The organism is Pseudomonadota bacterium (genome assembly GCA_039193195.1).
GTDB lineage: Bacteria > Pseudomonadota > Gammaproteobacteria > Steroidobacterales > JBCBZW01 > JBCBZW01.
Map to the genome: position 1 here is coordinate 1 of JBCCWS010000013.1, position 56711 is coordinate 56711.

53 protein-coding genes, 1 tRNA gene and 1 pseudogene (1 of these 55 running past the window's edge) are annotated in these 56711 nt (G+C 64.7%); 10 read left to right on the top strand and 45 right to left on the bottom strand.

Translation table 11 applies throughout. From position 1 onward, the window contains the following. Nucleotides 1–630 precede the first annotated feature (630 nt). The 15 genes from AAGA68_12505 to AAGA68_12575 all read right to left on the bottom strand — a co-directional run bounded on the left by AAGA68_12505 (nt 631) and on the right by AAGA68_12575 (nt 14292). On the bottom strand, nt 631–822 hold the full coding sequence (locus AAGA68_12505; GenBank protein MEM9385878.1) for a hypothetical protein: 192 nt from the start codon (nt 820–822) through the stop codon (nt 631–633). A 133-nt stretch (nt 823–955) separates the two neighbouring features. After that, nucleotides 956–2425: a DUF4397 domain-containing protein gene (locus tag AAGA68_12510; GenBank protein MEM9385879.1), complete on the bottom strand. Its 1470-nt coding sequence runs from the start codon at nt 2423–2425 to the stop codon at nt 956–958. A 130-nt stretch (nt 2426–2555) separates the two neighbouring features. After that, the gene (locus AAGA68_12515) at nt 2556–3005 is read right to left on the bottom strand and encodes a hypothetical protein (protein ID MEM9385880.1); all 450 of its coding nucleotides are present in this window, start codon (nt 3003–3005) and stop codon (nt 2556–2558) included. Nucleotides 3006–3121: 116 nt separating this feature from the next. After that, nucleotides 3122–4555, bottom strand: a complete 1434-nt coding sequence (der, locus tag AAGA68_12520) for a ribosome biogenesis GTPase Der (GenBank protein ID MEM9385881.1) — start codon at nt 4553–4555, stop codon at nt 3122–3124. Between the two features lie 195 nt (nt 4556–4750). Beyond that, the gene (gene bamB, locus AAGA68_12525) at nt 4751–5929 is read right to left on the bottom strand and encodes an outer membrane protein assembly factor BamB (GenBank protein MEM9385882.1); all 1179 of its coding nucleotides are present in this window, start codon (nt 5927–5929) and stop codon (nt 4751–4753) included. Further along, a complete protein-coding gene (locus AAGA68_12530; protein MEM9385883.1) occupies nt 5916–6608 on the bottom strand; it encodes a tetratricopeptide repeat protein in 693 nt (230 codons plus the stop codon). Before AAGA68_12530 ends, bamB begins: the two co-directional genes overlap by 14 nt. 55 nt (nt 6609–6663) lie before the next feature. Further along, nucleotides 6664–7935, bottom strand: a complete 1272-nt coding sequence (hisS, locus tag AAGA68_12535) for a histidine--tRNA ligase (GenBank protein ID MEM9385884.1) — start codon at nt 7933–7935, stop codon at nt 6664–6666. Next, the gene (locus tag AAGA68_12540; GenBank protein ID MEM9385885.1) at nt 7932–8990 is read right to left on the bottom strand and encodes a RodZ domain-containing protein; all 1059 of its coding nucleotides are present in this window, start codon (nt 8988–8990) and stop codon (nt 7932–7934) included. The genes hisS and AAGA68_12540 overlap by 4 nt, the downstream gene beginning before the upstream one ends. A 65-nt stretch (nt 8991–9055) precedes the next feature. Next, nucleotides 9056–9835: a type IV pilus biogenesis/stability protein PilW gene (gene pilW / locus AAGA68_12545; protein ID MEM9385886.1), complete on the bottom strand. Its 780-nt coding sequence runs from the start codon at nt 9833–9835 to the stop codon at nt 9056–9058. Further along, on the bottom strand, nt 9832–10938 hold the full coding sequence (gene rlmN / locus AAGA68_12550; GenBank protein MEM9385887.1) for a 23S rRNA (adenine(2503)-C(2))-methyltransferase RlmN: 1107 nt from the start codon (nt 10936–10938) through the stop codon (nt 9832–9834). Before rlmN ends, pilW begins: the two co-directional genes overlap by 4 nt. Before the next feature lie 41 nt (nt 10939–10979). Continuing rightward, the gene (gene ndk / locus AAGA68_12555) at nt 10980–11405 is read right to left on the bottom strand and encodes a nucleoside-diphosphate kinase (protein ID MEM9385888.1); all 426 of its coding nucleotides are present in this window, start codon (nt 11403–11405) and stop codon (nt 10980–10982) included. 144 nt (nt 11406–11549) lie between these two features. Beyond that, nucleotides 11550–11876, bottom strand: coding sequence for an iron-sulfur cluster assembly accessory protein (locus AAGA68_12560; protein MEM9385889.1), 327 nt, complete (start codon nt 11874–11876; stop codon nt 11550–11552). Between the two features lie 82 nt (nt 11877–11958). Continuing rightward, nucleotides 11959–12330, bottom strand: coding sequence for an iron-sulfur cluster assembly scaffold protein (locus AAGA68_12565; protein ID MEM9385890.1), 372 nt, complete (start codon nt 12328–12330; stop codon nt 11959–11961). Then, entirely contained in the window at nt 12330–13514 is a 1185-nt protein-coding gene (locus AAGA68_12570) for a cysteine desulfurase family protein (protein MEM9385891.1), read from the bottom strand. The genes AAGA68_12565 and AAGA68_12570 overlap by 1 nt, the downstream gene beginning before the upstream one ends. Continuing rightward, nucleotides 13504–14292 (bottom strand): RNA methyltransferase, encoded by a 789-nt coding sequence (locus AAGA68_12575; GenBank protein ID MEM9385892.1) that lies wholly within the window; start codon nt 14290–14292, stop codon nt 13504–13506. The genes AAGA68_12570 and AAGA68_12575 overlap by 11 nt, the downstream gene beginning before the upstream one ends. A 46-nt stretch (nt 14293–14338) precedes the next feature. Here AAGA68_12575 and AAGA68_12580 point away from each other — a divergent pair, with 46 nt between their 5' ends. Then, entirely contained in the window at nt 14339–15157 is an 819-nt protein-coding gene (locus AAGA68_12580; protein MEM9385893.1) for an inositol monophosphatase family protein, read from the top strand. A 21-nt stretch (nt 15158–15178) separates the two neighbouring features. On the opposite strand, the gene secF is transcribed toward AAGA68_12580, so the two are convergent. The 8 genes from secF to AAGA68_12620 all read right to left on the bottom strand — a co-directional run bounded on the left by secF (nt 15179) and on the right by AAGA68_12620 (nt 22899). Beyond that, on the bottom strand, nt 15179–16117 hold the full coding sequence (gene secF, locus AAGA68_12585; protein ID MEM9385894.1) for a protein translocase subunit SecF: 939 nt from the start codon (nt 16115–16117) through the stop codon (nt 15179–15181). Between the two features lie 11 nt (nt 16118–16128). Next, nucleotides 16129–18015: a protein translocase subunit SecD gene (gene secD / locus AAGA68_12590; protein ID MEM9385895.1), complete on the bottom strand. Its 1887-nt coding sequence runs from the start codon at nt 18013–18015 to the stop codon at nt 16129–16131. After that, nucleotides 18012–18341: a preprotein translocase subunit YajC gene (gene yajC, locus AAGA68_12595; protein ID MEM9385896.1), complete on the bottom strand. Its 330-nt coding sequence runs from the start codon at nt 18339–18341 to the stop codon at nt 18012–18014. Before yajC ends, secD begins: the two co-directional genes overlap by 4 nt. A 92-nt stretch (nt 18342–18433) precedes the next feature. Next, nucleotides 18434–19552: a tRNA guanosine(34) transglycosylase Tgt gene (gene tgt, locus AAGA68_12600; GenBank protein ID MEM9385897.1), complete on the bottom strand. Its 1119-nt coding sequence runs from the start codon at nt 19550–19552 to the stop codon at nt 18434–18436. Between the two features lie 11 nt (nt 19553–19563). Next, the gene (gene queA, locus AAGA68_12605; protein ID MEM9385898.1) at nt 19564–20622 is read right to left on the bottom strand and encodes a tRNA preQ1(34) S-adenosylmethionine ribosyltransferase-isomerase QueA; all 1059 of its coding nucleotides are present in this window, start codon (nt 20620–20622) and stop codon (nt 19564–19566) included. 35 nt (nt 20623–20657) lie between these two features. Then, nucleotides 20658–21584 (bottom strand): PDZ domain-containing protein, encoded by a 927-nt coding sequence (locus tag AAGA68_12610; protein ID MEM9385899.1) that lies wholly within the window; start codon nt 21582–21584, stop codon nt 20658–20660. A 47-nt stretch (nt 21585–21631) separates the two neighbouring features. After that, complete coding sequence (locus tag AAGA68_12615) at nt 21632–22345, bottom strand: hypothetical protein (GenBank protein ID MEM9385900.1); 714 nt, start codon at nt 22343–22345, stop codon at nt 21632–21634. Then, the gene (locus AAGA68_12620; protein ID MEM9385901.1) at nt 22318–22899 is read right to left on the bottom strand and encodes a sigma-70 family RNA polymerase sigma factor; all 582 of its coding nucleotides are present in this window, start codon (nt 22897–22899) and stop codon (nt 22318–22320) included. Before AAGA68_12620 ends, AAGA68_12615 begins: the two co-directional genes overlap by 28 nt. Nucleotides 22900–23037: 138 nt before the next feature. Here AAGA68_12620 and AAGA68_12625 point away from each other — a divergent pair. Beyond that, a tRNA-Leu gene (locus tag AAGA68_12625) sits at nt 23038–23124 on the top strand. A gap of 545 nt (nt 23125–23669) precedes the next feature. After that, a complete protein-coding gene (locus tag AAGA68_12630) occupies nt 23670–24362 on the top strand; it encodes a hypothetical protein (protein ID MEM9385902.1) in 693 nt (230 codons plus the stop codon). Nucleotides 24363–24671: 309 nt separating this feature from the next. Here AAGA68_12630 and AAGA68_12635 read toward each other — a convergent pair whose 3' ends face one another. From AAGA68_12635 to AAGA68_12685, 11 genes are all read right to left on the bottom strand, one after another. Then, nucleotides 24672–26624 (bottom strand): hypothetical protein, encoded by a 1953-nt coding sequence (locus tag AAGA68_12635; protein MEM9385903.1) that lies wholly within the window; start codon nt 26622–26624, stop codon nt 24672–24674. Next, nucleotides 26621–27127, bottom strand: a complete 507-nt coding sequence (locus tag AAGA68_12640; protein MEM9385904.1) for a hypothetical protein — start codon at nt 27125–27127, stop codon at nt 26621–26623. The genes AAGA68_12635 and AAGA68_12640 overlap by 4 nt, the downstream gene beginning before the upstream one ends. Nucleotides 27128–27192: 65 nt before the next feature. Further along, nucleotides 27193–28407: a type II secretion system F family protein gene (locus tag AAGA68_12645; GenBank protein MEM9385905.1), complete on the bottom strand. Its 1215-nt coding sequence runs from the start codon at nt 28405–28407 to the stop codon at nt 27193–27195. Between the two features lies 1 nt (nt 28408). After that, nucleotides 28409–30079 carry a GspE/PulE family protein gene (locus AAGA68_12650; GenBank protein ID MEM9385906.1) on the bottom strand — a complete coding sequence of 557 codons (1671 nt, stop codon included), beginning with the start codon at nt 30077–30079 and terminating at the stop codon, nt 28409–28411. Further along, entirely contained in the window at nt 30079–31197 is a 1119-nt protein-coding gene (locus AAGA68_12655; protein ID MEM9385907.1) for a PilT/PilU family type 4a pilus ATPase, read from the bottom strand. Before AAGA68_12655 ends, AAGA68_12650 begins: the two co-directional genes overlap by 1 nt. Nucleotides 31198–31209: 12 nt before the next feature. Continuing rightward, complete coding sequence (locus AAGA68_12660) at nt 31210–31977, bottom strand: hypothetical protein (protein MEM9385908.1); 768 nt, start codon at nt 31975–31977, stop codon at nt 31210–31212. 4 nt (nt 31978–31981) lie between these two features. Continuing rightward, entirely contained in the window at nt 31982–33778 is a 1797-nt protein-coding gene (locus AAGA68_12665; GenBank protein ID MEM9385909.1) for a hypothetical protein, read from the bottom strand. Continuing rightward, nucleotides 33775–34770: a prepilin-type N-terminal cleavage/methylation domain-containing protein gene (locus AAGA68_12670; protein MEM9385910.1), complete on the bottom strand. Its 996-nt coding sequence runs from the start codon at nt 34768–34770 to the stop codon at nt 33775–33777. Before AAGA68_12670 ends, AAGA68_12665 begins: the two co-directional genes overlap by 4 nt. A gap of 10 nt (nt 34771–34780) precedes the next feature. After that, on the bottom strand, nt 34781–35536 hold the full coding sequence (locus tag AAGA68_12675) for a prepilin-type N-terminal cleavage/methylation domain-containing protein (GenBank protein MEM9385911.1): 756 nt from the start codon (nt 35534–35536) through the stop codon (nt 34781–34783). A 101-nt stretch (nt 35537–35637) separates the two neighbouring features. Beyond that, on the bottom strand, nt 35638–36636 hold the full coding sequence (locus AAGA68_12680; GenBank protein MEM9385912.1) for a type II secretion system protein: 999 nt from the start codon (nt 36634–36636) through the stop codon (nt 35638–35640). 146 nt (nt 36637–36782) lie between these two features. After that, nucleotides 36783–37010 (bottom strand): hypothetical protein, encoded by a 228-nt coding sequence (locus AAGA68_12685; GenBank protein ID MEM9385913.1) that lies wholly within the window; start codon nt 37008–37010, stop codon nt 36783–36785. A gap of 294 nt (nt 37011–37304) precedes the next feature. On the opposite strand from AAGA68_12685, the gene AAGA68_12690 reads away from it, so the two are divergent. Then, nucleotides 37305–37733 (top strand): ImmA/IrrE family metallo-endopeptidase, encoded by a 429-nt coding sequence (locus tag AAGA68_12690; protein ID MEM9385914.1) that lies wholly within the window; start codon nt 37305–37307, stop codon nt 37731–37733. Here AAGA68_12690 and AAGA68_12695 read toward each other — a convergent pair. From AAGA68_12695 to AAGA68_12720, 6 genes and pseudogenes are all read right to left on the bottom strand, one after another. Then, the gene (locus AAGA68_12695) at nt 37730–38707 is read right to left on the bottom strand and encodes an alpha/beta hydrolase-fold protein (GenBank protein ID MEM9385915.1); all 978 of its coding nucleotides are present in this window, start codon (nt 38705–38707) and stop codon (nt 37730–37732) included. The genes AAGA68_12690 and AAGA68_12695 overlap by 4 nt on opposite strands. Beyond that, on the bottom strand, nt 38704–39882 hold the full coding sequence (locus AAGA68_12700) for a hypothetical protein (protein ID MEM9385916.1): 1179 nt from the start codon (nt 39880–39882) through the stop codon (nt 38704–38706). The genes AAGA68_12695 and AAGA68_12700 overlap by 4 nt, the downstream gene beginning before the upstream one ends. A gap of 22 nt (nt 39883–39904) precedes the next feature. Continuing rightward, a pseudogene (locus tag AAGA68_12705) lies at nt 39905–41028 on the bottom strand (amidohydrolase family protein). Nucleotides 41029–41098: 70 nt separating this feature from the next. Then, nucleotides 41099–42517: a VWA-like domain-containing protein gene (locus AAGA68_12710; protein MEM9385917.1), complete on the bottom strand. Its 1419-nt coding sequence runs from the start codon at nt 42515–42517 to the stop codon at nt 41099–41101. After that, complete coding sequence (locus tag AAGA68_12715; GenBank protein ID MEM9385918.1) at nt 42514–43617, bottom strand: MoxR family ATPase; 1104 nt, start codon at nt 43615–43617, stop codon at nt 42514–42516. Before AAGA68_12715 ends, AAGA68_12710 begins: the two co-directional genes overlap by 4 nt. Nucleotides 43618–43643: 26 nt before the next feature. After that, complete coding sequence (locus tag AAGA68_12720) at nt 43644–44684, bottom strand: hypothetical protein (protein MEM9385919.1); 1041 nt, start codon at nt 44682–44684, stop codon at nt 43644–43646. 161 nt (nt 44685–44845) lie between these two features. Here AAGA68_12720 and AAGA68_12725 point away from each other — a divergent pair, with 161 nt between their 5' ends. Both AAGA68_12725 and fdxA read left to right on the top strand, forming a co-directional pair. Then, nucleotides 44846–45385 carry an NUDIX hydrolase gene (locus AAGA68_12725; protein MEM9385920.1) on the top strand — a complete coding sequence of 180 codons (540 nt, stop codon included), beginning with the start codon at nt 44846–44848 and terminating at the stop codon, nt 45383–45385. A 58-nt stretch (nt 45386–45443) separates the two neighbouring features. After that, a complete protein-coding gene (gene fdxA, locus AAGA68_12730) occupies nt 45444–45767 on the top strand; it encodes a ferredoxin FdxA (GenBank protein MEM9385921.1) in 324 nt (107 codons plus the stop codon). 79 nt (nt 45768–45846) lie between these two features. Here fdxA and AAGA68_12735 read toward each other — a convergent pair whose 3' ends face one another. The 3 genes from AAGA68_12735 to AAGA68_12745 all read right to left on the bottom strand — a co-directional run bounded on the left by AAGA68_12735 (nt 45847) and on the right by AAGA68_12745 (nt 51600). Beyond that, nucleotides 45847–46623 (bottom strand): DsbC family protein, encoded by a 777-nt coding sequence (locus tag AAGA68_12735; GenBank protein ID MEM9385922.1) that lies wholly within the window; start codon nt 46621–46623, stop codon nt 45847–45849. Between the two features lie 211 nt (nt 46624–46834). After that, a complete protein-coding gene (gene xerD, locus AAGA68_12740; GenBank protein ID MEM9385923.1) occupies nt 46835–47728 on the bottom strand; it encodes a site-specific tyrosine recombinase XerD in 894 nt (297 codons plus the stop codon). 383 nt (nt 47729–48111) lie between these two features. Then, the gene (locus AAGA68_12745; GenBank protein ID MEM9385924.1) at nt 48112–51600 is read right to left on the bottom strand and encodes a methylmalonyl-CoA mutase family protein; all 3489 of its coding nucleotides are present in this window, start codon (nt 51598–51600) and stop codon (nt 48112–48114) included. A 297-nt stretch (nt 51601–51897) separates the two neighbouring features. On the opposite strand from AAGA68_12745, the gene AAGA68_12750 reads away from it, so the two are divergent. After that, a complete protein-coding gene (locus AAGA68_12750; GenBank protein MEM9385925.1) occupies nt 51898–53016 on the top strand; it encodes a Glu/Leu/Phe/Val dehydrogenase dimerization domain-containing protein in 1119 nt (372 codons plus the stop codon). Nucleotides 53017–53036: 20 nt separating this feature from the next. On the opposite strand, the gene AAGA68_12755 is transcribed toward AAGA68_12750, so the two are convergent. Beyond that, entirely contained in the window at nt 53037–53732 is a 696-nt protein-coding gene (locus tag AAGA68_12755) for a TetR/AcrR family transcriptional regulator (GenBank protein MEM9385926.1), read from the bottom strand. Between the two features lie 187 nt (nt 53733–53919). Between AAGA68_12755 and AAGA68_12760 the strand changes: the two genes are divergently transcribed. Continuing rightward, nucleotides 53920–55089 carry an isovaleryl-CoA dehydrogenase gene (locus AAGA68_12760; GenBank protein MEM9385927.1) on the top strand — a complete coding sequence of 390 codons (1170 nt, stop codon included), beginning with the start codon at nt 53920–53922 and terminating at the stop codon, nt 55087–55089. 25 nt (nt 55090–55114) lie between these two features. Here AAGA68_12760 and AAGA68_12765 read toward each other — a convergent pair whose 3' ends face one another. Continuing rightward, nucleotides 55115–55297, bottom strand: coding sequence for a hypothetical protein (locus tag AAGA68_12765; protein MEM9385928.1), 183 nt, complete (start codon nt 55295–55297; stop codon nt 55115–55117). Between AAGA68_12765 and AAGA68_12770 the strand changes: the two genes are divergently transcribed. Further along, complete coding sequence (locus AAGA68_12770) at nt 55296–56486, top strand: acetyl-CoA C-acyltransferase (protein ID MEM9385929.1); 1191 nt, start codon at nt 55296–55298, stop codon at nt 56484–56486. The genes AAGA68_12765 and AAGA68_12770 overlap by 2 nt on opposite strands. Nucleotides 56487–56495: 9 nt before the next feature. Beyond that, on the top strand, nt 56496–56711 hold the beginning of the coding sequence (locus AAGA68_12775; protein MEM9385930.1) for a carboxyl transferase domain-containing protein. 1392 nt of this gene lie beyond the right edge of the window; only the first 216 of its 1608 coding nucleotides appear in the window; its start codon is at nt 56496–56498; its stop codon lies off the right edge, out of view.

A 56711-nucleotide genomic window follows, 5' to 3' on the forward strand; every position in this document is an offset into this window, starting at 1 on the left:
AGCAAAACACGGGGTGGCGCGCAGTGGAAGGCGCGCAGGCGTACTCAGCAGTACGTGTCGAGCACCTGCAACGAGCACGCGCCGTGTTTTGCTGTGTCTCGGCGGCCGCAGTAGAAGACTCATGAATAATCCAGGCTAGTGTCCTGAGTTGGAAGTTCGTTGATGAATTCGCAGGCGAGTTTTTGTCCCTGAGCGCGGCGCGAGGACGAGCGTGGCAGGTCCCACGGGAGGAGGAGCACCGTGTTCAGGGGCGAAAACGTGCCGCGAAGTCATCAACGAACTTCTAACTCAGGACACTAGCTAGTGGGCCGCTTGGAAAATAAGGTGGACGCTCAGCGAGTAGCACCAACAGAGGCAAGCAAAACAGCGCGAAGACACGCAATAGGTAGCTACGGGCGAGCACGCTACCGGTCTGCAGACCACCCACGATGAGCACGATCAGCGGAAGCTGGTATGGCGAGGCCACAAGTGCCAGAAGGCGCAACCCGCTCCCCAGTAGCATCCGTTCAGGCACGAGGAGATCTCCAGCCAACGGGTCCATGCACCGAGGCGCAAGGGAGCCTCGCCCCGGCTAGCATAGCGGCGCAGCTGGATTTCTCGGATTACCAGAAGCAGCACGCCCACGGCGGCTCAGGTGAGTAACCAGGCGTGATCCGCGGTGCCCCAGAAGCTGATCAACAGCCGTGCCAGGCAGAAACCATTCGAGAGGTAAGCGCTTCGCGTCTGGCCAAACATCAGGTCCACGCATCGACGCTGGAACCTGGGATCGTGGGTGCTCTGATTGGCGTCGACGCGGTGCTGCTGTGGGGGATATACGTCCACCGGTAAGTCTATCGACTCCGCACCGGACGGCTTGAGCCAACTGATCCATGAAAAAAAGGGGTGCCCGCCGTTGGCAGACACCCCTTACACCATGGAGACCACAGCCGCCGGAGCGGGTCGGCGGCCCTCAGCCTCAGTCGGCGAAGTCGTCGAAGAGGATCAAGCCGAGGGGCGCGCCACCGCCCTGCGCATCACGCGCGACGGCCGTGTAGGTGCCGCCTGCTTCGACGGTGATCACGATCGGGCCAATCGCCGCATCGGTGGTACCGGTCGGCGTGACCGTGACCTCGTAGTCGCCCGGTGCGAGCGGCACGTAGCCCGTATCGGCGCGGAAGGGCACGGCCGCAAAGGCCGGATCGATGGTGGCGATATCCGTCTGCGGTGCGGCGACGTAGATATCGACCTCACCTGCGGCGGGCGAGCCGTGCACGATGCGCACGCGCGCGTCCGTCGCGATCGGGCGATCGTCATCTTCGAGCACCAGCAGCGAGAAGTCGGCAAGCAGCCCCGTGGCGAGCACCGTGTACTCGACACCGCGCTCGAGATCGACATCGTCGCCCATGCCGTCACCGTTGACCGCCATCGTGTTGCCGGCCGGCGTGACCTTCACGTTGATGCCAATGCTCGGATCACCTGCCTCGAGCGCGACATCAAGGAAGTCGGTGAAGGCTGGGAAGGCCAGCTCGCTCACGGCGGGGTTGTCGAAATCATCGTTGACCACTACATCCACTGGCGGAGCGTCGGGCGAGGCGTGCACGACGCGCAGAGACGCCGGCGTAGCGGTATCAAACACTTCGATTCCGTCCGGCAGGGCGCCCGAGGCATCGATCGCAGCAAGGGTGATTGGGGCGGCGCCGGTGGCGGTGTTGTTGACCGCGTAGATCTGCAGGTCGAGTCCAGCGGTCAGACTAATCGTGCCGGAGTCGAAGACGACGCTGGCGATGTCACCGGCGAGGGTGACACGGATCTGGTAATCGCCCGCAGGCACTTCCACCTGACCGGTGAACTCACCGAACTCGAAGGAGGTGAGCGGGTCGCCAGCTGCCGCGAGGTCCGCATCAGGCGCTGTGACGAATACGTCCACTGCAGGGGCATCCGGTGAGGCGTGCACGACTTGCACGCGCACGTTGCCTGCGGTGACGGGGGCCACGGGGTTGGCGATCACGATCGGGGCGATGGTCGCCACCGAACCGATCGCGGCGATCGTGTATTCCGTGTCTGCCAAAAGCTCCACGGCCGTCGGCATGATCACGGTGACCTCTCCGCCCGCGGTCAGCGCGTTGACGGAGAACTCGGTGGTGACCGCATCCACCTCGGCAAAGGCCGTGCCCGCCTTGAACGCAATGTCTTCGAAGACTACGTTGCCATCGGCGAGTGCATCGACGTCCGGCGCATCGGCAACTGCGTGGAACACACGCGCGAGTGCGGTACCAACGGGGTCTTCACCACCGTCGTCGCCGTCGTCGACGACTTCTTCCTCGTCGTCATCATCGTCGTCATCGAAGATATCGCAGCCGGCGGTGCCGAAGACCAGAACGGACGCGAGCGCCATCGTGGCGAAGTGGCGCCACCAGGGCGTACTGGCGGTCGTGGAGTAGCTCATCTAAACCTCCTCAAAGACAAACAAAGGGTGTCGGGCAGAGGTTTCGAGAGCAAAGGAAGAATGGTTTTAGGTGAATTCCATCTACGTAATCGACGAGCGGCAGACGGCTAGCGATAGACGGTGAAACCACTCACCTAACTAATAAATTCACAAGGTCACGGTCTTGAAAAGCGAGGGCCAGGGTTGCGAATGCGGCGCCATGGTAGGCCGCCGCCGCCTGCGGCACGCGAACCAACATCACGATGAGCAGGGCCGTCGACAGCAGCAACGTTGCGCCCGCGACGTACGCCGCAGCCTGAGCAACATCCACCTCCGCGCCGAGGCGCCACCACACACCGGCAGCTACCAGGAGACTGAGCCCAAGCTTCACAACGCCCATAAAGCGCAAGAGGTTCGCGAGTTCGGGATCGGCAAAGTCATCAGCAGCCCCTACGGCCACCATCGAGGTCAGCGCAGCAGCAAGCGCCATCCCCACGAGCAAGCAGACGCGCGCGGACGTCATTAGGGAGATCGGCACACGCACGACCGCCGGTGACTGCTCGAGCGGAACGAGCGGAATCTCATCGCGGGATATCGCCATCGCGGGTGCCTCCTTGGCGAGCTGGCCGAGCGCCAAGCACCCTGCCTGACGTCCCCTACCGGCAGTGTACACGTGCGTGCGCGGGATGCGGTCCATGCAACGTAACGCGCCTACAGCTACTTCTTTTTCTGCTTTACGTGCTTCATGAGCCGCTTGCGCTTGGCCTCCTGGCGCGGAGTGAGCTTGTTGCGCCGCCCGGCAAAGGGGTTGTCGGTCGTTCGCAACTCCACCCGCACAGGCGTGCCTTGCAGCTGAAAGCGATCGCGGAAGAAATTCACTAAGTAACGCTGGTAGTTACGCGGCAGGCGATCTGCCTGGGTGCCGTGAATGACGATGATCGGTGGGTTGCGCCCGCCCTGATGGGCATAGCGCAAGCGAGGTCGGCGCCCGCGCACCGTGGGTGGCGGATGCGCCTGCAGGGCATCTTCCAGGGCGCGGGTCACCTCCGCCGTGCCAAGCTCGCGCACAGCTGCGGAGAACGCCTTGCGCACCGAGCCGAGCAAATCGCCCACACCTGTGCCGTGCAGGGCAGAGATGAGGTGGCGTGGTGCGAAATCGAGAAACGGCAGCTTCACGTCGATCTGCCGTCGCACGTCGTCTCGCTTATCCGGTGAAAGACCGTCCCACTTGTTGATTGCCACTATCGTGGCTCGGCCGCGCTCGAGGGCCAAACCCAAAAGGTTCGCATCGAGGTCCGTGACCCCTACCCGTGCATCGACCATAGCGATCACGACGTTCGCGTTCTCCACGGCTTGCAGCGTCTTCACCACGCTGAACTTCTCGATAGTCTCGTTTACCTTCGAGCGGCGACGGACGCCGGCCGTATCCACCAACTCGAAGCGTTGGCCGTGGCGCTCGAAGGGAATGCATACGGCGTCGCGCGTGGTGCCCGGCGTGTCACTAGCGAGCACACGTTCATCGCCGAGCAACCGGTTCACGAGGGTCGATTTGCCTGCGTTCGGGCGCCCGAGCAAGGCGATACGAATCGCCTCAGGATCGCGACGGGAGAGCAGACCCTGCTCGCTGTTGGCATCGCCTGTCTGCGGCGCAGCACCTTCCTCGGGGAGCTCGCTGATCACTGCCTCCATCAGCGCACGCAAGCCCTGATGGTGAGCCGCAGAAATGGAGGCCGCGTCCGCGATGCCGAACCGCTGGAAGTCCGCTGCGGCCATCTCGTGCGCCAGACCCTCCGCCTTATTCACGACTAACCATAAGCACTGCGCGCGGCGGCGCAGAAGCGCGGCGGCTTGCTCATCAGCTGCGGTGCAGCCTTCGCGGGCATCGGTGACGAAGAGCACCGCGTCCGCTTCATCCAGGGCACGTAGGGTCTGTTCGGCCATCAAGCCATCTAGGCCATCTTGCTCCCCCGACAGGCCACCCGTATCGATCACTATGTAGGGTCGCGGGCCGATACGTCCGTAGCCATACTGGCGGTCGCGCGTAAGGCCAGGGTAGTCCGCCACCAGAGCATCTCGCGTGCGGGTCAGGGCATTGAAGAGAGTCGACTTGCCCACGTTTGGCCGGCCGACTAAGGCGATAACGGGCAGCATCAGCCTGCCGCTCGATGGCGCCGGTGCGGCATGACGTGCGCCAACGGCGCGTTGCATGGGTCGAGCTGCCGACAACCTACAACCAGCGATGCAAGTCGCGCGGCTTCGCTAGCCCTGCCTACGGACAGATGTGCGCCACGCGCTGAGCGCGTTGCCGGTACGCAGCAATGGTGGGCGGATTTGCGCAGAGGTTTCCTAGCTCTCGTCGCGCAGGGCCAGCGCGTGCAGGCTGCCACTGTCGGTTTGCACGAATACCAACTCATCGAGCACCGTCGGCGATGCGCTGATGGGGGTGTCGCCAAGACGCTCACGCGCCACGATTAGCCCCGTCTCGTAATCGATCCAGTGCAGGTAGCCTTCGAAATCACCCACCACGACGTAGCGCCCGGAGGTGACCGGACCGGTGGTCTTGCGCCGACGCAGGTCTTGGTTGACCCACCGGTTGGCGCCGTTAGAGCGATCGACGGACCGCACGTTACCTTCATCGTCGGTGATGTAAATGCGACTCCAGTCCAGGCCGGGCCGCTGATGACCGGAGATTTCCAGGGTCCAGGCGATCTGCCCGGTAGGCACCGAGAGAAGCGCCAACTGAGACTGATAGCCGAGGACGTAGGCGTCATCGCCCACCACGCGAATGTCCGCATCGATATCGGCCAAACGGTCGATCACCGTGCGCCCCCCCTCGGGCAGGAAGGAGACGTCCCAGATGATCTCGCCCGTGCGCAGCTCCGTGGCCAGCACGGAACCGTCATCGAAGCCGGCGACCACGCGCGTGCCGCTGGCAGCGGGCGCTGCGTTGCCGCGTAGGCTCAACGCCGGCACCTCGCGCTTGACGACCCAGCGCTCGATGCTGTCCTCCACATCGAGCGCCAATAGGCGACCGTCCACCGTGCGCACGACCACCAGCCCACCGACGATCAACGGCGTGGCCAGCACCTCTGCGCCGATGTTCCGCTGCCACAGGACGGTGCCGTCAGTGGCGTTGAGCACGGCGAGATCGCCGTCGTTGGAACCGACGGCGAGGCGCTCATCGCCGTATCCGGGTCCGGCGGCGAGGGGCAGCTTGGTCTGGGACGACCAACGACGCTCACCATTGCGAGCATCGAAGGCGTGCACTTCGCCGTTGTGGCCGGCGGCGTACACGAGCGTGCCGTCAGAGACGGGGCGCAGCTGGAGATTGAGGCTCTCACCGCTTCCACCGACCTTCGCTGACCACAAGCGCTTCACGCGTAAGGGGTCTTTCAGATCGACCAGCGCAGTGGGCAGCAGGTCCTCGTTGATCTTGTTACCACCGCAACCGGCCAGGCCCATCGCCAGCACCAGCGCGCTGGCGGCGATGGCGAGCCAGCGGGTCGCGAACTCAGGACTCCGCATCGTCAGCAGCAGACTCGGTGACGTCCGTATCGACCTCGGGTGCAGGTCCCAGGGCCGCCAGCTTCAGCTCCAGGGCGCCGCTGCTGCTCGCGCCGCTGCTTGCTAACACTGCTAGGGCGTCCGTGTAGGCCGTGCGCGCCGCCTCCGTGCGACCGAGCTGAGATAGGGCATCGCCGCGCAGCTCCAAATGCCGGGGCTTGAAGGTCTCGCTAGGCGCGTTGGCATCGAGGAGCGCGAGCGCCTCCCGCGCGCGCTCATCACTCAGCAGCACGCGCACCAGGCGGCTACGGCCCACCTCCACGATCGAGCCGTCACTCTCCTCAGCAATCGCTCGCTCGAGCGTGCCCGCCGCACCTGCCAAGTCACCGGCATCCACCTGCAGGCGGGCGGCAGCGAACAGGGCCTGGGTCTCGTAGGGGCTGGAGGCGAATTGCTCTCCCAGCTGGGCGGCCAAGCTTTGCACTTGGTCCAGGTCTTCACGCTCGAGAGCGTCGAGCACGTCCTGGTACACGATAGAGGCGGCCTCCAAATTGCTCTCGCGGCTGTCCTTGTACCACTGGAAGCCGAACAGGCCACCGAGGCCGACCACCACACCCATGACGAGGACCGCTCCATTCTCCTGGAACCATCGCTTGAGCGCTTCTGCGCGCTCCTCGTCAGTCATCATCTCATCGACCACGCCTAATACTCCTGCTAGTGCCGCGAGCCCGCCAGGGGGCCGCGTGCGCTGTTCTCTATTCGATCGTCTCGCGCAAGGCGTCGACCAAAGCGGCCGTTGCCACGCTGCGCTGCTCGCCGCCACCTTCGCGCAGCGGCTTCAACGCCACCTCATCGCGCTCGAGCTCCTGCTCGCCCATGATCAGTGCGTAGGCCGCACCGCTGCGGTCCGCCGCCTTCAGCTGTGCCTTAAACCCGCCCCCGCCACAGTGCTGGACGAGACGCAGCTCGGGCAGTTGATCGCGCAAGGTTTCGGCCAGACGCAGCATGGGCTGGGCCGTGCCCTCGCCCACGGCCACCGCGTATACCTGGGGCGCGAGCGCGGGTGCCTCATGCGCGCCAAGCTCGATTAGCTCCGCGACGCGCTCCAGCCCCATCGCCCAGCCAACGGCTGGCGTCGCTCGGCCGCCGATCACCTCGACCAGCCCGTCGTAGCGGCCCCCAGCGCAAACCGCCGCCTGCGCGCCGAGCTGGTCCGTCAACCACTCGAAGGCCGTGCGTGTGTAGTAATCCAACCCACGCACGAGCCGCGGGTTGACCGCGTATTCTATCCCGACCCGCTCCAGTAGGGCCTTGAGTTCGTCGAAATGATCGACCGACTCCGAGTCGAGATGTTCCGTCAGCTGCGGCGCAGCGGCCACGACTTCGGCCATCTGGGGGTTCTTGCTATCGAGTATTCGCAGCGGATTGGTGCCTAGGCGCCGCTGGCTGTCTTCATCGAGACGCTCGCGATGGGCTGAGAAATACTCCACCAGCACGTCGCGGTAGGCCGCCCGCGAAGCCACCGTGCCGAGCGAATTGATCTCCAGCCGAAGGCCTTTCAGGCCGAGGCGCTGCCAGATGCGCTGGGTGAGGATCAGCAGCTCTGCGTCGATGTCCGGACCGGGAAAGCCGAAGGTCTCCGCCCCTATCTGGTGGAACTGTCGGTAGCGACCACGCTGGGGCCGTTCGTGGCGAAACATCGGTCCGTGGTACCACAGGCGCTGGCGCTGATTGTGGAGCAACCCATTTTGGATACCCGCGCGCACGCAGCCCGCCGTGCCTTCTGGGCGCAGGCTAAGCTGGTCCCCGTCACGATCGGGAAAGGTGTACATCTCCTTCTCAACGATATCGGTGTGCTCGCCGACGGAGCGAGCGAACAACTCCGTTCGCTCTAGCAATGGCAGGCGTATCTCCTGGTAGCCGTAGGTAATCAGCGTGTCGGTGACTACCTGCTCCAGCCAGCGCCAGGTGGCCGTGTTCGGCGGCAGTAGGTCGCGGAAACCGCGCACGGACTGGATACTCTTCATGGCGCCGGGATCTCGAAGCGAGCGATCGCCCCGTCGATGCCGCTCGGGGGTACCTCGAAGGGCTGAGCGTCCACCTCGATGCGCACACCGGGGTAGCGCCCCAAGGTCACGTTGATAGGGGGCACGCCGGTGCGGTCGTTGACCGTCCCCGGTTCTCGCAGACCGAGCATCAGGGTACGCCCCGTGGCATCGCGCACGCTTACCCAGCAGGATTCGTCGAATATGAAGCGCAACGCCACCTCCTCGCCCGCGCCGACCGGTGACGGACCGGCCGCGGCGATGGCCTGGGCCACGTCGACCCCGCCACTGTCAGCAGCCGGCTGGGTCTCGGACACGACCGCGGATGCGCCCGCCGGCGCCGCCTCGGCAGGCAACGCCGGCAACGTCGCGGGTGCGCGCTCGGTCAACGCAGCGAGCTCATCTTGCGCTGCCTGCTCCGTCGGCGAATCCAGGTTCTCAACGGTCGTCTCAATGGCCGTGGCTGCGCTCTCGAGCGCCTTGTCCAGAGATTGGTTGCGTGTCGTGGCCGGAGCAGCACTCGCCGGGAACGATCGCGGCGGCGCGGCCTCCGGCAGCGACGTAGATGGCGCTGCTGCAACGGGCTCGTTGCCCGAGGGCGGCGGGTGAAGCCACCACCAGACGAACCCTGCCCCGCCGGCCAGGGCGGCCACGACCACCGCGATCAGCAGGACGGGCATGCCGCTCGAGCGTTCGGCGACCGGCGCCACCTTCGGGTCTGGCACCGTTGGCGGCGGCGCGCTCGAATTGCGCTCGTCCCAGCTGCGCAAGATCGCATCGGCGTCCATGTCGAGGGACTGGGCGTAACGACGTACGTGGCCCCGGGCAAAGACCGCTGCCCCGAACTCCTCGTAGCGATCGTCCTCGATCGCTTGCACGAGACGCAGCTCCAGGCACAAGTTGCGCGCAACATCTGCGGCGCTCTGCCCCCGAGCTTCGCGCGCGGCGCGCAGGGTGTGCCCTGGCCCCTCTTTGCCACTCGCGTCTTCTTTGTCAGCCGGGACAGCAGCGTCCTGCGGCGTCTCCGATTCGGCCATGCGTGTTCCGTACGTCTCGTCAGTGCATTGCCGGCGCCCCCTCGAGCGCAGCGCCGGTCGATTGGCTAGGTATTTTCCATCGTGTCCAATAGCTGGCGCGCTTCGACCGAGTCCGGGAACTCGCTCAGCAGCCGATCCGCGTAGCGCTGAGCACTGGACTTGTCGCCCAAGGAGCGCTCGATGCGCACGCCCAGCCAGAGCGCTTGGGCGTTCAAGCTATTGACCTCGGCGTAGCGCTGGAAGAAGGCGCGCGCCTGCAGGGAACGACCGCGCTGATCGCTAAGGCGCGCCATCTGCCACAAGGCGTCGCCGTAGCGCCCATTGGCGTCGAGGGCACGACGAAAGTAGGACTCGGCGCGCTCGAGCAGCCCAGCTCCCGCCAAGCACACGCCAGCGTTGGTGTAGGGCACCTCAGGCGTTCGATACAAGGGATCCCGCGTGGCGGCCAGGAAGTAGCGCTCCGCCTGTTCGGCCATGGTCTGGCGGCACAGGTAGGCGCCGAACAAGTTGAGGGTCACCGAATCGTCCGGCTGGAGCTTCAACGACGTTCGATAGTGCCCCTCTGCACGCTCGGCTTCCCCGAGTCGATCGAAGAGCAAGCCCGCGTAGGTGTGCGCCAGAGGCAGCTCCGGGTCCTGCTCGAGGGCCTTCTCGATCTTCTCCTTGGCCAGCTCGAGGTTGCCTTGGCGCAGGTAGTTGGCGCCGAGCTGGACGTTGAAGGAAGCGGCCTCCGACGGCGACTCCTCTACCGGCGAGGGGTTGTCCGTGGTCGTGATGCATCCGGTGAGGGCGAACAGCGCGCTCGCCAATAGCAGCACACAGCATGGCGCAGGCGAGCGAATCATTGGCGATGCTCCACGCTAACGGGAATGCGCTTGGCGCCGAGGCGTGCCGTGATTCGGTCCTGCACCTCACCGGCGAGCTGGCCGCAGGCCGCATCGATATCATCGCCGCGCGTACGGCGAATGGTCGCGGTGACCGACGCGTTGAGTAGGCTATTGCGGAATGCGGTCACTCGCGAGTCCGGCGATCGTTGGTATTGCGTTCCCGGAAAGGGATTGAACGGAATCAGATTCACCTTCGCGGGCTTGCCGCGCAATAGCCTAATGAGTGCGCGCGCGTGACTATCACTGTCATTGACACCGTCGAGCATGACGTACTCGAAGGTGATGTGACGCCCGGTCTGTTCAGAGGCGTAGTGCCAGCAAGCGTCGAGCAGCTCGGCGATCGGATAGGATCGATTGATCGGCACGATCTCATCGCGCAGGGCATCATCGGGCGCGTGCAGGGAGACCGCCAGGGCCACGTTGCAATCCTGACCGAGCTTGCGAATGTTGGGCACAATGCCTGAGGTGCTGAGCGTGAGGCGCCGACGGGAGATATCGAATCCCATAGGCTCCAGCATGATCTGCAGCGCTGGCAACACGTTGCGATAATTGGCAAGGGGCTCACCCATGCCCATCAGCACCACGTTCGTGACCGGGTGCTCGTCGTGGCGATAGTCAGCCAGCATCTCGCGGTTGGCGTACCAGACCTGGCCGACGATCTCGGCGGTGGTGAGATGGCGATTGAACCCCTGGGCTCCGGTGGCGCAGAAGGAACAGTCCAGGGCACAGCCGACTTGGCTCGAGATGCACAGGGTGCGCCGTGAGGACTCGGGAATGAAGACGGTTTCGATCGCCTGACCGCCGACGTCGAAGAGCCACTTGCGCGTGCCGTCGCGGGCCACGTGCTCGCTGCGCACGGGCGGCGCCTGCACCACGGCGCGTTCGCGTAGCTTAGCGCGGAGGGACTTGGAAAGGTCGGTCATTGCATCGAAGTCCGCCACGCCGCGGCGGTAGATCCAACGCATCACCTGGCGCGCGTGAAAAGGCTTCTCGCTAAGCTCGCCGAACCAGGCCTCGAGCTCGCCACGCGGCAGCCCCAGCAGGTTCAGCCGCGCCTCCATCGTGCTCGCCGTCAGACCGACTTAGGAACGCCGCTCGCGCCTTAGCGCGGGCAGAGTTCGCCGTCCTGGAAGAAGTAGTCGATCTCCTGGGCAGCCGTACCGGCCGCGTCGGAGCCGTGCACCACATTGACGCCCTTGCTCTCGGCAAAGTCGGCACGGATGGTGCCGGGATCGGCCTCGGCGGGATCAGTAGCGCCCATGATCTCGCGGTGGCGCGAGACCGCGTTCTCCCCTTCTAGCACGGACACGACCACGGGGCCGGACATCATGTACTCCACGAGCTCCCCGAAGAAGGGCCGCTCCTTGTGTACGGCGTAGAAACCCTCAGCCTGCGCGCGCGTTAGCTGCATCATACGGGCGGCGATAATGGTCAGGCCTGCGTCTTCGAAGCGCGTGTAGACCTTGCCGATAAGGTTCTTGGCCACACCGTCGGGCTTGATGATGGAAAGCGTCCGTTCGACTGCCATGGGGGTCTCCTTTACACCGAGCCCCTCAGGCAGGAGGCACTCGGATAAGTCACAAGATTACGGGTTGGTGAGGTGCCCGCCTAAGGGCGCGGGCCGGTCGGCGGCGCGGAGTCTACCGCGCGCTCGGCAGGTGAGCCAGCACGCTCAGGCGAAGCCGACGCTCTCGCCGCAGCCGCACTCACTGGTCACGTTCGGGTTACGGAACGTGAACATCTCATTCAAGCCCTGCTTGATGAAATCCACCTCCGTGCCGTCGAGAAACTCGAGGCTGTCGCGATCCACCACTACGCGCACGTCCTCGTCGTGGTCGAAGACCACGTCGTTCTGGTCGGCTGCGTCAGCGTACTCGAGCACGTAGGCATAGCCGGTGCAGCCGCTCTTGCGCACCCCGAGGCGGATGCCGAAGCGCCCCTCGCGGCTGACGTGAGCGCGAACCCGATCCGCAGCGGAGGGGGATAGGGTAATTGCCATCGCGTTCTGCTCCTGGTCTCGGATAGAAAAAGTTGACCCCATAGGGTATCACCCAGGACCGGGTAGCGTCGCGATCCGGTGCCTAGGCCGGAATTCGGCCCGCGAGGGCATTCTCCAGCGCATCCTCGAGCATGAGCACGCGGCCGAGCTTCTCCGCCGGGAGGTTCAGAGACTCGGCGATCCGCGCGGCGTCCACCTTCGCCGAGGTAACGGACTGTCCGACCAGCAGCTCCACCACGCTGGCCGCAGCCGCCATGGTATGGGGACACCCAAGCACCTGATATCGCGCCTCCTGGATCGTGCCTTCAAGCACGCGCAGCCAGAGCACGACCTCGGCGCCATGCTGTGCTCCTCCGGCGCGCCCACTGCAAACACCTTCACCTTGTAGGCGCCCGGCCCCTGGGTTGCGCTGGAACAGCTCGCGAACGCGTGGACCGTAGGGATCGGCGTCCATCAACCCTCGCCCACGACCGCTGGCGACAGGCCGCGCAGACGCGTGACCTGGGCATGAATGTGCTCGGCTGCGAACCTCACTTCCTCGCCCGTGGTGGGACGACCCATGGTGATTCGAAGGGTGCTTGCCGCCAGGAAGTCATCGCGCCCAAGCGCCCGCAACACGTAGGACGGCTCACCGGTGAGCGCGCTGCAGGCTGCCCCCCGAGACAGGGCGAGGGACTCCAAGGCCAACAGCAAGCTCTCCCCTTCCACACCCTCGATGCTAACGGAGAGGTGGCCACCCACGCGCTGCGTCGGATGGCCGTTCAGGTGCACGCCCCCGAGCAGATGCAAGCGCTGCCAGAGCTCATCGCGCAGCTGTGCGAGGCGGGTCTGCTCAGATTCGCGCTCCTCACATGCCAAAGTGAGGGCAGTCGCCAGACCAACGATCTGGTGCGTGGCCAGGGTGCCGCCGCGGACCCGCCCCTCCTGACCACCGCCGAACACGAGGGGCTGCAGCAACACGCGCGTCGGTCGCTTGCGCACGTAGAGGGCGCCGGCGCCCTTGGGGCCGTACAGCTTGTGCGCCGAGAGCGACAGCAGATCCACCGGTAGCTGACGCAGATCGATCGGCAACTTGCCAGCGCTCTGGGCCGCATCGACGTGCAACGGCACGCCACGCTCGGCACACGCGGCGGCCAGGCGAGGCAGATCGATCACGGTGCCTATCTCGCCGTTCACGTGGGTGAGCGACACCAGGCAGGTCTCCTCGCGTAAGGCATCGAGCAGCCGCTGCGGGGGCAGCAGACCATCGCTATCCGGTGCCAGCCGCGTCACCCTAACTCCCTCGCGTTCCAGCTGCGCACATATGGCGAGGGTGGCCTGATGCTCGATCAGGGTAGTGACCACGTGCGCCTGGCCCCGTGCGAGGCCAGCGCGGGCGACGCCGGCGATGGCCGTGTTGACCGCCTCCGTGGCACCGGAGGTGAATACGATCTCGTCGGCGTCGGCACCTACGCAGACGGCCACCTGCTGGCGTGCTTGTTCGATCGTCTGCCGGGCGCGGCGGCCAAGCATATGCCCGCTCGCCGCGTTCGCCCAGCTCTGCTCCAACGCCGCCGCCATTGCGCGGGCGACGCGCGGGTCCACCGGGGTGGTCGCCGCATAGTCGAGGTATATCGGGTGTGCGGGGTCAGCGATCACGTGAGTCGTCTTCCCCTGCAGACCGGCCGCCAGCGGCGGCCAATGCCGCATCGTGGGCGGAGAGGATACCGCGCAAGATCTGCACTTCGTTATCGTCCAGCCCCACGCGATTGTAGAGCCGACGCAGGCGACGCATGAGGTGGCGGGGGTTGTCGGGGTTCAAAAACCCCGTGGCCGTGAGCGTGCGCTGGTAGTGCTCGTAGAGCGCTTCTACCTGGGCAGATGTCGCGAACGGCGCTTCGACCCGCCCATCGTCCCCTGCCCCGTAACCCGCAGTCGCCGCCATCCGCAGCTCATGGGTCACCACCTGCACGGCCATCGCAAGGTTCAGGGAGCTGTACTCAGGATTCGCACTGATGTGCAGCAATCGATGGCAACAATCCAGTTCGGCGTTGCTAAGGCCAGAGCGCTCGTTGCCGAAGACGACGCTCACCTGCGCCTCTTTGCTGAGGATCTCCCGGGCCGCCTCGCGCGCGTTTTGCTCCGGCCATTGGAGGCTTCGACGGCGAGCACTCGCGCCGTACACGAGCGCGGCGTCGGCGATCGCCTCTTCGAGCGTATCGAAGACCTCTGCCCGCGCCAGCAGATCGTCGGCACCCGAGGCCCGCGCGGTGGCATCCGCGTGGGGAAACTGCCGTGGCCGCACCAAGCGCAGGCAGTGGATACCCATGTTCTTGCTCGCCCGAGCGACCGCACCGATGTTGCCCGGGTGGGAGGTATCGACCAGCACCACGGCCACCCGCGTCAGGCGCTCACGCACCGGATCAGTCTGAGCCATCTGCTATCCTTGCCCCCGCTTCTTTCAAGGTGAGCCCTCCTCCGCCATGCACGCGCATCTCAACATCGCCATTCGCGCCGCCCGCCGGGCGGGTGAAATTATCATGCGCGCTTTGCCGCGCTTGCACGAGCTCACCATTCACGAGAAGCAACCTAACGATTTCGTAAGTGAAGTAGATCGCCTGGCCGAACAGGAGATCATCGACACGATCCGCGCGAGCTACCCCGATCACAGCTTTCTCGGCGAAGAGAGCGGTCGCATCGGCGAAGAACGTGGCGAAGAGAACGTGTGGATCATTGATCCGCTCGACGGCACCACCAACTTCCTCCACGGGTTCCCCGTGTTCGCCGTGTCCATCGCCCTCCAGCAGCGCGGCGCGCTCCAGCACGGCGTGGTCTACGATCCCTCGCGCCAGGAGCTGTTCACCGCTTCGCGCGGGGAAGGTGCGCAGCTCGACGGCCGACGCATTCGCGTGGGGCGACGTACCAACCTCAACGGAGCCCTAGTCGGCACGGGCTTCCCCTACGCGCAGAACCTAGAATACATGGACACCTACCTCGCCATGTTTCGCGCCATCTCGGAGAAGACCGCGGGCCTGCGACGCCCCGGCGCGGCCGCCTTGGATCTTGCCTACCTGGCAGCCGGTCGCTACGACGGCTTTTTCGAAATGGGCCTGCATCCCTGGGACATGGCCGCTGGCGCCCTGCTCGTGCGCGAGGCGGGCGGCTTGGTCGGCACCTTCGCCGGCGACGAGCGCTATCTCGAGACCGGCAACATCGTGGCGGGCTCACCCAAGGTCTTCGCGGAGATGCTCAAGACCTTCGCGCCGCACTTGCCGCCCACCCTGCGCCGCCCCGCGGGCTGAGCGGACCCGGCGACCAGCGCCCTAGGGGATCGCTTCGAGTTCCGGATCCGTCTCATCCTTCGGCGGCAGCAAATCCACCGCCGTGACGTTGAGTGCGAGCGCTGCAGAGCTCGCCACGTAGATCGATGAGTAGGTTCCCAGCACGACACCCACGATCAAGGCCAGGGCGAACTCGTCGATCGCCGAGCCGCCGAGAAAATACAGGGCCAGCACCACGAGCAGGGTCGTGCCACTGGTCATCAAGGTGCGCGATAGCGTCTGGTTGAGCGAGAGGTTCATCACGTCCACCGACGTGCGCTTGCGCAGGGCGCGGAAGTTCTCGCGGATACGATCAAACACCACGATCGTGTCGTTCAATGAGTAGCCTATCACCGCCAGCAAGGCCGCCAGCACCGGCAGATCGAAGGGCACCTGAAAGGCGGCGAAGAAGCCAACGGTAATCACCACGTCGTGCACGAGGGCTACCACGGCCCCCAAGGCGAACTTCCACTGGAAGCGCAAGGTGACGTAGGCGAGGATCAGCAGCAAGGCAAAGAGCATCGCTAGGCCGCCGTCCTCACGCAGCTCCTCACCGACACGCGGACCGATAAACTCCGTTCGCTGAATCTGGACGCCAGGGTCCGCGCTGCGCAATGCCTCACGCACGGCCTCCCCGACGCTCGCGCCGTCTTGGTCTGGATCTGGCTGTACGCGCACTAGCACGTCGCTCTGCTCGCCGAAGTACTGCACGACCGAATCGTCGATACCGCCGTTGGCCAGTGCGTCACGCACGGTGGAGAGCTCAATGGGCTCGGGGTACTTTGCCTCCACCAGCACGCCGCCGGTGAAGTCGATACCAAAGTTGATGCCGCGCATTACGACCAAGACGATGGTCGTCACGATCAACAGCGCGGAGACCCCTACCGCTATGTGGCGCGCGCCGAGGAAGTCGATAGTGGTGGTCTTCTTGAACATTTCCATGGTGCTTCCCCTTAGATCGCCAGCGCGTCGACTTGGCGACGCCCGTACCAGGCGTTCACCAGCACCCGAGTACCAATGATGGCAGTGAACATGGACGTACCGATACCGATGAAGAGGGTTACGGCGAAGCCGCGCACGGGCCCGGTGCCGAACACGGCCAGAATGAGCGCCGCGATCGCCGTCGTGATGTTAGCGTCGGCAATCGTGCTGAGAGCCTTCTCGTATCCAGCCGTAATGCTCGCCTGGGGTGAGTTCCCTGAGCGTATCTCCTCGCGTATTCGCTCGAAGATCAGCACGTTAGCATCCACGGACATACCCACGGTGAGCACGATGCCCGCGATACCGGGCAGACTCAGCGCTGCCGGCAACACGGAGAGCAGGGCCACGATGAGCACTAGGTTAGCGAACAGGGCAACGTTCGCGAACAGGCCGAACATGCGGTAGTACAGCGCCATGAAGATGACCACGGCGACGAAGCCGATGAGAATGGCCATCTGCCCGCGGGCGATGTTCTGCTCACCGAGACTCGGGCCGATCGTGCGCTCCTCAACCTTGAAGATTGGCGCGGCCAGGGAGCCGGCGTTCAGCAGCGTGGCCAGCGTCGAGGCCTCCGTGGGATTCAGGCCGGTGATCTCGAAGCGGTTCGAGAACACGCCCTGGATCGTTGCGATACTAATCACCTCACGATTCTCTTCGGTGACCATATCGATCGTTCCGTCGTCCTGCTCTACCTCCTTGCGCTCGCTCTCGATGTACACCACGGACATGGGCTTACCCACATTCTCCGTGGTGGCGCGCAGCATGCGGTTGCCGCCGCGCTGATCGAGGTTGACGCTCACCGCCGGACCGCCGCCGCTGGAGCTCACGGTGGAGGTGGCGCTGGTGAGGTTGTCGCCGCTTGCGATCACCTCGCGCTTGAGCAGCACGGGGAAGCCGTCGCGGTGGTAGTAGAGGCGGCTGGAGAACGGCACGCGCTCCCCTCTGGCCGCTGCGTTGGCATCGCCTTCCGTATCGTTCAGGCGGAATTCTACGGTGGCCGTGGCGCCGATGATCCGCTCTGCCGCCGCCGGATCTTGCACGCCCGGCAACTCCACCACGATGCGGTTCAGACCTTGCTGTTGAATCAGGGGCTCAGCCGCCCCGAGACTGTCCACGCGCCGGCGCAAGGTAGTGAGGTTCTGATCGATCGAGCGCGCCTGCAGCGCCGCGAGCGCCGCCTCGTTCATAGTGGCGCTGACAAACGCGCCACCGTCCGGCGAGTTGCCGATGAGGTAGTCGAACTCAGTACTGATCTGGCGCATCTCGCGTTCGGCTTCCACTGCCGTCTCCCGATCGCGAAACTTGTAGATGATCGTGTTGGTTTCCTCGATCACCTCGTAGCCCTGGCTGCGAATTCCCTGGCGACCGTTGGCCTCGCGCAGGACCTGGCGGAAGGTCCCTTCCGATTGCTCTATAAACTTCTCGAGCGCCACCTCCAGATCGACCTCGAACAGGAAGTGCACGCCACCGCGCAGGTCGAGCCCTAGAGCCATGGGTCGCAGACCTAAGGCGCGCATAAAGTCCGGCATACGTGGCATGGTCGTCAGCGCGGTGATGTAGCCGTCACGGTAACGGTCGCGCAGGGGATCGAGGGCATCTCCCTGGGCCGCCGTGTCCTCAAAGGTGACCATGACGGTTTTGCTGTCAACGAGACGGGCCTGGTCGTAGGGCAGTCCCTCGCCCTGGAGGAAATCCTCCACGTCGGCCACCACGGCTTCGGGCGGCGCAGACCCGTCGGCGGGCGTCAGCTGGATCGCCGGATCTTCACCGAAGAGGTTCGGCAGCGCGAAGAGGATGCCAAGGACCATCACTCCTACGACCAAGCCGAGGAGCCAACTCGGCGTGTGGTTCTGTCTCATGCGCCCTTCACCGTGCCCTTGGGCATGACGGCACCGACCGCGTGCTTCTGCACTCGGATGGCCACGCCGTCTGCCACTTCCACCGTGAAAAACTGATCCCCTACCTTGGTGACCTTTCCGAGCACCCCGCCGCTGGTGACCACCTCGGCGCCGACGGCGACCGACTCCACCATGTCCCGATGCTCCTTGGCGCGCTTTTGCTGCGGCCGGATGATCAGGAAGTAGAAGATGACGATGAGGAGAATCGGGAACAGGAGCGTGCCGAAGACGCTACCAGCGGGCGCCTCGGCCCCCTGGGCCAGCGCGGGACTGATCAGGAAATCCATGAGTGACCTTCGAGGTGCAGGCAGAAAGCCCGCAAGTATGCCATATCCCTCTTCTTGTGCCGGGCCCGAATATTTCAAGCGTTAGCGGAGAATCACTCGACGCCGCGCGCCACCCCTGCCCGATACGCCTCGGCGTACTGCGCGAGGCGGCCGGCCTCAATGGCCTCGCGTATGCGTCGCATGTGGGTTTGGTAGAAATGCAGGTTATGGATGGTGTTCAGGCGGGCGCCGAGGATCTCGTTGCAGCGCGCGAGGTGGCGCAGGTAGGCCCGACTGTAGTTGCTGCAGGTATAGCACTCACACTCCGGATCCAGCGGTCGTAGGTCCTCGGCATAGCGTGCATTGCGGATGCGCAAGGTGCCGCGGGAAGTGGATAGATAACCGTTTCGCGCGTGACGTGTGGGCATCACGCAGTCGAACATGTCGATGCCGCGCGCAACGGCCTCCAGGAGATCCTCCGGCGTGCCTACCCCCATCAGGTAGCGGGGCTGCTCCTGCGGCAGCAGCGGCACGGTGCAATCGAGGACCTGCAGGCGCTCCTCCTGCGACTCTCCCACGGAGAGCCCTCCCACAGCATAGCCGTCGAAGCCGATATCGCGCAGGCCACGGGCCGAGCGCTCGCGAAGGCCTTCGAACATCCCGCCCTGGACGATGCCGAACAGCGCAGCCGGATTGTCCGCATGGGCTTCCCTAGAGCGAGCCGCCCAACGCAGGGAAAGCTCCATCGACACCCGCGCCTGCGCCTCGCTGGCGGGGTAATCGGTGCATTCGTCGAACACCATCACCACATCCGCGCCCAGGTCCCTTTGCACCTGCATGGAGCGCTCGGGGGTGAGCATCCAGGGGCTGCCGTCCACCGGCGATTGGAAGCGCACACCCTCCTCCGACAGCTTGCGCATGGCCGCGAGAGACCACACCTGAAAACCACCGGAATCGGTCAGGATCGGGCCCTTCCAGTGCATGAACCCGTGCAGGCCGCCGTGCGCTCTTACGGTGGCCTCGCCCGGGCGCAGCATGAGGTGGAAGGTGTTGCCGAGGATCATCTGCGCACCGAGATCGATGAGCTCCTCCCCAGTCATGCCCTTCACCGTGCCGTAGGTACCCACGGGCATGAAGGCAGGCGTTTCGACCCTGCTGGTGTGCTCGCCGCGCGTGAAGGTTAGCCGGCCTCGTCTAGCGGCCCCGTCCTGGCCAAGGCGCGCATAGTGCATGCTGCGCGGAATCATGACGCGCGACGTTCTCGGCGTTGCTCAGGCTGCGGGCTCACGAGCATGGCGTCGCCGTAGCTGAAAAAGCGGTAACGCTCGCGCACCGCGTGCGCGTAGGCCGCCAGTGTATGGCGCCGGCCGGCGTAGGCGCACACCAGCATCAGCAGGGTGGACTCGGGGAGGTGAAAGTTGGTGAGCATGAGGTCGACGGTCGCGAAGCGGTGGCCGCCCGGTCGAATGAACAGGCGCGTGCTACGCGCGCCGGGCTTGGGTAACCCATCCTCACCGGCCGCGCTCTCGAGGGCGCGCACCACGGTGGTTCCCACGGCCACCACGCGACCGCCCCTGTCCCAGCAGGCGGCGATCGCCTGGCGCAGTCCCTCGTCGATGAACACCCGCTCCTCGTGCATCACGTGGTGGTCTAGGTCATCCACGCGTACCGGTTGGAAAGTCCCGGCGCCCACGTGCAACGTGAGGGTACGTCGCTCGATCCTCTGCGCCTCCAGGGCCGCCAGCAGGGGCGCATCGAAGTGAAGACCGGCGGTAGGCGCAGCGACTGCCCCCGGTTTGTCCGCGAACACGGTCTGGTACCGCTCGCGATCCTGGGCATCATCCGGGCGCTGCACATAAGGCGGCAAGGGCATGTGACCGTGCGCCTCGAAATAGGCGAGTGCTGGCCGATCGAAGACGAACTCGACGAGCCCCCCGGCCTGGCGGTCCCTGACCTGCACCTCAGCCCCGCCCTCCATGGTGAGCACGGCACCGGGCGCGGGCGGCTTGCTCGCCTTCATTTGGGCGAGGACGCGGCGCTCGTCCAAAGCACGCTCGAGCAATAGCTCTACTCTGCCCCCACTGGCCTTACGGCCATAGAGGCGCGCCGGCACGACCCTCGTGTCGTTGAAGATCAGCAGGTCAGCAGCACCTAGCAACTCGGGCAGGTCCCGAATCGCACGATCTGACACGTGCCCGTCGGCACCATTTAGGGTGAGAAGGCGTGCGTCGGAACGGTTGGGCGGGGGCGCCTGCGCGATGAGCTCGTCGGGCAACTGGTAGGCGAAATCAGAACGCTGCATGGGCGCACAGCGTACCTAGGGATCGGGGCAGACCGCTACAAGCGGCGCATTACGCAGGCGTCCAGAGCTTCGAGGGCCACGAGAGGTGGGGTCGGGAACGACTCTGTCGGAACGGCCACCGGGGCACTGGCGACCTCGCCTATGGCCACCTCGATCTGCGACCCATCACGGACCACGCTCAACGCTAGGGCCTCGCCCAAGCGGTACGACGTGAGGATGGCACGCGCATGCTCCGCCGTACGAGGCGTGCGCCCATCGATGCGAAGGAGTACGTCGCCGTCCTGTAGCTGCGGCGTATGGTCTGGCGCACGCGTGATCAGCAACCCTTCATCGGTGCCAAAGTAACGCCCGAGCTCAACGGTCATCGCGGTGAGCTCGAGCGCGTACCAACGGTCTGTGGAGTGCTGCCGCGCCGTGCCTGGCAGGTCGGCCAAATCGCCGAGCACCACGTCGGCGTACGTAATGGCATCGGCCCGCTTGTAGTGCAGGCTGACCGAGTCACCCGGCGCCGCGCCTTGCAGCACGGCCACGAGCTGCTCCACGGGGTTGCTCACGCCATCGTCCTCGAGCGCCGTACCGTCGATGGCCAGGATGACGTCGCCGCTACGCAAACCGCCCTGCTGAGCAGGCCCGTCTGGGGTCACCCCGGTCACTCGTACGCCGGTAACCGTCGGCTCACCCGCGACGATCCCAAGCACCGCACGATGCTCGTTCTCTAGCAGCTGACGCTCTACGTTTAGTAGTGCCCGCTGGACGATCTCTTCAACCGCCTGCTCACCAAGATTCATCTCAGTCCCAAGGCGGGGGGCGCGGTTCGTACCGGGTGCGGAGAATGTGACGTCGGGCGCGCGGAGGGATGCCTGCCACGCTGAGTCCGGCGAGATCTGGCCGCCTTGCCCACCAGCGGTCATCAGAAGCACCGCTAGGAGCGCAAGCCCCAACCCGACTCCCAAAATACGCATGCGCTGCAGCCTAGGCATGTGAGGAGGGCATGAAAGCTAGAATACGCCTATCGGGGTAATTCGAACTTTGTCCGCACTGGCACCGGAGCACCGTAGGCGTCCAAGAGTTCGTCCATTAGGCGACTACGCTTGAGATCGATGGAGTAACGCTCCTCAGGCGTCAAATTTTTCTCGTTGAGACAATAATAATCGAGCATCGCGATGCGGCTCTTGAGCTCGTCAATGCGAGCCTGATTGTCCACGTTTAGTCCGGAATTTCCGCCCATAGACTCCAAGCGATGCTCCTGGAGCCACCGGGTAGACAAAAGCTCGTCAAAGCCAGCGTAGTTCGCCGGCGTGGTAGGGAACTGCGCGGAATCCAATGGAATTCCCGCGCTCAGCTTGCGCTGTGCCTCCTGCAGATCAGCCGTCCAAAGACGCAGGCACACCACCGCGAGCACCGCGACGACACTGGCGAGCATGCCCTCGAGCAGCGCTTGCCGCACGCCCAAGCCACCACGGAAGGGCGCTGCTAGCACCTGTCGCCAGCCGGCACTGCGGGGGTGACTAGTGCCCGTATCCTGGCGCAAGCGAGCGCGGATCTCGGCCCAAGCCGACTCGGGCGCCTCGTCGTCGGGCAGCGCCCGCAGGTTGCGCGTGACGCACTCGAGCTGCTCCAGCTCGCGCTGGCAGTGGCGGCACTCGGCGACGTGCGCTAGGCAATCGGCGTCTACCGGTGCCCCATCGCGAATACTCAGAAGCTGCTGGAGGCTTGCGTGCACGTCGCCGCTCCCGCCTGATCATCCAGCGCGTCGCGAAGGCGCTTGTGCGCGCGCGCCAGCTGGGACTTGGAAAAGCTGGTGGTCTTGCCCATCATCGCGCCAATCTCGCGATGGGTGTAGCCCTCGACGTCATACATCCACACGACGGCCCGGGCCGTCGGCGTGAGATGCGCCATCGCCCCTTCGAGGTCCGTGCTGGCCTGCGCGGCGGGCGCGCCATCGCGCGTGTGCTGCAGCAGGTCCCACATCTCCTCTCCGCTGCGGCTGTAGCGGACCCAGGCGGAGCGGAAGTGCATGAGGCACTTGTTTACCGCGATGCTGCGGATCCAGGCACCGAGGGGCGCATCGCCGCGGAACTTGCCGAGGTGGCGAAGTACCTCGACGAAGGTGTCCTGCAGAATCTCCTCCGCCAGGTCCGGCCGGCCGAGCAACCGGCTGGCCAGGGAATACACCGCATCGCAGAAGGTGCGATAGATCGCTTCCTGCGCCCTGGCGTCCCCGGCCGCCGCCGCCGCCACCTGATGGGCGGGTATTTCCTGGCTGAATCTAGACATCTTTATTTTGATGCTACGAGTCGGGGAAAGGTCGCTGCTTCGAGAACGAATCGCTTCAGGAAGTTCCCGGGCCGCACCGATGCTGCGGCGCAACCGGTCTGGACAGGTCCCTGCCAAGGCTGTAATTTTGCCCGCCTTGCCGGGATGGCGGAATTGGTAGACGCGGCGGATTCAAAATCCGCTGTCCGCGAGGGCTTGGGGGTTCGAGTCCCCCTCCCGGTACCAACACTACAGAGGCGAGAGCGCAATCCGTGTATCCGGACGGCCTACGGCCTCCCGGTGTCAGAGAGATAGATCGGCTGGCCAAGCGAAATAGGGCCCGAAACGCTTACTCACACGAAGCTCACCCCCAGCCCTCTTTTCTAAAGCCGTTAAGTGCTTCTTTCCTTCTCGATGCTCCAAGTAGCCAGCCTCCTGCCTATGCCTCAGGAAGTCCTGAGTCTACATCCGCACCTTCTTCGCCACCTGTCCGGCAACAGTATTTCGTTTGATCTTCACCAATAGGAGAAATCGAGTAACTGTGGAGACGCTGAAGCTAGAGCTCGACACCCCTCGATGAGACTCTACGAGCCCCGGATAGGCTGGACCCTTGTACGGATAGGTATTAGCCGATAGATGTTGCATCGAAGATATCTCCCCGCTGCGCATGACATATTACTGACTCAACGTTAAAGATAGCTCCCTATCACCCCCGTCTCTTATCAGCACCTATCGAATCATCAAAGTACGCAGCGGAGTACTGCGTAGCATCTAGCATTGAGAGCTTGTTGATGAGAACAATTGCAATTTCATTGACCCTGTTGACTGGTTTAGTCGGGCTGACTTTCTTGGCAGGAAAACACGGCTCGTCGCCCATCGGCTCTGATGAAGCGGTCCGCTTGCCTTCAGCTACTGTAGAGACGGTCACGCAAGCACAAGAAGCTTCACTAGACTCCCTCGAACCCGTGACCGGAAGCGATGACCAAGAGTCAGACGATACGGCACCCGCGATTGATCTCAGAGACTACGCGCTCGCCTTCGAGGAACCAAATACAAGCAGTGAAGAATATCTTGAAGCCTTCGCGCTCAACGACGAGAACCCCCTCTCGTTTAATGCCTTCCGTATTCAGCAAACTCGACTTGTACAGATCAACACAGAGAACATCCATCGATTTGTCAACCAATTGCTAGCCGAAGACCCCGCTCGTCTGAGATTTCCTCTGTTACCAGGTGTCGACTGCTCACTGAGTGACGGCTCAGTAATGGACAGTGCTACCGGAAGCTACGTAATCGTAACGAGTGCATGCGAGGAAACTGGCAAGTCGCGAGTGAGTATTAGCTATGGGGCGGGCACGAATAAGCTGGTTGTAGATATTCAGAATTCGAAGCATTGGGTACGACTTCAGCGGGTAACCGACAATTATGGTGTTGTTGCTGAAATTGATCCGCAGCGACAAATCCCAATGGAAGACGGGCATAATTAAGGATTTTATTCGGTATAACGAGTTAGAAGATCCGGGTAGCTTCCCTGTGCTTGGCTATCGCAATGCTGGTTCGCCGCTAGTGGCAAGCGCACCCCTACCCAGCTCGCAAAGCAGCTCCTTACTCCAGCCCTCGCCGACCGCCGTTTGATGAGACTTCGGTGCATGAAACCCGCTTGCCGGACGAGGGGCCTTCCACTCGCGAAATCCGAGCCGCTTACCCAACCAGTGGCACCGAGCACAGCCGATAGCCTGGGAAATAGTCCCGAGGCATTGCACTCAATAGCGCAAAGCATCAGCGGCCCACCCCCACTACTGGCCGGCCGCCTCCTTCCGCCGACGTCGCCGCTCGCGCCGCCTCTTCCGCTTATCGTCGAACTTCAGATCCTCCTCGATCTCACCCGGAGGATCCGTGTCCTGCTGGAAGAGCGCCGGCGGCGTCCCCTTCTGGTTCGGCCACTCGCTGTAGCGGGACGGTGCCAGGATACGATCGTCGGTGATCTGCTCGGCGCGCTCGGCGTCGTTGAGTATATACGGCGTGATCAGCAGCACCAGCTCACGATGTTCGGTGAGGGTCGAGTCGCGGCGGAACAGGGTACCTAGGATCGGGATGCTCCCGAGCACGGGCACCTTCTGGGTCGCTTGCGAGCGTGTCTCCCGCACCAGGCCGCCGACGGCCATGGTGTAGCCGTCGCGCGCGAATACCGTGCCGGCGACCAGCGTCGTGTTAACGGTATCGATCGGTACCGTCTGCACCTGATCGCTCACGGCCACCAGCAGGTTGGCGCCGTCGCGGGTGATCGTCGAGGTCTCCTGGATCAGCGATAGCGTTACGGTGCCGTCTTCATTGATGAACGGCGTGATGCTGATCGTATTGCCTACCTGACGCACTTCCGTCTCAGGCTGAACGATGGTGGTGGCAACGCCCACCTGCGTATCGTTCACCAAGGTGCTCACGCCCGTCGTCAGCACGGTCTCCTCGCCCACGAACAACTGGGCCGGGCGGTTGTTGCCCGCGGTGATGACGGGGGTGGCGATGACGTTGATGCGGTTGGATGTCTCCAGCAGCTCGATCTGGCCGAGTAGTGACTCGCTCAGGAATTGATAGACGAAGGAGCCGCCCTGGCTGGCGAAGTTGCCGAGATCGAGTTCGTTGCGGGGAATCGGGTTACCGCTGGCATCGATGACGCCCGAGTCGCCGCCTTGGAATTGGAAGTTAAAGAGGGAATCGAAGTCGTCGTCGATGAGGACATCGAGGATCTTCATCTCCAGGAGAACTTGAACAACAGGCTTATCGAGCTTTTCGATCAACTCGCCAATGGACCCTAAGGCGCGCTCATCGCTCGTGCGTACGATGATCTGGTTGTGTTCCTGGTTGACGGTCACGTAGATGGGACCCGCCTGGGTGGAGACCGCGGCTAGCTGGTCAGCACTTACCTGGTTGACGCCGCGGCCAGTGCGGGCCAGTGCTTCCAGTTGGTCGACGGTGAGGTCTTCCGATACCTCCGCTTCCGGGTCTGCCTGGTTGCCTTGTCCCGCACCACCGCGGCCGCCTCGACCGCCGCCGAAGTTGTTCAGGTTCTGGAAATTCCCCCGGCCACCGCGGTTGTTGACGTTGCCGCCGCCACGGCCCCCGACGCCGCTGAAGTTTCGGTTGCCCCCGCGCCCGCCGATACCACCCAGCCCGCCAGCGCCGCCGCCGATACCGCCGCCAATGCCACCCAGCCCGCCAGCACCCGCCAACTGTTGCTCCTGCGCCGGCTGCAACCCAAAGGACAGCACCACGCGGTTCCCAAACAAATCCTGGATCGCCTGCGCGGCGAGCAGCACGTTCGGATTGAGCAGTTCGAACACCTCGATCGTATCGTCCCGATACACCACGAGGTCCTTCTGGTACTCTTCCACCGTCATGATCCGATAGGTGCCGGAACTGCCATCGCGCCGGTACCAGAGTTGGTTCACACGGCAGATCGACTGGACGGCTTCCTCCACGGTCACATTGCGCAGGTAGATCGTCACCAAGCTCTCGGACGCGGCTCGAGTTGAGATGATGTTGGCGCCGCTCGCCTCCGAGATAACCCGAATCGCATCGATGAGTCTGGCGTCGCGGAACTCAAGCTCATCGAAGCGCAGTGGGGCTGGCTCCACCCTCGAGCTCGACGCGAAGAGACTACTGGCCCCAACATCCGAAGGGGGCGTCGGTGCTTGCGCCAGCGCGACCGTCATCTGAACGGCCGCGAGGACGATCGGCAAAGAGACGCTCATCGCACGACCACCACGTTACCGATGCTACCGATCTCCACCACCACGCTGAGGCGCGAGATCTCACGAATCTTGATCGCCTGACCGGGCCGGGTGGGATCGAAGGTGATCTGATCGCCCTGGCGCACCATGAAGACGCGCGAAGGACCGATACGCAGGAGTGCGGTGACCTCGTCTTCGAGGTCGACGATACCCTTGAGCTCCAGCTCGGGCGCGCGACCAGGGGTGGGGTTGGCGATGAATGCCGGAGCACCGCCCGGCTGGCGTTGGTTGAAGGCGGGCAGCGGCGTGAAGGGATCCCTCCCTGGTTCCTCCACGGAGGTCGCAGCCGGTGCCCCGACCGCATCGGAGGCTCCCGCGTCCGCAACTCCTCGCTGCGCAAGCTGGCGGTCAATCGCAGCGTTGCGCTCAGCCACGTTGTCGCGCAACGATGGGCGCGCTGGCCGATCCGCCGTCTGAGCGTGAGTGGGTACTCCTGCCAACACGCCAACCAAGGCGATCAGCATGGAAACCACCGGCATCGCATGTGATCGCGCGTTCGATCCAATTTTTCTTGATAGCATCGACTTTCTCATCGAACGGAGACCGCGAGCAACGCGCGGAAGAAACCTGAGTAGACAAAGAAGACCACCCCTGCGATGCCGATGATCGCCACCGGTTCCACGAGATTGGCGAGCATGCGGGTGCGTTGCTCGAGCTCGACATCGTAGTAGGCGCTCGCTTCTTCCATGATATCGGCGAGGTTGCCCGTACGTTCGCCCACGCTGGAGAGCTGACGCAGGAGTAGATCGATGCCGAAGCGATCAAGGCTTCTCGCGAGATCCTGCCCCCGCAGCACCGAATCCGTGGCTGCCTCGAAGGCGTCGGCGATCACCCGATTGCTCACCAGCCCGCGGATGATCTTGAGCGCATCGACGATGGGCACGCCGCTTCGCACCAGCACCCCCAATCCCCAACTCACCTGGGACATCGCGGCGGTCGTCATCACCTTGCCGACCACGGGAAGACGCAGGAGGAACCCATCGATCGCACGCTCGCCCCAATCGCGCTGATAGATCAGGGCCACTGTGGCCACCACGGCCAAGATACCGGCGAGCAGGAGCACCCAATTGGCTGCGATGAAGTTGCCAAGATCGATCATCGCCATGGTCTCAGGCGGCGGCGCCTTGCCGGCCCGTGCGAGGAAATCCTCGAACTTCGGAAGCACGGACACCAGCAGGAATACGAACACCCCCACCGCGGCGAGCAGCGTGAACACCGGTAACATCAGGGTGGAGGTGACCTGCCTACGCAACGCGGCACGCCGCTCTAGGAAGTCGGCAATGCGCGCGAGGGCCGCGCTGAGCTCACCGCTGGCTTCGGCGCTGCGCAACATGTGCGAGGCCAGCGGCGGGAACGCTTCCGGGTGGTCCACCACTGACGTGGAGAAACGCGTCCCTCGCTTCACCTCCTCGTTGACCTTGGCAACGACCCGACCAAGCCGCCCTTTCTGCAGCGACTGGATCACATCCAACGCTTCGGTCACGGACATGCCCGAGCGCAGCATCAAGCCAAGCTGCCGGAAGAGGAAGACCTTCTGCGTGGTGGTCACCGGCATCAGGTTCATGAGAACGACGCGGGCGTCGTCGTCCGGCAGCAGCGTGTCGTCCGCTTCTGCCGGCGCCACGCGCACAGGGTACATTCCCTGGTCGCGCAGCCAGCTCACGATCTCCGTGCGGTCATCCCCGTCCAGGGTGCCTTGACGCTTGCGCCCCTGGGTGTCCAGGGCCATGTACTCGAAGCGCATGTCAGCTCACCCCTTGATCCAAGACCGCCTGGGGCACGCCGGGCGCGACACCCGTGAAGGGCAGCAGGCCGATCCGCTGCAGCTCATCCAGGCTGGTCACGCCCTGTTGCAGCTTGGCCAGACCGTCGCTTCGCAGGGTAGGATCTACGCCGGCGATCTGGCCGAGCGTGGCCTCGTCGGCCCCTGCGGCGATCGCCCGCGATAGCTCATCGTCCACCCACAGGAATTCAAACAGGGCGATTCGCCCCCGATACCCCGAGCCGCGGCAGTAGGCGCAACCGCGGGGTACATGCATATGGCTTTGGGGATACTCATCACCCAGGAGTGTGGCCATGGCGGCTGGCAACGGTGCCGACTCCTTGCAGCGCTCGCACAGGCGACGCACAAGGCGCTGGGCCACGGCGCACGCGAGGGTGGCCGCCACCAGGTAGGACTCGGTCCCCATGTCGCGCAGGCGCATGATGCTGCCCAAGGCCGAGTTGGTGTGCAGGGTGGAGAGCACGAGGTGTCCGGTCAGGGACGCCTTGATGGCGATGTTGGCGGTTTCGCCGTCGCGGATCTCGCCCACCATGATGACGTCGGGGTCATGACGCAGGAAACTGCGCAGGGCACCGGCAAAATCTACCTTCACGCTGGTTTGCAGCTGGGTGATGCCCTCGATCGGACGCTCGATGGGGTCTTCGGCGGTGAGGACGTTCACTTCCTCATCAGCGATCTCATCGAGCACGGCGTAGAGCGTCGTGGACTTGCCACTCCCGGTCGGGCCGGTGATCAGGATTATCCCGTGGGGCCGTCGCACCACTTCACGGAAGCGTTCGGCATCGCTCGCTTCCAAGCCGAGATCGCCCAAGGTGACCAGATGTTCTTCGGCGCCGAGCAGGCGCAGGGTGGCGCGCTCCCCGTAGCGGGCCGGGAGCGTCGCGACGCGGATGTCGAACTCCGTGCCGTCCGTCATGCGATGGGTGATGGCCCCATCCTGGGGCATGCGTGACTCGGCGATATCGAGCTGCGCAAGGACCTTGATGCGACTTAGGAGGTTCACGCCTTGCTCCGGCGTGAAAGGACGTGGGTACTCCTGCAGTCGCCCGTCGACGCGAGTGCTCACGACGAAGCTGTCGCGCTGGGGTACGAAGTGAACGTCCGACGCGTGGCGCAGGTAGGCATCGCTCAGCACTTCGTCGAGCATCTGTACCGCCTCGAACTCACGCCAGGCGGGAATCTGCGTGATCGCCTCGTTCCCCTCGGGCACAGCCACCTGCTGATGCACGGCCTCGGCAAGCGCTTCTGGCTCGGCCAGCAGGATCGTGACATCGTCGCCCAGGGTGCGTCGCAGATGTCGCTGCACCATCGGATCGTTCGGATTGGCGCAGGCCACACACGGGCCGCGCGCGTCGATGACGGGAAGGGCGAGGCGCTGTCGGATGAACGCAGGCGTTAGGCGCGTGACGGCCGCCGGGTTGGCGCGCAACTGGGAGCCTCGCATGAACGGTAGGCCGTTCTCTTGGGCGTAGGCCCGATAGAAGTCCTCCGCGGGCAGGCGAGCCACCTGACTCAAGGTGCGCATCAACGGCTCCCGGGAACGCAGGGACCGACGGCGCGCCTCCTCGAGCTGTCGCGTCTCCAGCAGCCCCTGGGAGATGGCCGCATTGATGAGCAGCTGTTCGCGCAACATCAGCGGCGCCTCCGGTCACGCTGGGAGGCGCCAGGGCCGCTTGCCCCGTCGCCGTCGCCGAGACGGAGTAGATCTTCGAGTTGCTCCGGACGCGTGGTCATCGCGAGGCCCGCAGCACGGTCGATCAGGCCCTGGCGAATACGTACGGCGATCGCCTGCTCGAGGGTCTGATTGCCGTCCTGGCGCCCTGTCTCCATGATCGAGCGAATCTGCTCCGGGCGGTGCTCGCGGATCAGATGGGCCACCGCATGGTTCACCATAAGGATCTCGTTGATGGGCACCCGCCCCTTGCCATCGCGGGTCTTCACCAGGGTTTGCGTGACCACCGCACGAAGGCTCATCGACAGTTGCTGACGAATCGCCATCTGCGCGTGACCGGGGAAGACGCCAATGATGCGATCAAGCACCCCGATGGCGTCGTTGGTGTGCAGGGTGGAGAACACGAGATGGCCGGTCTCGGCCACGGTGAGCGCCGCCGAGATCGTCTCCGTGTCCCGCATCTCGCCCACGAGCACCACATCGGGATCCTCACGCAACGCCGAGCGCACGGCACCGCCGAAACTCCCCACGTCCGCGCCGACTTCACGCTGGTGCACGAGGGCTCGCTTGTTCTCGTGCAGGAACTCGATCGGGTCCTCGATCGTGAGGATGTGGCAGCGGCGAGACTCGTTGATGATGTTGATCAGACTGGCGAGAGTGGTCGACTTGCCGCTCCCGGTAGCGCCCGTCATGAGCACGAGTCCGTCGCGGATACGCGCCAGTTCAGCTATCTGCCCCGGCAGGCGCAGCTCTTCCAGGGTGTGGCTAGTGCCCTCCAACCAGCGGATCGCCAACGCGTAATGACCGCGCTCGCGGTAGACGTTGATTCGGTAGCGCTCGCCTGCGTCGCTGGTGAGGCCGAGGTCGAGGGTGTGGTCTGCAGCCAGGCGATCTCGCTGCCACTCGGTGAGGGCTTCTGCCAGCAGCGCGTCGATCGCCTCCGGCGCGAGGACCTCGCCGTCCTGCACGTGCAAGTCGCCTGCGATGCGCAGAACGGGCGGCACACCCACTGAAAGGTGAAGATCGGACGCGCGGTGGCTCACGAGTGAGTCGAGCGCCGGTTGCAGGGATAGCGTCACGATCAAACCCTCTTACAACGCGATCGTCAGATTGGCGGTGAGGACGCGTTGCCCGCCGACGCTCAGGGCGCTGTCGGTGCCCACCGAGAGCTGGGTGATCACGGTGCTGTTCTGGAGGCTGTGAATCGCCGTGATGAAGCGGTGGAGAGCGCCGAAGCTGCCGCGAAACTCGAACTGGAAGATAGGGCGGTTCATGAGGGGCTCGTCGCGACGTAGTGCCTGCTGGAGTGCGGTCCGCTCCGCCGCACGTGCCCGCGACTGGGCCGTGTTGGCGCGGCGATTAGCCCGTCGGTTGCCTGAGGCGGTCGCGCTTTGCGTGGCCCGAGGCGGCGGTGCCAGCATCTGACGCAGGCGACGGTCGAGATCCAGCACCGTCTCCAAACGACTCGTCACGTTCTTGCGATCCACGAGTTGCAGGCCCGCGAGCTCCGCCTGACGGGTGATCTCCCCCAACATCGCGGGGAGCGCATCGCTGTCCGAGAGATCCACGAACGCTGAGCGGTACCCTTCCAGCGTCGCCCGCTCCTGCTCCAGCTCGTCGCGGAGCTTCTCCACATCACGGCGAAGCCGATTCGTACTGCCCACACTTCCCGACGGACGCGATTTGCGAATCTCCCGCTCCGTACGCTCCACGTTCTCCCGCGCTACTGCAGCGTCGCGTTTCAACGTAGGTACACGCAGCACCATGTAGGCGGCGACCACCAGCGAGAGCGCGAGCGTCCCCACCAGAAGCTGCTCGCGGGCACTGATGCCGCTTTCCTTGCGATTGCGCTTCGCCATCAGATCAACGACTCCTGCGCCGAGCAGCGCCCGCTTGGGCACTTCCCGCCTGCTGGGTCGTCCGTGGACGGCCGATCAGGTATGAGAACTCATAGCGAGGAACCCCCGCCTTGTCGACGGTCAGCGTGGTCGGGCTGTCCAGCACCCGCAACTCAAAGCGCTCCAGCTGCCGAGAGAGATCCGTGTAGTAGGCGTCCGCCGCGCGCTGATCGCGGGCGTAGCCGGTGATGCGGAACTCGTTCCAACTCTCTTCATCGATCATGTTGACCACGATGCCGGAGTTGGCCGTATTGGCGATCAAGGGCAGCAGGGAGGGAACGAAGTCCTGCCGCTCGATGAGCGCGGACTGCACCAAGGTCTTCAGCGCATCCAGCTGCCTGCGCTCCTCCTGCAACCGCTGGCGTTCGGCATCGAGACTGCGCGCGTCGCTGGAGGCCTTCTCCAGCCGTCGGACATCCGCCCGCTGGTCTTCCAGGCGGATCAGCTGGGTGCGCAAGCGTGATTGGGAAAAAGCGTGATAAGCCTCCGTGAGCAACGGCACGGCGAGCGCCACCGCCACGGCGATAGCGATCTGACCCTCGCGCCGGCGGTAGAAGGCCGGCGGAGGCGGCATGCCGGCGACGGCAGTGGTCATCGTCGGCAGCTCGTTGAACCACGCCCGAGCAGCACCCAGTGCGGGCAGCGCATCGGCCTCGAGGGGCGCGCCGCCCACGACCTCTACGCGCTCACCGGCGATTGAATGGCCATCCGCTAGTAGCCCCGCGAGGGGTACGAACGGCGTATCGGGGAATGCTCCTTCCAGGTCTAGCCGGATGGCGTCCGAGTCCTCTGCCACGCCAACGAAGATCACGAAGGTGCATCCCGTGACAGGCATGTCTCGCAACGCGGGATGGATGTCCACCGCATCCACGCGCCGACTGCTCGCCTTTAGGGTGGCGATGCGCGTAAGGCCTTCAGATGTCAGCAAGCTGACGGAGACGTAAGCATCGTGTACTTCCAGAACACACGCGTTCTCGTCCTGCTTGAGATTCAACAAGGCACAGCTGGTACCGGGGATCGCGTACAGACCGTGCAGCGTGAGCGAAGTCTTCTGCTGCTTGCCCACTCGTGATAGCAGCTCTACCCACTGGCTGTGCGTCGACACGTCCACGGCCGTGGTGAGCCAGCGACGGGGTGTGGTGTCGAGGGGTGTCCAGCCGACACGAATGCCGGCGTCCCCGAGCTGTAAGCGCTCCTGCAGTTGGAGGCATTCGTCGAGTTGGGCCTCGGTGATGTAGCCACGGTCGATGGCGATCTCACCGAAGCGCGAGGAAGGCCGCCCGCCGGGTTGGAAGCCCGCTGTCGCGCCGCGCTGCGCGTCCATTTCGGTCAGGACCTCTTCACGCTGATCGGCGTCGAGGTACAGCATGCCCATGAGCAGCCAGCCGATGTCCCAGGTGGGTGCGACATCGCTGTAGAGCCCTTCCATTTCCCAGCGCACCATCTCGGTGGTTTGGGCGGTGGTGAGGTCCGTGCCGTCGGCGATGGGTGGGGCGATGACTGACGTGACGACGCTCACGTGGAGTAGGATCACGTCGCGGGGGATCGCCTCGCCGGCGCCGCGTAGCTGGGTTAAGACGGTGTTGAGTGCCTCTTCTGCGACTGTGCCAGCGACAGTGGCATGGGTCAGCAGCCGTATCGCTCCCGCATTACGCGCGGTGATTGAAGCCCGCAGTCTGAAGCCGTCGTACTCGAGCACTAGTAGACGGCGATCACCTTGGCCTCCGATCTTCGGGAGGCGATTGAGATACTTCTCGATCACGGGGTAGTCAACTCCAGCGTAACCGATGGTTGTGTCGATCGGGGGATCACCAGGAACTGCACGCCACCGAAGATCGTGCCAACGTTGTCGGCTCCTGCTGGGTCCTGCACAACGACGAACAGATGCCGCCCGGCAGGAACGCGCGCGACCGCAGGATCGATGCCCGTCACGCCGTCTAGCGACCAAGCGCTCACGTCGCTGATGGTGTTCGAGTCATCACCGGAAGCCAGACCGTCCAAATTAAAGTGATAGGTAAGCCACCGCTCCCCTAAAGTCGCCCCCGCATTGTTCTCGAACACCAGCAGCGCACCGTAGGTATCGCTCGGGAGCGCACTGGCGCGCTGGTTGAGCACGGTCACGTCGATGTCTCCGAGGGGGACACTCCAATCATCCTGGGCAATCGTGCGCGCCACGATCCGGTTGAAAGGTGACGGTTTGGGTTGCGCACCTGCGTCGGCGCCGTCGTAGCTCACCGTGTAATCGCCTGCCACGACACTGACGGTGAACTCGTCACCCCAAGCGTCACGATATTCGTTGTTTGTATCGACGGAAACGCGGTCTAGGTAGCTCCCACTAAACCCCTTGGTGAGCAGATACAGCGGTGGCGGCGTAGCGCCTGAGTCCAACGGATCAGACACACCCGCCTCCGTGGACAAATAGGCAAGCCGCGGCGTGCGAGGGAGCCAGAAGTCATCCCCTGCATCCCACACACCGTCTTGCCGGATAAGGGGTGTCAGCTGGTGTCCCATTGCAGGGTCCGGGGGCAGCTGCCCGTTATCGACGACGAATCCAGAGAGAACCGGGCTGTTGGCGAGGGTCTCGCGCCGGTAAACGGCCGCCGGAATCGCATCCAAGCGCGCGAGCGAGTCATCGAAGCGAAGTTGACCGTCTTCAGTCTCGATGAAGGACGTTGAAATGGTGGCGAGTAACCCCAGGATGAACAGCACCAGGACGAGTTCGAGAAGGGTGAAACCTCGTGTGTTGCGCATCATCGATCTGGGTCTAGTTGATGCACAGGACGAGGTCATCGGATCCAGCAGGCGGCACGCATGGATCCCCAGTCGGTGGTTCGTACACACCGTTTGGCCCCATGGACACGATCCTCGCGTCAGGCTCGCCGAGCGCGAAGAACAGGTACGGACGCCCGCGCCTCTCCGGGTACGTGGGCGTGGTGTAGTCGGGCGTATCGGACCACGCAAAGAGCCCGGCTGCCGCGTCCCGATCAAACGGATCCGGGATGGCGAGCACGTTGTCCAGAACAGCACTCGTGCCGTCGTCGGTGCCGTCGAACTCAAGCGCCGCATCCACTGCGGTGTAGGCGGGCTTGAGTCCACTTAGGTAGGGGCCACGCCAACCCACTCGATACTCGGGATCGAAGTCACAGAAGTTCCACTCGTCGGTGCCATCGTCATCGATGTCCCGTTGGGAACGCAGCAGGAAACCTGCTTCGGCGGGAGAACGCAGCGTCGTACGGATGGCGGCATCTGCGAGATCGAAAGGCGTGCCTATCGCCCCACAGTCGAGATCCAGAGAGAGCTGAGCGTCGCGATCGAAGGCCAGAACGGCTTCGCGGAGTTGAGTGAGTTCATAGCGGGCAACGGACAGGCGTGAGTCATCCACCTGGTCGCCAAGTTGGAAGATGACCAGTAGTGCGACAACCGCGAGCACCGCGGCCACCACCATCAGTTCTAAGAGCGTGAATCCGCGTGGCGCTTGCCCGCGTTGACTGCTGCCGTCGCTCAGATGCATGCCCACCATGCCACCTTGCGCCTCGTGCTCATGGAGACGGGGAGCGCCGACGCGCTCCCCGCAGTTACCGGAGCTAGCTCCGATAGATCCAATCGCGTAAAGCGGTTAGATCACTCGTCGCTGTTGCCGGTGAACTCGGCGTACTCTTCGAGCAGGAAGTCTGCGTCGGCGTCTAGGACGGCAGAGATTTCCGCCTCGATATCTTCATCAGCTGCCGCTGCGGCGAGGTCGGCGTCGAGAGTTGCAAGGTTGATAGACGTGTCGGGGACCGTTCCCGTAAGCGTTGCACAGTCATCGCACACCTGAAGCGCAAGAGCGTAGTGGGCGTACTTGTCGCGGCCTACATTGCCTTCAAAGGGAGCCTTGCCCAGAATCGCGTTGTCGCCGCTTACTAGCTGCGACGACTGACCGATACCGAAGAGGAGCACAACAGCGGCAGGATCAGCGCCAATCTCTTGGGGCTCCAAGAGCACAGCAACGGGCGTTCCGACTTCGACGGGCGCCGAGAACCCAAGCCCTTCGTTCAGAACGCTGTCGAAGGCGAGTAGCGGCGTTTCATAGTCAACCAGATTGTCATCACCTACCACTACCGTATTGATGGTGTCAGTCGTAGCGGTTGTAGTGTTGTTGTCGCAAGCGGCGCTCGTCACGTAACGAAGCGTGTCGATACCGGAATCGACAAGCACCGTGGAGAGATCAGCAGTGAGCTGGTACGGGGCAATCTTGTCCGCGTAGTCGGCGGCTAGACCACCACCCACGCCGGGCACATTGCTGCTCCCACCAAACACGTAGATTTCATCATCAGCAGCGGCTACGCCGTCGGCGAGCACGGGTGTCCCCGCGATAGCCTGCGCGGAGACTGCAGCCGCAGCAGCATCACCGTCAGCGCAGAGCAGGGATTCCAGCTCGCCGGGAAGGCGATCCTCCGTAACGCGGAAAATCCGAATCCCATCCTCGAGCGCGGCCATCGCATTCGACGCAGCACCCTGCCCCGCACGCTCTTCCTGGCCACCCAAAGACGAAATCACCACGCCGGAAATCACGGCGAGAATGGTCACTACGACCAGCAGTTCGAGAAGGGTAAAACCCTTTTGATTACGTACTTTCATTGAATCCCCTTAAGGCTTCCACAGAGGCGCCTGTCGACGAACGGGCTCGCGTGCCCCCTGCACGCCGCGCGCCGCTCCCGCCTCGAATCTACTTATATGGAGACGCAGCCCCCCGCTGCCGCCTCATTAGGAACTCGTCGTCGCCCTCACGTCGCCGCGCGCCGTGAGACTGGCGGAGTGGGTGGGCTTTCAGTGGAGTCATTGTCGTAATCGACGAGGAAGCGGTATTGGCGACCGTAGTGCACGATCACTTCCTTCTGGCGCCGCTTGAGGATTCTCATCTCCACACGGATCTCGCCGAAACCGTTGTGCTGGAGAGCGTCGTCAAACACCTCCAGGAGTTTATTTTTGGCGTCGGTCTTCTGATCTGGCACCTGAACCGCTCGCTTCCTTTACCCCGGTCAGAAATTCGATGCGCGCTTGTGGTGCGGCCCTACGCTCCCTACAAACGTCGCGAGTGGCGTGCATTGTGGCCACTCGCTGCAACTGTCTACAACACACTTTCGAAGGTTTTTGTGTGTTCGGGAATTTTTCCCGAACGTCATGCGCAACCGGAAACTGCGCTTCCGTTCCCAATTGCGACCTGGTCGCAAGCGGGTGGGCAGGGATCGACGGCAGATTGGTTGCATAATCAAATTGCAAGATCGGCGAGGGAAGTCGTGCTCGAAATGCTGCTCTCAGTTGCCCTGCAGCTCACCCCCTACGATGCCCCAATCGCGCCACCGCGGATCGCGTATCGATCCCATTCCTGGCTGGCAGCCCGGGGATGCGGAGGTAGACCCTGCACGATCCAAGGCCTGTACCTGGATGGCAATGTGATCTACCTCGATCGCGAACTACAACCCCTCAACACGCCCGAAGCGCAGAGCGTGCTCTTGCACGAGCTGGTGCATTACCTTCAACACAAGTCCGGCCAATTCCCAAGTGAGTGCGAGGCGCGTGTGCAGCGTGAGCGAGAAGCTTACGTGGCACAGGCTCGCTTCCTGATTACGCGTGGCGTGCTCGCAGGAGTGGCCTACGCGCCAGGCCCTTGTCCGTCCGACGATACAGCGCTCACGAGCACTGGATCTTCCAGCAAGGGCTCTACGCCGGACTAGCCGCCCATCTGACGGCCAAAGAACCACTGAAACGGCACGTGCACGCGGCCACCCCAAGCAAGCTCATTGTGCCGCTCCCCAGGGAACACCAGGTACTGCAAACGCGACCCAAGCTCGAACCCTCGGTGCATGAGCAGGTCGCGCATCGCCAGGGTCCGTTCAAAGTTGTCCCGTGGCCAACCGCTATCCAGGTAGATGCGGATGTTCGCAGGCGCCTCACCAGCGATCCGGTCGAAGAGGTCATCTGCATAACCGAAGGTAGACGATAGGCAGGCCGACATGCCGAACACGTCCGGTCGTGACCAGGCCGAATGCAGCGCCATGACACCGCCGAGGGAAGAGCCCATCACAGCGGTGTTCTGAGGCCCGGTTAGTGTGCGATGGGTCGCGTCGAGAAAGGGCCTCAGGCGATCCGCGATCCAGTTGGCGAAGCCCACGTAGCCAGGGCTCGTGAGCGCACTCATGCGGTCACCGGGATAGACGCCCACCACTAACACCTGATCGATGACGGCGAGTTCGTGCAGTTGATCGAGGGTCTGATCGATCTCCCAGGCGCGCCCGAGGAACGCCTCCTCGGGCAGGAACAGGTTGCCGCCGTCATGCACGTACATGACGGGGTAGCGCTTGAGCGTGTTCTCGCCGTAGCCGGCGGGGAAGTACACGCGGAAGCGCACACCGTCGAGGGCGCGCAAGGGCCTCAAGGTGCCGGTGAGTCCGGCGTAGAAGTAGGGGTAGACGTCGCGTCGGCCGGCGGCGCGGGTGACCACGCGGTTCATACCCGGTAACCAGAGGAAGCCCTGGGGGCTGTGCAGGCACGGTTTGAAGTAGAGCCAATCGCGATCCGACTCGAAGATGAACTCGGCCCCGTCCGGCGTGGGGTGGCCGCGCAAGTCATTGTACCAATCGAGTTCGGTGCGCAGCACCAGACGGTCGGGTTGGGCGGGGTAGTAGGCGCGCACGCGGAAGGTGGTCACGGTTCGTCTCGCTCATCGGGTCCTGTGGCCGTCAACTCACCCTCGCAATCAGGTCGCCAATCAGCCATCTGCGCGGCGCCCCACGCTTGGGCTTCCAACTCCCCGTGGCGAATGAGTTGCGCCAGGTATTGGCGGAAGAAGGCCTCGTCCTGCAACAGTCGCTCATCGACGTCCGGTGCCAACGCCGCCGAAGGAAACTCATCGCCTAGTCGCTCACGTACACGGGCGCTGGCGGCCTCGGGCGCATGGCCCTGCGCCTCGTAGCCGATCTTGGCCAGGGCCGCACCGATCTTGCGCGCCAATACCGTATCCGCCCCGCCGGCTGTTCGCTCACCGTAGGCGATACACGCTTCGATCAAGCTTGCGCGCGGCACCGCCGGCTGCGGTCCTTCGCCGCGGCAGAACTGCACGAGTGTCGGGTACGGTGGTAAGGCAGTCGCCGCGAGCGAAAACGCCAGGTTGGCGCGCTGAGCGAACGGCAGACCCGTGGCCGTGAGCGCGCGATCCAGGTAGGCGACCGTCTCCCCGAAGTAGGACGTCATCTGCGACGCGGAGCCAGCACGATCGATGTAGCGATAGGCGCACTGCGCATCCTGCCGGTACAAGCAGTTGGCTGCAGCCAACGCCAATGCATCGCCGTTGTCGGGCGCGACTCGCAACAGCTCGGCTTCCAACTGGCCTGCCTGAGCGCAATTCGGTGTGACCTCTGCGCATAGGCGAAGCGCGTGATAGCGGTACAGCGGGTTGTCACGATCGTGCGCCGCGGCAGCGCGCGCCAGCTGCAGGCGCTCCTCCACCGGGCGATGAGAGGAGAAGCTCAGGGCGAACAGGTGGTCTGGATCCTGGCTCGCGTCCAGCACACTGAGCTGCTCATCGAAGTGCTTGGCAACGCGAGCAACGAAGTCCGCGTCAGACTCGTCAGCTAGCCTCCGGGGGTAGAAGGACGTTAGATCGACTGACGAGCCGCACGGCGCCTTGCCCGTATCCGCCTGTGATGGCGACAGCGCGCTGATGGACGAGCTCTCTACGCTCGCGGCTTCACCGTCGAGGGGCGCTGGGTTCCCGAGCAACTCGTCTGTGGTGAGCGCCGGCACACCCTCCACATCCTCGTCCGGCGCACGCTCCCACCACAGGAAAGGCGCGAGGGCGAGCAGGACCACCGCTAGCCAACGCATCCCGTCGCGCCGGCCGGCTTCCTCACGGCTGGCGATACGCCACGCCCTCCTTCATCACGAACACCACGCGCTCGAGCTCGGAGCCATCCTGCAGCGGATCGCCGGCCACGGCCACTAGATCCCCGTACTTGCCCGGCTCCGAGGTGCCGAGCACATCGCTCTGCCCGATGTTAGCCGCGCCGTTAACTGTCGCCGTCTCGATGGCTTCCATCGGCGTCAACCCGCCCCACTCCATCAGCAGGCGGAACTCGATGGCGTTCTGCCCGTGCGGGAACACGCCCGCGTCGGTGGCAAAGGCGATCTTCACCCCACCGTCGTGGGCCCGGCGGGCGTACTTCTCGGCGAGCACCAAGGCCTGGCGCGCCTTCACCGTCTGCGTGGGGCTGAGGTAGGAGTCGGGGGAATCGAGCATGGGTATCAGGGCAAAGGACGGCATCAGCGTCGGCGCGAGGAAGGCACCGCGTTCGCGGAACAGGGCGATGGCCTCGTCGTCGAGGAAGGTACCGTGCTCGATGGCATCCACGCGGGCGCGCAGCGCGGCCTTGATGCCGTTGGCGCCGTGCGCATGTGCGGTCACCCGTCGACCCATGGAGTGCGCGGTGTCGACGATGGCTTCGAGCTCGTCATCGAAGAACTGCTGTTCGAGCCCGGCTGCCGATTCGGAGAGCACGCCGGCGGTGGCCGTGAGCTTGATGTGATCGGCCCCACGACGCCGGTGGCGCCAAGATCGCGCACCGTCGTGAAGCCCGCCATGAGTGTCTTGCGCGCGTAGCCCGCGGCGCGCATCGTGAGGTCCGCATCGGAGGCCTCGACGAGCTGCACCCGGTAGCCGGGACCGAACTCGAGCGTAAGGTGCACGTGGCCGTCGATGAACCCGGCCATGACGAAGTGCGAGGACAGGTCGTGCAGGGTGACGGCGTCGCCGTCGGCGATGGGCAGGTCCGCGGCGGTGAGGTAGCCCGGCGCCACCCGCTCCACGCGGCCGTCGCGCACGACTACGGTGGAGGTCTCGAGCACCTCGGCCCCGGGCACCGGCGGCAGTTGGCCGGCATGCACGACGGTCCACTGCGCTGCCTTCGTCAACGGGGACGCCGAGGCCAACCCCACCAGCAGCAGCGCCGCGCTGCGTCGTACCCGTCTCGTCATCGCTCAGTCCCCTGCCGCCAACCGATCCCCAAATGTACACGAGGACGCGGTGGCGACGCCTCCCGACGGCCTAGTCGAGGAGCAGACGACGGCCGAAGGGCATCTCCACCTCAGCAGCGCTCGCAGGGGTGGCCCAGATCACGGGCCAACGGGGATGCAGGCGGGCGGGACCCTCCAGGTCCGTGAGCACCACACCGATATCAGGTCGCAACTCGTCGGCCGCTTCGAGGAGGGGCGTAAAGTCCGTGCCGCCGCCGCCCTCGATATCCAAGGTCGGCACGCTGAACGGCATGCCGGGACGGAAGTGCTTCACGTGACGCACCTGGTCGTCGCCGACGATCAAGCTCACGTGCGCCTCGCAACGCCGGCCGATGGCCGTGATCTCACCGCAGAAGCGCCGAAGCAAGGGCTCATCGATGGACCCTGAGACATCGACCATCACCACCAACCGCGTGACGGCCCGCAGCGACGAGGTGCCCGGCTCGAAGGGCATGCGGCGCCCGCGGCTATCGCGCCCCTGATTGGCGAGCCAGGACCGGGCCGGGCGCGACCAGCTGATCGAGGTGAGCGGCGCCAGGCCTCGCGCCAGCCACGTGCGCAGCAGTGCCTGCCACGGCGTCCGCGGCATCGGCACGTCGGCGAGTAATTCTCTTAGGAGAGAGTGGGCGCCATCTCTGGCGTGGCCGCGCGAGATGCGCTCTCGCCAATCGCGCGCCCGTTCGGCCTCCGCCTCGGGGGCATCGCCGGCCGCGGCGGGCAGGAGGTCACGGGGCTCGCCGGCGGCGAGGTCGCGGGTGGCGCTGGCACGGGGCCCATCGGTCATCTGATCGGGATCGGACGCGCGCTGCGCGCTGGAGGACGTACTCTCTGCCGAGTCCTCCTGCTGCTGCGGATCGCCGCCTTGGCCACCACTCCCCTGCTGGCCCTCGCCCTCCCCCGCGCTCGCCTCCTGACGACCGCCACCGCCACCACCGCTAGCGGAGCGCCCCTGGCGATCGTCGATGGCGCGATACAAGCGCTCGACGTCCCATTCGAGGAGCGACTTCTCCACCGGCTCATCGATATGCAACACGCGGGACAGCAAGGCCTCCAGGCGCACGGCGCGCGGTGACAGTTCCAACCAACTGAGATGCCCAAGGGCACTGTTGACTATCGCATCGGCGCAGGCGTTGAAGAGTTCGGGATCGACATCACCGACCACCTGACGCAGGGCTTCACTGCGCTGCGGATGGCGCAGGGCCACGTGCAACACCTGGTGCGCGACGAGCCCCGTCTGGCGCGCCAGGGTGAGCCCCTCGAAGGCGGGGCCGTAGCGGATCTCCTCGCCGTCGGTGGCCGCCTCGAGCTCGCGCTTGCCGAGGTCGTCATCGTCACGATGGGCGATCCACAGGGCGAGGCTGCCGGTGGCGGGGGCGTATTCCACCATGCGCTGGATCGCGCGCGTGCCGCGATGCTCGTGCACGGCACCGGCGGGCGAGGTGGTGGTCATGCGCTGGCGTCGTCGCGCTGGGCCACGTAGCGCTGGTAGACGGGGCTCTCCAGGATCGCCCCCTCCAAGCCTTGGTTGAGGGCCCGTTCGAACAGCAACTCCATGGTGAGCGTCTGCGCCTCGCGGATGGGCAGGGGTTGTTGGGTTTTGGTGTCCGGCAGCTGCTCGATGATCTCCAGGGCTCGGGTCACGCGCGCCGATTCATCGCAGGCGGCGAGGAGGCCGTAGATCATGCCGTACAGGGCATCGAGGGTGCGTGGAAGCAGCTCGGCGGTCTCGGGCCCCGCCTTGGCGGCGAGCAGTTCGAGCACGTTGGTGCCCGCTTCGATCTCGCGCAGCACCCCGAAGAACTCGGCGGCGTTGGCCGCGCCGATGCGCCCCTGCACGAACAGCCGTTGCTGCTCGGGGTCTGCACTCGACTGCAGCACCCGCGAGACGTCCTCCCAGCCCCGTGGACTGGCGCCCACGAGGTGGTCGTTCGCCACCTGCGAGGCGGTGTCGTCGAGGCGATCGGGTCGCACCTTCAGGTAGGCCATGACCTGCGGCGCGAGGCCGTTGGCCAGGGCGTAGGCGAGGAACGCATCCACCGTGCTCTGCACGTTGAAGTGGAACATGCGATCGGCCAGCGCCGTGCCCATGTCGTGGCTCACGGCGCCGTGGAAGGCGGCGTTGCCCGCGGCCACCACCAGCCAGCCGTCCGGCAAGCGGTAGTTGCCGACGCGTCGATCGAGGATCAGGGAGTAGGCGCTGATCTGCAGGCGCTGATCGGCCGCGGTGAGTTCATCGAGAAACAGGATGCCCTCGGGACTCGAACCATCAGGCAGGAACTCCGGCGGGAACCACACCGTGCGCTGCTGCTCGTCGTCCGCGTAGATGGCACCGCGGATGTCCACCGGCTCGATGCTGGTCAGGCGCAGGTCCACCAACGGCACCTGATGGTGCTCGGCCACCTGGCGCACGATCGAGGACTTGCCGACGCCGCGCGTGCCCCAGAGCATCGTCGCGCGCTGGCGCAGCACCGGGTCGGCAAACTGGCCGAGGAGGGCTGACTTGGCGGCGGTGATCGACACCGCCGGGATGTTCATTGGATTTGCCTGCACCGACGATCTCCCAGGTGCTGATACGTCTACTTGTCGATTCTACTAGTCGGCAGCACCCACGCCCGCTGTTTCAAGGGCGAGGGCAACGGGGGAATCTCCAGCACAGGGATATCGCGTAGGGAAAAGAATGCGATGAGCGCGACGGTCGGCAGCTGAAAGATGATCACGAGAAACCCGGGGTTCTTCGCCGCGGGAAGGAACATCAAGCTCGGCGTGACGATGACGAAGGCCAGCAGCGCCAGCACCGGCGTCGCCCGCTGCAGTGCTGCCCGCCACCGGGCGACCTTGTGATGCTCATGGTAGTCGCCAGGTTGCGTGGCGAGCGTCTGGGCGAGATGGCTCACGATGCCGTCGAGGGCCGTCTCCGCCTCGTGCGTCCGCTCGGGCTCATGCGGCGGCGCCCGCAGGGACCCACGCCACCCGCGGTGCGCGGTCTTGCGAAGCGGACGCCACATGGGCCCGGCGACAGCCAGGAAGTCGTCCGGCAGGAGCAGCTGCGCGTCGTCGTCGAGCGCCTGCAGGCGCACCTCCAGGGGCGAGCCGGCCAGCGTGTGCTCCACGGTGAACACGGCGCCCTGCGCGAGCCTGGCCTGGGCGCCATCGATCTGCGGTGCCGGCGTTCCAGTGTTAGGTTGCGGCGATCGAATCCGATAACTGCGAGCGAGCCAGGTACCAGCGACCTGGCGCCAGTGGCGCGCAAGCGGCACAGCTTGCACCCAGGAGAGGACGCGATCCAACGCGCCGCCGGTCGCCTTCAGGGTCGCCACCAGCTCACCCGTGGGGGTCATCGCCCTCAGCTGCCGCTCCAGGGTGAAGTCATCCGCCGACCCCTCGGGCACCTCCAGGGTGAGATGCTCGGACAGGGCGGGCGTCGAATCTGTGGCCGCGTGCGCCAGAGGCTTGAAGGCCAAGCGACGGCGAGCGCGATCGCTCGCCTCCAAATCGAGGTGGCGATCGGCGCTCGAGAACGGGGCCACCAGCTCCAGTAGGTCGTGGTGCGTGAGCGGCGTGCGCGCCTCCTCCGAGGCCGGCACGGGTTTGCCGTAGAGAAACTGCAGATTCGACATGGCGGGTGTGCGCTCCCGGGGAGACTCTGTCGAGCCAGGCCCGCCATTGGACACGATGCGCAGGGCTTCGCCAACAACGCGCTTGCGCTTCGCGAGAGGCAGAACGGGCAAGACACCGCACGGTGGCCACGGTCGCACTGAGGGAGGATAATCGATGCCCTATGAACTTCTGCAGCAACTGTGGCCACCCGGTCGCCCACCGGGTACCGCCCGGCGACAACCTCCCCCGCTACGTCTGCGATAACTGCCACACGATCCACTACATCAACCCGCGCAACGTGGTGGGCTGCGTCGTCGAGTGGGAGGGCGCTATCCTGCTCTGCCGCCGAGCGATCGAGCCACGCCACGGCTATTGGACAGCCCCAGCGGGGTTCATGGAATGCGGTGAGACGGTTGCCGAGGGTGCGGCTCGTGAGGTGCGCGAAGAGGCTCTGGCCGAGGTCGACGTCGGCTCGATGCTCGCTGTGGTCAACGTGCCGCACGTCGATCAGGTGCACATCATGTTTCGCGCCACCCTGCGCGACGGTAAGTACGGCGTCGGCGAGGAGACGCTCGAGTCAGCCCTGGTACCGATCGAGGATGTTCCCTGGGGCGAGCTAGCCTTCCCCAGCGTACGCTTCGCACTGGAGCGCTATCTAGACGATCGACGCGAGCAGGTGGAGCGCCTCCACACGACCCGCGTCGAACGCATGAAGCGCTGACTTCAGCGCACTAAACGTCTATTCTTGTTGACACTCGAGCGGTGGAGCGACTGGCGAAATGGCTTTTGTGGTTACGGAGAACTGCATCAAGTGCAAGTACACCGACTGCGTGGAGGTGTGCCCTGTCGACTGCTTTCACGAGGGACCGAACTTCCTCGTGATCGACCCGGAAGAGTGTATCGATTGCACCTTGTGCGAGCCCGAGTGTCCGGCCGAGGCGATCTACTCCGAGGACGAGTTGCCCAACGGGCAGGAGCAGTTCCTCGAACTCAACGCGGAACTCTCCAAATCCTGGCCTGTCATCACCGAGAAGCAAGACGCGCCTGAGGACGCTGATGAGTGGAGCAATGTGTCAGATAAGCTCCAACATCTCGAGCGCTAAACGGATTCAGCCGCTGCCCCACCCTCGCTAACGAAGGCAGAAACAACGGCTGAAATGCCGGCGGACCGTCAGCAGTTGATCAGCTCTCGTTACCGCCTGCAATCTGCTCCAGGCGCGCCTTCAGCTGCGGCGCCGGCAGGTAACCCCCAATCAGATAGCCACTCTCCGTCACGATCGCCGGCGTGCCGGTGACGCCCGCGTTGCGACCCACGTTCCAGCCCTGGTCCACCGCGTTGGTCTCACAGGACTCGGCCTGCACGTCGATGCCCGCCTTAGCCTGCGTGAGCGCCGCGTTGCGGTCGTCAGCGCAGAACACTTCCACGGCCTTGGTCCAGGACGGCGAGTTTGGGCCGCTGCGCGGATACAAGGCGTAGCTCACCTTGATGCCGAGATCGTTCAGCTGGGCGATCTCCTGATGCAGCTTGCGGCAGTAGCCACAGTCGATGTCCGTGAACACGGTAATGGAGTGCTCGACGGGCTTGCCCTGCGGAGCGAACACGACGGTGGACTCCGGGTCCAGCTCGGACATCAGGGACAAACGAGCGCCGCTACGCCTCATCTCCGTGACGTTCTCGCGCGTCTCCAGATCGATCATGTCGCCCTGGATCACGTAGCGCGCATCTTCGGACATGTAGTACACCGCGGTGCCTCCCCCGACGGCCACTTCGTACAAGTTGGGGATGGTCGATTCCTTCACTTCGGCATCGGTGAAATTGGGCATGCGCTCAACCAGGGCTGCGGCTACCTGGTCAGTCTTCGAGAGCGTCTTCTCGGCGGCGGCTTCGGCCGCCTGTGCGCCCATCGCACAAAGCAGCGAGGCAGCGGCCGCCGAGGCCACTGGAATCGAGCGGATCATATTGTATTTCATTGGAATTCGGCCTTAGGGCTGGGTTGCGAGTTAGTTGCGTCGGTTCGACCGCCCGACCGGAGCGAAGTTCGCTCATCCCCACGGCGCTTGCGGTTGCGCGACGACTCGAGGGCGAGTCTAGCAGACCCACACGGCGGAAGATTGGGAGGCAGACGGGAGCCATAGACGAGGGCGCCCGCCGAGCATCCGCGGCCAGAGGCTAGCCGCGGGGATGATGCTCGGAATGGATGTCCTTCAGGCGCTCGCGAGCCACGTGGGTGTAGATCTGCGTGGTGGACAGATCACTGTGTCCCAGCAGCATCTGCACCACGCGCAGGTCAGCACCGTGGTTGAGCAAGTGGGTCGCGAAGGCGTGACGCAGCGTGTGCGGCGAGAGATCGCCGTCGATGCCGGCGGCCTTGGCGTAGCGCTTGATGATGTGCCAGAAGGCCTGGCGCGTCATGCGATCACCGCGACGGGTCGGGAACAGGTACTCCGTCTGGCGCTCGAGGAGGATCTCAAGGCGCGGGCCTTCGATGAAGCGCTGCAGCCAGGTCTGCGCCTCTTCGCCCAAGGGGATCAGGCGCTCGCGATCCCCCTTACCGGAGATGCGCACCACGCCCTGCACCAGACTCACTTCCGTGTAGCGAAGGTTGATCAGCTCCGTCACGCGCAGTCCCGTGGCGTACAACACTTCGAGCATCGTGCGATCACGGCAGCCGAGCGGATCGGACACGTTAGGTGCGCCTAGCAGCGACTCCACCTCTTCCTCGGTCAAGGACTTCGGTAGGGTACGGCCGATCTTCGGCATCTGGATGTGTGCAGTGGGGTCTTCTTGCAGCTTGCCCTCGCGCACCATGTAGCGGTAGAGGCGTCGGAAGCTGGACAGCTGGCGAGCTGTCGATCGCGGACGGGCGCCCCCTTCCACGCGGTGATCGATAAACTGCACGAGGATCTCGCGATCCACATCGAGCAGCCCCATATCTTTGTCGGCCAGCCAGCGGGCCAGGGACATGAGATCCGCGCGATAGGCGGACAGCGTGTTCTTCGACAAGCCTCGCTCTGCCCAGATGGCATCGAGGAAGCGGTCGATTACCCCTTCCGCCTGCGCCACTCGGGGCGAGGGCGGCTCGTCTTTTTTCGCTTTGTTAAGCGGCACCACCGCATTCACCGGCTCCACCTCTATCTCACCCGCGTTGTCGCAACTCAGAAGCATCGGTCGCATCCCTTGCAAGCCTGGCCTTCCGTTGGCGGTCCGACCTGTGGGCGCGACGTGAGTCCGCCCGTAGTACAGGCAGAGTATGGCGAGGCGCGGCGCAGGGGGCCGTGAACCTATTCACATATCGCACTTGCTGCCGAGGACGCGCGAACTACGTCACAGTTCTGCGCTTCGAGTGTGACACGCTCGCCATTTTTGCGGCGCACCAAGCGAATCCAGCACGCAAAGCTGCCGCGACGAGGCTCCTGCCCTACGCTGAGTTTACCCTCCGCGACAAGCTACAAGTTTCGCCGGTAGCGCCCCCCCACGCGATAGAGGGCGTCACTGATTGTGCCCAGAGAGCAATGGCGAACCGCCACCATTAGGTGATCGAAGAGGTTCTCACCCCCACGAGCCGCATCCTGCAGGGCCGCCAGCGCCCCGCCACCCGGGCCCCTGCCGCTCTCGACGAAGGCCTCCGCCGCCGCGACCTGCTGGCGCTTCTCTTCCTCCGAAGAGCGGATCAACTCGTTTTCGGCCTGCTCCTCATCGCTCGCCTCACCGCCTTCCTTCAAGAAGGTGTTGACGCCTACGATCGGCAAGCTGCCGTCATGCTTTCGCGCTTCGTAAAGCATGCTTTCATCCTGGATGCGACCGCGCTGGTACATCGTTTCCATCGCCCCCAACACGCCACCGCGCTCCGCCAAGCGTTCGAACTCGGCGTATACGGCATCTTCCACCGCACGCGTCAGCTCCTCGATCACGAAGGACCCCTGCCAAGGGTTCTGGCTCTGATTGATGCCGAGTTCGCGGTTGATGATCAGCTGGATCGCCATGGCACGGCGCACCGAGTCTTCCGTCGGCGTGGTCAGCGCCTCGTCGAAGGCGTTCGTGTGCAGGCTGTTGCAGCTGTCGAACAGAGCGTACATGGCCTGCAGCGTGGTGCGGATATCATTGAACTGAATCTCCTGCGCGTGCAGGCTCCGACCCGAGGTCTGAATGTGGTACTTCAGCATCTGGCTGCGCGGCGAGGCGCCATAGCGCTCGCGCATGGCGCGCGCCCAGATCCGCCGCGCGACCCGACCGATCACCGCGTACTCAGGGTCCATGCCGTTAGAGAAGAAGAAGCTCAGATTAGGGGCGAAGCTGTCGATGGGCAGGCCGCGGCTGAGGTAGTACTCCACGATCGTAAAGCCGTTCGCCAGAGTAAACGCCAGCTGCGAAATCGGGTTCGCCCCCGCCTCAGCGATATGGTAGCCACTCACCGACACGCTGTAGAAGTTACGTACGCCGTTGTGGCTGAAGTACTCCTGCACATCGCCCATCAGGCGCATGGCGAACTCGGTGGAGAAGATGCAGGTGTTTTGCGCCTGATCCTCCTTTAAAATGTCGGCCTGCACGGTGCCGCGCACGGCGCGCAGCGCCTCGTCGCGTATCTTCGCGTACACCTCAGGCTCCACCACCGCCGCGCCATGCGTCCCCAGCAGTCCGAGACCCAGGCCGTCGTGCGTACTCGGCAATTCGCCATGGTAAGTGGCACCGTTGGTCTCTAAGCCCTTGCGCACTTGCTCAAGGCGTCCCTGCTCGCACAGGTAACGCTCGACCTGTTGGTCGATGGCCGTGTTCAAGAACATCGCCATCAATACTGGCGCGGGCCCGTTGATCGTCATCGAGACAGAGGTGGTCGGGGCGCACAGGTCGAAGCCCGAGTAGAGCTTCTTCATGTCGTCAAGCGTGGCGATTGACACGCCCGCGTTGCCGATCTTGCCGTAGATGTCCGGGCGCGTCGCCGGGTCTTCGCCGTACAGGGTGACTGAGTCGAAGGCCGTCGACAGGCGCGTGGTCGACTGGCCAGCAGCCAGGTAATGGAAGCGACGGTTGGTACGCTCCGGCGTACCTTCGCCGGCGAACATACGCGTTGGGTCTTCCGCCTCGCGGCGATAGGGGTAGACGCCTGCCGTGTAGGGGTAGGCACCCGGCAAGTTCTCCTCCATCAAGAAGCGCAGCAGGTCGCCCCAATCGCGCCGATCAGGAACGGCGATCTTCGGCAGAGAAAGTCCGGCGAGGCTCTGCGTGTAGTTATCGCCCTCGATCGTGCGCCCGCGCACCTCGTAGGCGTAGCGCTCGCTGCGCGCCGCCGCCGCGCGTGCGGGCCACTCGCGAAGCAACCCCAGGCCTTCGACGCCGATGTGCTCGAGCGCCTCGTTGTAGCGAGCTACAAGCGCGTCGACTCCTTCGCGCACGGATGCAGCAATACCGAGGACGGCTAGCTGAGCCTCACCGAGGGTCTCGAAGGCCGGCAACGGCGCCCCGTCCGGTAGCAGCGCCTGCAGCGCGCCAAAGCAGGCGTAGGCGCGGCTCGCCGCATTCGCCGCCGCGTCGATCGTGGCGCGCACGTCGCGACCGCTGGCGACGATCTCCGCTAGGTAGCGTTCACGCGCGGCTGGCACGAGCGGCTCGTTGCTTCCCGCGGGCACCTCCGTGCTGACGCCCCCTGCAGCCAAGCGCTTGCCGTGGTTGCTCCAAGAGGCGGCGCCCCCGCGAAGGCCTCGAGCTTCGCTGCTCTCACCGAGGGCCGTGCACAGCGCGGCGAACAGCCGATTGACGCCAGCATCGTTGAAGCGGCTGGCGATCGCTGGGTAGACGGGCACGTCTTCGTCCGCCACGTCGAAGCGGACGCGGTTGCGTCGCCACTGCTTGCGAATCTCCCTCAGCGCATCTGCCGAACCACGCCTTTCGAATTTATTGAGTACAATTAGGTCTGCAAAATCGAGCATGTCGATCTTCTCAAGCTGACTAGGCGCGCCGAAGTCGACGGTCATGACGTAGAGAGAGAGGTCCACCAGATCAACGATCTGCGTATCGCTCTGGCCGATACCCGCGGTTTCCACGACGACGAGATCAAAGCCCGTGTGACTGAGCAGGTTGATGCAATCACCTAGCACCTCCGCCGTCGCCAAGTGCTGACGTCGAGTGGCCAGAGAGCGCATGAAGATCCGATCGCTGGCTAGGGAGTTCATGCGGATGCGATCGCCGAGCAGAGCTCCCCCGGTGCGCCGGCGCGTGGGATCTACGGCTAGTACGCCCACGCGATAGTCGGGGAAGGTGGCGAGGATGCGCTGGAGCAGCTCGTCGAGCAGACTGCTCTTGCCGGCGCCGCCAGTGCCGGTGACGCCGATCACTGGCGGCCGAGCCATCTCCCCTCGCCGCGCAAGGAGGGACGGCAGACTCAACTGCCCTTCCTCGAGCGCGCTGATGGCGCGAGCGATCGCCGTGGAGTCTGCGGCACTTAGCGATCGATTCTCTTCGTCAGAGTACCGGGGACGCCTGACCTCACCTGCGCGCTCGATTACATCGTCGATCATTCCCTCAAGGCCCAGGCGCAAGCCGTCGTTTGGGCTGTAGACACGCGTCACACCATAAGCCTCGAGATCGCGAATCTCCTCGGGGCTGATGGTGCCGCCACCGCCCGCGAACACGCGGATATGCTCGGCCCCGTAGTGGGTCAGGCGGTCGACCATGTATTTGAAATACTCGACGTGGCCTCCCTGGTACGAAGAGCACGCGATCCCCGCAGCATCCTCCTGCACTGCGGCACGCACGACCTCCTCCACGCTACGGTTGTGGCCGAGATGAACCACCTCCGCGCCCTTGGCCAGAAGCAGGCGACGCATGATGTTAATCGCGGCGTCGTGACCGTCGAAGAGCGACGCTGCGGTGACGAAGCGCACGGGCGGGCGATCGACGGCCGTCTGGCGGTTATCGACGGCGGATAACGGTGCATTCATCGGTTTTGAGCTCATTCGGTTGAACCTGAGTTTGCAGGCAGCAGCGCACCCTTACGCGGCCGCGCGGATCTTGTGTGGTGAGGCAATTGGTTTCACATGAAATTTTTTGCACTGCGCAAGCAGCGTGATAACAGGAGTGCTTTCATCGCCAGCGCTCGTCGATGATCGAAGACGACTTCCCATCGACCATTCTTGCGCTAGAATGCCGCCCCATTCGGCACAGCCGTGCCCGTTCAGAACGCGCCAGGGCGCCCCGGCCTCGCGGCCAGGCTCGCCGCCCAGCGCCACGGAGGTCTCATGCAACTGTTCGACATCCTCGCGGAGCAAGGTCACGAAGAGGTGGTGTTCTTCCACCACCAGGAATCTGGCCTGCGCGCCATCGTCGCCATCCACAACACGACGCTCGGCCCTGCCCTTGGCGGGCTGCGCATGTGGCCCTACTCCAGCGAAGCCGACGCGGTGAAGGATGTGCTGCGCCTGTCCCAGGGGATGACCTACAAGGCGGCCGTGGCTGGACTGAATCTCGGCGGCGGCAAGGCAGTGCTTATCGGTGACCCGCAAACGCACAAGAGCGAAGCCCTGTTCCGCTCCCTCGGCCGTTTCATCGGCTCCCTCGGCGGGCGCTACATCACCGCCGAAGACGTGGGCACCACCGTCGACGACATGGAGTACATCTTCCAGGAGACCGATCGCGTCGTCGGCGTGCACCCGGTTCACGGCGGCAGCGGTGATCCCTCGCCCTTCACAGCCTACGGCACGCTCGAGGGCATTCGCGCTTGCCTCAATAAGCGCTACGGCCACGCAGATTTCTCCAAGCTCGCTTACGCCGTGCAAGGCGTGGGGAGCGTCGGCGGCAAGCTCGCCGTGCTGCTGCGTGAGCGCGGCGCCAAGGTCTTCGCCTGTGACCTTAACGAAGACCGCGTCCAGCAGCTCGCTGACGAACACGGCATTGAGCCGGTGCCCATGAGCGAGATCTACGACGTAGACGCGCAGGTCTTCGCACCCTGCGCCCTCGGCGGCATCATCAACGCCGACACGGTGCCGCGCCTGCGCAGCGAAATCGTCTGTGGTAGCGCCAACAACCAGCTTGAGAGCGAGGAATGGGGCACGGAACTCGAAGCCCGAAACATCCTCTACGCGCCGGACTACGCCGTAAACTCCGGCGGCCTCATCAACGTTGCCCTCGAGCTTCAGGGCTACGACCGGGAACGTGCCTACCAGGCTATCGAGACCATTTACACCAGCGTGAGCAACATCTTCGCTATTGCCGAGCGCGACGGTATCCCTTCCTGGCAGGCCGCTAATCGCCTCGCCGAGGAGCGCATCCGCGCCGTCTCCAGCACGCGCATGCCGTACACGTTGCGTTTCAAAGACCGCCTGAGCGGCCGCAAGCCCTGGCGCCCGTCGCAAAGCTGAGGCCAAGGGCGATCCCGGCGTCACGCGGACGCCGCGGGACGCGGCGCAAGTCCGCGTACGAAGGTGTCGAACAAGGCCTCGCCCAGCTCCTCGGGCGAGGCCGGGCCATCCTCTCGGTACCAGCGACTCAGCCAGTGTAGGGCCCCAAACACGGCGAAGTCCGTCATGCGGATATCCGCTTCCGCGGCGATCGAGCCGTCCTCCACACCTGCCTTCAGGATCGCCCGCAGGCGCGCATCGAGATCCTTTAGGAACGACGTCATCTGGCCGCGGATGTCGTCGCTGTGTGGCAGGGAGCCGATCTGCACCCCGCAGGCGCCAACGGGCGTCGCCATCATGCGCGCGTAATGCACGAAGAACAGCCGCAAACGCTCGAGGCCCGTGGCAGCGGAGCTGGCCGCCGCCATCACCGCTTTCGATTCCTCCGTGATGATGCGCAGGATTTCCACGGCGATGTCATCCTTGCCGCAGACGTAGTGATAGAGGGCGCCCTTGGTGACATTCAAGCGCTCCGCCAGCTCGTTCAGTGACGTGGCATGGAAGCCCTTTTCGTTAAATAGGATCGCGGCATGCTCGGCGATCACCCGGCGCTTGATGGCGTGTTGGGCCTCGCGGTCGGGCACCGTGGCGGCCCAGGGTGTGGGGCCCGCGGCAGGTCCCCCCACGGGTTCCCGAGAAACCTCGTAACTGCCTGTTGATTCTGTACTTTCCGCCATCTTCGCACTCCAAGGGCCGGATTCGCAGAGGCCGTGGTAACGGCTATCGCCGACGCCTCCGTTGGGGGACGAAAACGCTTGTGATCGACCCAGGGTTTAAACTAATCTACCGCATGGTAGAACTTTCGCCAACTCGGTCGAAACGCGCCGCCGGGCTGGCGAGCGCATGTGTGCCCTGGAGCCTGCGATGAGCCTGTTCAATACCCACATCAACGACGATCTCGACATGCTGCGCGAGTCGGTGCGCCGCTTTGCCGAGACCCAGATCGCCCCGCACGCCGAGGAGATCGACGCCACCAACACCTTCCCCCATCCCCTGTGGCGGGAGCTTGGTGAGATGGGCCTGCTCGGCATGACCGTGGAGGAGCAGTACGGCGGCTCGAACCTGGGCTATCTCGCTCATTTGGTCGCGATGGAAGAGATCTCGCGTGCCTCCGCGTCCGTCGGGCTCTCCTACGGCGCCCACTCAAACCTCTGCCTGAACAACCTCTTCCTGCACGCCACGCCCACTCAGCGCGAGAAGTACGTGCCGAAGCTGTGCACGGGCGAGTGGGTGGGTGCGCTGGCGATGTCCGAGCCCGGTGCGGGTTCCGACGTGGTCGGCTCCATGGCCTGCACCGCCCGGCGCGAGGGCGATCACTTCGTCGCCAACGGCAACAAGATGTGGATCACCAACGGCCCCGAGGCCGATGTGCTGGTGGTCTACATGCGCACGGACACAAGTTCCCGAGGCTCCCGCGGCATCACGGCCTTCATCATCGAGAAAGGTATGGAAGGCTTCCGCACGGCGCAGAAATTGGACAAGCTCGGCATGCGCGGCTCCAACACCTGCGAGCTCGTCTTCCAGGACTGCCGCATCCCCGCCGAGAACGTGCTCGGTAGGGTTGACGAAGGCGTTTACATCCTGATGGCCGGACTCGATTCCGAGCGCCTCGTGCTCACGGGCGGCCCCCTCGGCATCATGCAGGCGTGCATGGACTTGGTGCTGCCCTACGTGCACGAGCGCAAGCAGTTCGGCCAGCCCATCGGCGAGTTCGGCCTCATGCAGGCGAAGCTAGCGGATATGTACGCCTCCTTGGCGGCTACTCGCGCCCTGGCTTACCGCACGGCTGAGCAGTTCGACGCCGGCCACCCCACACGTCAGGACGCAGCGGCCGCGCTGATGCTCGGGTCTTGTAACGCCGTGAAGCATGGCCTCGAGGCCGTGCAGATCCTCGGCGGCAACGGCTACATCAACGAGTATCCCGCAGGGCGCCTCCTGCGCGACGCCAAGCTCTACGAGATCGGCGCCGGCACCACGGAGATCCGCCAAATGCTGATCGGCCGCGAACTCTACCGCGCGTCCGCGTCCCAGTGACCTGTCGCCGGTAGCTTCGAAAGTGCTAAGCAAGGCCTTCCTCGACGATCTGCGCGTCGCGCCTCCTCCCGGGGGCGTAGCCGTTGCTCGTCGGCACGCCTTTGCCTCGCCGATGAATGACCTGCTCATCACTCCCGAAGCTACCGGGGGACAGGCCACTGGGACAGCCTCCGATCATCCCGAATTGACCGCATGAGGAATCAGCCATGAGCGCAGACTCCGTCGTCATCGCCGCCGCCCGCCGCACCCCACTGGGCGCATTCCAGGGGTCCCTCGCCCCCGTGCCCGCGCCTGAGCTCGGCGCCCACGCGATCCGCGCCGCGATCGCCGACACTGGCCTGAGGGGCGATGAAATCTCTGAGGTGCTGATGGGCTGCGTGCTCCCCGCCGGCCTCGGCCAGGCACCCGCGCGCCAAGCCGCCCTCGCCGCGGGCCTGGACCTACGCGTGGGATGCACCACGATCAGCAAAGTCTGCGGCTCCGGCATGAAGGCCGTGATGCTCGGCGCCGACCTCATCCGCGCCGGCTCCGCCTCGATCGTCGTCGCCGGTGGCATGGAGTCCATGACCAACGCGCCCTACCTCACCATGGGCGCGCGCGGCGGCCTGCGCATGGGGCATCAGGAGCTGCTCGACCACATGTTCTTCGACGGCCTGCAGAACCCTGCCGACAAGCGCATGATGGGCGACTTCGCCGAGATCACCGCCGGCGAGTACGCCTTCAGCCGCGACGACCAGGACGCCTTCGCCATTCAGTCGGTGGAGCGCGCCCTCGCTGCAGCCGCCGGCGGTCACTTCGACGCGGAGGTCGTGCCCGTCGAGGTCACGCACCGTCGCAAGACCACTACCGTGAGCGTCGACGAAGAGCCGCCCCGCTGCGACCTCGATCGCATCCGATCCCTGAAGCCCGCCTTCAAGCGCGAGGGCGGCACAGTGACCGCGGCATCGTCCTCCTCCATCTCCGACGGCGCCGCGGCACTGGTGCTCATGAGCGAGGCGGAAGCCTCACGCCGCGGCCTCACGCCGCTGGCGCGGATCGCCGGGCACTCGGGCCATGCACAGGAACCCGAGTGGTTCACCACGGCCCCCGTGAAGGCGATCGCCAACGTGCAGGACATGCTCGGTTGGACGCCGTCCGACGTGCAGCTCTACGAGATCAACGAAGCCTTCGCCGTGGTCACCATGGCCGCCATGCGCGACCTTAAGCTCGACCCGACCCAGGTGAACGTGCACGGCGGCGCCTGCGCCCTCGGCCACCCGATCGGCGCAACCGGCGCCCGCATCCTCGTCACCCTGGTGCACGCCCTGCGCCAGCACGACGGTAGCGGTCGCGGCATCGCCTCCCTGTGCATCGGCGGGGGCGAGGCCACGGCCGTCGCCGTCGAGCGCGTGAGCTAAGGGAACCTAATGCCCGTACTGAGTAGCCAGATCGATCCGCGCTCGGAAGCGTTCCAGCGCAGCGACGCCCACCACCGGCGCCTGGCGCAGGACCTGCGCGAGCGTCTCGCCCAGGTGCGCCTCGGCGGCGGCGAGCGTGCCCGTGAGCGTCACCTCGCGCGCGGCAAGCTGCTGCCGCGCGATCGCATCGATGCGCTCCTCGACCCGGGCAGTGCCTTCCTGGAG

What these genes read in the sequence shown, in the direction of transcription:
- AAGA68_12510 (MEM9385879.1), bottom strand. Translation starts at nt 2,425, where the DNA reads ATGAGCTACTCCACGACCGCCAGTACGCCCTGGTGGCGCCACTTCGCC.
- AAGA68_12515 (MEM9385880.1), bottom strand. Translation starts at nt 3,005, where the DNA reads ATGGCGATATCCCGCGATGAGATTCCGCTCGTTCCGCTCGAGCAGTCA.
- der (MEM9385881.1), bottom strand. Translation starts at nt 4,555, where the DNA reads ATGCTGCCCGTTATCGCCTTAGTCGGCCGGCCAAACGTGGGCAAGTCG.
- bamB (MEM9385882.1), bottom strand. Translation starts at nt 5,929, where the DNA reads ATGCGGAGTCCTGAGTTCGCGACCCGCTGGCTCGCCATCGCCGCCAGC.
- hisS (MEM9385884.1), bottom strand. Translation starts at nt 7,935, where the DNA reads ATGAAGAGTATCCAGTCCGTGCGCGGTTTCCGCGACCTACTGCCGCCG.
- AAGA68_12540 (MEM9385885.1), bottom strand. Translation starts at nt 8,990, where the DNA reads ATGGCCGAATCGGAGACGCCGCAGGACGCTGCTGTCCCGGCTGACAAA.
- pilW (MEM9385886.1), bottom strand. Translation starts at nt 9,835, where the DNA reads ATGATTCGCTCGCCTGCGCCATGCTGTGTGCTGCTATTGGCGAGCGCG.
- rlmN (MEM9385887.1), bottom strand. Translation starts at nt 10,938, where the DNA reads ATGGAGGCGCGGCTGAACCTGCTGGGGCTGCCGCGTGGCGAGCTCGAG.
- ndk (MEM9385888.1), bottom strand. Translation starts at nt 11,405, where the DNA reads ATGGCAGTCGAACGGACGCTTTCCATCATCAAGCCCGACGGTGTGGCC.
- AAGA68_12560 (MEM9385889.1), bottom strand. Translation starts at nt 11,876, where the DNA reads ATGGCAATTACCCTATCCCCCTCCGCTGCGGATCGGGTTCGCGCTCAC.
- AAGA68_12565 (MEM9385890.1), bottom strand. Translation starts at nt 12,330, where the DNA reads ATGGACGCCGATCCCTACGGTCCACGCGTTCGCGAGCTGTTCCAGCGC.
- AAGA68_12575 (MEM9385892.1), bottom strand. Translation starts at nt 14,292, where the DNA reads ATGGCTCAGACTGATCCGGTGCGTGAGCGCCTGACGCGGGTGGCCGTG.
- AAGA68_12580 (MEM9385893.1), top strand. Translation starts at nt 14,339, where the DNA reads ATGCACGCGCATCTCAACATCGCCATTCGCGCCGCCCGCCGGGCGGGT.
- secF (MEM9385894.1), bottom strand. Translation starts at nt 16,117, where the DNA reads ATGGAAATGTTCAAGAAGACCACCACTATCGACTTCCTCGGCGCGCGC.
- secD (MEM9385895.1), bottom strand. Translation starts at nt 18,015, where the DNA reads ATGAGACAGAACCACACGCCGAGTTGGCTCCTCGGCTTGGTCGTAGGA.
- yajC (MEM9385896.1), bottom strand. Translation starts at nt 18,341, where the DNA reads ATGGATTTCCTGATCAGTCCCGCGCTGGCCCAGGGGGCCGAGGCGCCC.
- tgt (MEM9385897.1), bottom strand. Translation starts at nt 19,552, where the DNA reads ATGCACTATGCGCGCCTTGGCCAGGACGGGGCCGCTAGACGAGGCCGG.
- queA (MEM9385898.1), bottom strand. Translation starts at nt 20,622, where the DNA reads ATGCAGCGTTCTGATTTCGCCTACCAGTTGCCCGACGAGCTCATCGCG.
- AAGA68_12610 (MEM9385899.1), bottom strand. Translation starts at nt 21,584, where the DNA reads ATGCGTATTTTGGGAGTCGGGTTGGGGCTTGCGCTCCTAGCGGTGCTT.
- AAGA68_12620 (MEM9385901.1), bottom strand. Translation starts at nt 22,899, where the DNA reads ATGTCTAGATTCAGCCAGGAAATACCCGCCCATCAGGTGGCGGCGGCG.
- AAGA68_12630 (MEM9385902.1), top strand. Translation starts at nt 23,670, where the DNA reads ATGAGAACAATTGCAATTTCATTGACCCTGTTGACTGGTTTAGTCGGG.
- AAGA68_12635 (MEM9385903.1), bottom strand. Translation starts at nt 26,624, where the DNA reads ATGAGCGTCTCTTTGCCGATCGTCCTCGCGGCCGTTCAGATGACGGTC.
- AAGA68_12640 (MEM9385904.1), bottom strand. Translation starts at nt 27,127, where the DNA reads ATGCTGATCGCCTTGGTTGGCGTGTTGGCAGGAGTACCCACTCACGCT.
- AAGA68_12645 (MEM9385905.1), bottom strand. Translation starts at nt 28,407, where the DNA reads ATGCGCTTCGAGTACATGGCCCTGGACACCCAGGGGCGCAAGCGTCAA.
- AAGA68_12650 (MEM9385906.1), bottom strand. Translation starts at nt 30,079, where the DNA reads ATGTTGCGCGAACAGCTGCTCATCAATGCGGCCATCTCCCAGGGGCTG.
- AAGA68_12660 (MEM9385908.1), bottom strand. Translation starts at nt 31,977, where the DNA reads ATGGCGAAGCGCAATCGCAAGGAAAGCGGCATCAGTGCCCGCGAGCAG.
- AAGA68_12670 (MEM9385910.1), bottom strand. Translation starts at nt 34,770, where the DNA reads ATGATGCGCAACACACGAGGTTTCACCCTTCTCGAACTCGTCCTGGTG.
- AAGA68_12675 (MEM9385911.1), bottom strand. Translation starts at nt 35,536, where the DNA reads ATGGTGGGCATGCATCTGAGCGACGGCAGCAGTCAACGCGGGCAAGCG.
- AAGA68_12680 (MEM9385912.1), bottom strand. Translation starts at nt 36,636, where the DNA reads ATGAAAGTACGTAATCAAAAGGGTTTTACCCTTCTCGAACTGCTGGTC.
- AAGA68_12690 (MEM9385914.1), top strand. Translation starts at nt 37,305, where the DNA reads ATGCTGCTCTCAGTTGCCCTGCAGCTCACCCCCTACGATGCCCCAATC.
- AAGA68_12700 (MEM9385916.1), bottom strand. Translation starts at nt 39,882, where the DNA reads ATGCGTTGGCTAGCGGTGGTCCTGCTCGCCCTCGCGCCTTTCCTGTGG.
- AAGA68_12710 (MEM9385917.1), bottom strand. Translation starts at nt 42,517, where the DNA reads ATGACCACCACCTCGCCCGCCGGTGCCGTGCACGAGCATCGCGGCACG.
- AAGA68_12720 (MEM9385919.1), bottom strand. Translation starts at nt 44,684, where the DNA reads ATGTCGAATCTGCAGTTTCTCTACGGCAAACCCGTGCCGGCCTCGGAG.
- AAGA68_12725 (MEM9385920.1), top strand. Translation starts at nt 44,846, where the DNA reads ATGAACTTCTGCAGCAACTGTGGCCACCCGGTCGCCCACCGGGTACCG.
- fdxA (MEM9385921.1), top strand. Translation starts at nt 45,444, where the DNA reads ATGGCTTTTGTGGTTACGGAGAACTGCATCAAGTGCAAGTACACCGAC.
- AAGA68_12735 (MEM9385922.1), bottom strand. Translation starts at nt 46,623, where the DNA reads ATGATCCGCTCGATTCCAGTGGCCTCGGCGGCCGCTGCCTCGCTGCTT.
- AAGA68_12745 (MEM9385924.1), bottom strand. Translation starts at nt 51,600, where the DNA reads ATGAATGCACCGTTATCCGCCGTCGATAACCGCCAGACGGCCGTCGAT.
- AAGA68_12750 (MEM9385925.1), top strand. Translation starts at nt 51,898, where the DNA reads ATGCAACTGTTCGACATCCTCGCGGAGCAAGGTCACGAAGAGGTGGTG.
- AAGA68_12755 (MEM9385926.1), bottom strand. Translation starts at nt 53,732, where the DNA reads ATGGCGGAAAGTACAGAATCAACAGGCAGTTACGAGGTTTCTCGGGAA.
- AAGA68_12760 (MEM9385927.1), top strand. Translation starts at nt 53,920, where the DNA reads ATGAGCCTGTTCAATACCCACATCAACGACGATCTCGACATGCTGCGC.
- AAGA68_12770 (MEM9385929.1), top strand. Translation starts at nt 55,296, where the DNA reads ATGAGCGCAGACTCCGTCGTCATCGCCGCCGCCCGCCGCACCCCACTG.
- AAGA68_12765 (MEM9385928.1), bottom strand. Translation starts at nt 55,297, where the DNA reads ATGGCTGATTCCTCATGCGGTCAATTCGGGATGATCGGAGGCTGTCCC.